This window comes from Prolixibacter denitrificans (assembly GCF_003014495.1).
Taxonomy (GTDB): domain Bacteria; phylum Bacteroidota; class Bacteroidia; order Bacteroidales; family Prolixibacteraceae; genus Prolixibacter; species Prolixibacter denitrificans.
On the sequence record NZ_PYGC01000001.1, the window covers coordinates 497,805 to 555,475 of the forward strand.

Sequence of the window (57,671 nt, forward strand, 5' to 3'; positions counted from 1 at the left end):
TAAATGATATATACATAGTGAAGGCCCATACCATCAACTTCGATAAAAACAAAAGAGGGAAAGATTCTCACCTTCCCCTCTTCGTGGTGCCACCTGGAATCGAACCAGGGACACACGGATTTTCAGTCCGTTGCTCTACCAACTGAGCTATGGCACCTACTCATTTGGTTTATCGGTTCGTCAAAAGTAAAGATTTTTTAGAAATCCCAAACTTTTGCCTCATCCGATTTCTTCAATAAACTCGTTAAAATAAAACCTTTCTAAATAACTATCCAACCCTATAAACTATGACACTTTCAGAAAAATACCGGAGCATTTCTGCTTCGGTATTTCATCTGGTGGTGCCACCTGGAATCGAACCAGGGACACACGGATTTTCAGTCCGTTGCTCTACCAACTGAGCTATGGCACCTTAATTTTGTTAAGCGCGGTGCAAAAGTAACGATTAATTTCTATGTGCCAAATTTCAGCTTAAAAATTTTTAAACCCGCTGTGACCGCACCTTCCAGCTGTTTATCAGAAATAAACTCGATACAAGACAGTTGGCACAAATCCCAGCTGATATTGTTCATCAACAGTTCCTGATTCCGGGTTGTAAAACCTTCTGAGCAGAATCTTCTCTCCTGTCAGATTGTGCAGGTTAAAAGATAGTTCATGACTCAACCAACGCATCGACCATTTCAATGTAACCCGGGCATCAATTCTAAACCAATCCGAGCCCCGGGTTGCATACCGCGATGCTTCATCATAAACGGTATGTCCGACCGCAACAGAGGTGCTGTCATCGATACCCGGCAAAGGCGAACCTCCCGAGTAAATGGCATGCATATTAATATCCAAGAGCCCGTTTTGTGCAAAGGGAAATTTCGTACCCAATACCAAATCTGATTTATAATTGCCATTAAAGGCCGTATTTCTCGTTGCTCCATCACTTGCCTTGTATTTCGAATCGTATAGCGCGCCGGAAAGACGGAAGTAATAACCGTGCATCAAATACTTATCGAGTTGCAGTTCCAGTCCTTTATTTTGCCCGGTTCCCTGGTTCACTAACGGATAAATGGAATAATCCCTGAAACCCGCACCGTAATTCATCATTGAAAAACTGCTCACATGTTGTTCTACCGGTACCTTCATCAATTGCTGAAAATAAATTTCGGCATGAAGGCGGAGGTTTCCATGAAAATTCCGGTCAATAGCTCCGACCAGCTGATGCATTCGCGTTGGACTTAAATTTCGGTTTCCTTCTGTTATCACTGTGCCTGTTTCATCTGCTTTGGTTTTCATGAAATACAGAAACATGGGTTGCAGCTGACTTTGAAGGCCATAACCAATGGAAACGATGGTCTTGTCGTTGTACTCGTGCCTGATGCTCAAACGTGGTTCAACAGATGCTGTTTGATTGAACGTGAAATAATTGGCATTCACTCCCACATAAACCGCTGTAGTGTTACCAAACTTGTGTTGCCAACCAGCGTCGGCCTGAACCTGTACTAAACCTTTTTCATTTGCATCGAGCAGTGTGTAATAGTTTTTAGGATAAACCTGCGTGACATTTCCTGTCAGGGTACTATCGGAAAAATTCACCTGGTGAATACGTGCTGAAACTCCGGCAACAATATAGTTATCAGCCGATGGTTTATGCTGAAACCGGGAAGAAAAAAACAGCTCCTGCTCTTTGTTGTTACTCCCGGCATCGATTTGGCGGAGACTGGTACTCCGATACATTTCCATCCGGGAAGTTCGTTCATACCCGGAGACCCCAACGGTTGTTTTGATGGAACTGATTCCCCGTTTCAAATAAATCTTATGTGAAAATCCACCCGTGTAAAGTGTTTCATCCAGATAATTATCAGTATTTGGCATGCCTCCGTAAACATAAAAGTTTTCGGATTGGGCTCCGGTTCCCTGGAGCATCTCCACCTTGTTTTTACCGCCGGTAGCAAATATGGAAAAGGTTCCGGCGAAACGGGTTGGGACATTTACCTTAATAGCCGCCTGTTGCCTGTCGGGAAATATTCCGGGAACAGCTTCTATCCCGCTTCCACTCAAAACGGAAGGGAGGGAATTCCGGTAATAAACCAGATAGGAAGATGAAGGCTTTCTGCTAATCGGCCCTTCAGCGGATACGGCGGTACCGAATGAGCCCATTTCCAGTGAATACCGACGATCGACGCGGTTACCGTTGCGGAATCGAAGATTGAACTTACCGGCCAATGCATCGATCGACCCGGCCGGAGAAGGGCCATAATCAACTTCTGATTTACCAACCAGAGCGTTGGGCAACAAAGGGTACGTACCTCCCGACAGCCCAATTTCGTGACTAAAATTAGGTGCCACAACGGGAATATCGTCGATTTGCCAAACCAGGCCCGTTGGCGAATTTCCCCGAATACTCAAATCATTCCTGCCATCCATTATTTGTCTGAAAGCGGGAAGTTCAGCAGCCATTTGAGCCGGATCTTCCTTCACATTGTCGGAAGCCTGAACATTTTCCCGGTTAAATGAAAATGCACTAACCGTGGCTGTTGCATTCCGGGCAATCCCGGGCTTGTACGGCCGGATATCGATGTCCTTCTTATTATCCGCGACCTTTTGGTCCAGCTCAATCATCCGGAATGCCTCTTTCCCGGTAACCACCTCAACGTTTCTGAGAAGCTGATTCTTGTAATCTTTTAACTCGATTACTATATCGTGAAGCCCAACTGGTACATTTTCAATTTCGAACCAACCGTTGAAATCTGATGAGGTTGTATAAAAACGGCTGGTTCCCCGAATCGTAATAGTTGCACCCGGAAGCGGGGCTTTGGTCTGATGATCGAGTACCACTCCTCTGAATGTTTCAACATGTTGAGCCGACACAGAACCACTCAACAACAAAAATGTAAAAATGAGTCCTATGACTTGAAGCAAGTTTCTTTTACCATCCATAATCTGCCGGGGAAATGATTAATAATTTTTCAATAAAAACGAATAAAAGCGAATTCTGTTATTTGATTCGTGGGAAATAGATAAAACAAGCGATGAACTATTTCAGGATAAAAAGGTACAAATAATTATTTTCCATACTTTTGCATCCTGATTAAGAGACAATATGAACTACTTCACATATACATTGCCCAACGGTATCAGGCTGATTCATCAGTATGTCGATTCGCCGGTAGCCCACTGCGGCGTCATTTTTAACACCGGGTCACGTGACGAAAAGTCAGATGAGCAGGGAATGGCCCATTTTATTGAACATACCATCTTCAAAGGTACCCACAAGCGGAAAGCGTATCATATACTCAGTCGACTGGAAGATGTAGGCGGCGAACTAAATGCCTACACGACCAAGGAAGAAACCGCGTTGTATGCTTCGTTCCTGAATGAATATTACAACCGAACTATTGAGCTGTTCAGCGATATTCTCATCAACAGTACCTTCCCCGAAAAGGAGTTGAAAAAAGAGAAAGAGGTTATTATTGAAGAAATCAACTCATACAACGACAGCCCTTCGGAACTGATTTTCGATGAGTTCGAAGACCTGGTATATGACGGTCACCCTATCGGGAGAAATATTCTGGGGACCCCCGAAAACATCAAACGGTTTAACCGGAACGATGTGAAACGATTCATCCGGGAAAACTACAATACCGATGAGATGGTAATTTGTTCGGTCGGAAAAATCACTCCGAAGAAATTTCAGAATCTGGTCGAGCGCCATTTCGCCCATGTTCCGGAAAACCCCAGAAAACATCAGCGAGAGAAATTCACCGGTTACAAACCGGAAACGAGGCTGATACACAAAGACACTTTTCAGGCACACTGTATCGTCGGGAATGAAGCTTATGACAGCAAGCATCCGCAACGCATGGCCATGATATTGCTGAATAATATTCTTGGCGGGCAATCAATGAACTCACGCCTCAATCTTTCGCTTCGTGAACGAAACGGAATGGCTTACAATGTCGAGTCGAGTTACACAGCGTATACCGATACCGGCATCATCAATATCTACTTCGGCACCGACAAGGAAAACCTCGAACGGGCCATCAAGCTTGTTAACCGGGAAATCAAAAAACTGCAAACCCAGGAAATGGGTAGTTTACAATTAAGTAAAGCGAAAAAGCAGTTGATCGGTCAGTTGGCGATGGCGCAGGAAAACCGGGAAGACCTGATGCTGACCCTGGGAAAAAGCTTCCTGCTGTACAACCGTGTTGACAGTCTCGAAAAAGTGAATGCCAAAATTGAAAAAGTAACCGCCGGTGAGTTAATGGAAATTGCCAACGAGGTGCTCGACAGGGAAAAACTCTCGACACTCATTTTTAAATAGCCAGCTATGCATCTTTCAATCGATCTCGAAAATTACATTCTGGAACACATTGAAGAGGAAGACCCGGTTTTGGCTCAACTCAACCGCGATACCCATGCCAAACAGCTTTATGCCCGAATGTGCTCCGGTCATTTGCAAGGCTCCATATTAACACTACTAAGTAAGCTGGTTCAACCAAAGCGAGTTCTGGAGTTAGGTACATTTACGGGCTATTCGGCGCTCTGCCTCGCAAAAGGTTTACAGCCCGGCGGCGTTTTACACACCATCGAAATCAATGATGAACTGGAAGATTTTGCCGCTCACTATTTCGAATTGGCCGGAATGCAGGAGAGAATTGTTCAGCACATCGGAGATGCAGCCACCATATTGCCCATCTTCAAGGAACCGTTTGATCTGATCTTCATGGATGCGGACAAACGTTCGTACCCGGAACACTACGAAATGGTTATTCCGCTGCTGCGGGAAGGCGGCATACTCATTGCCGACAATACGCTTTGGGATGAGAAAGTAATCGATGAAGAAGTTACAGACGAACAAACAGCCGGAATTCTTCAGTTCAACGACTTGGTAAAAAACGATGAGCGGGTGGAAACCTACCTTTTTCCCGTTAGGGACGGCCTGACCGTTTTACGCAAAAAAGGCACCGGCTTGCATTCCGATGCCCTTTAAGCGTAGTTAACTTGTGTGTATTTAATTATTGGGGTAAGGCAGGACAAACAACTGCATGGACAATGACATAGATGTTTCCGCCATTAAATCCATCCAGCGTATCATTCCAATTATTATCAGTAAGACCTTCGTCGACAATAGTAAACTTGCCCGGCGACAACGTATAAACAATATCGCCGTTGTTCTTTTCATAATGCGGAATCCGTGGATCGGGATCATCTCCAGCATCTCCTTCAGCAACCCATACATGAACCTCTGTCAGATCATAAGCAGACGATATGTTCAACAACAATGAAACCGATGAGCCATCATAGGTAACTGTTAGCGTTCCAGCGTTAATTCCGTTCTCCGGGTGACATTGTGGAGGGTCTTCGTTTTGTCCACCGCCGGCTCCAGCCAGCATGGTAAACTCGTAAGGAGTACCACTCGAAGCAAGCGGTCCATTGGTCCATCCCCAACGATTCGTAGAAATCAGGTAACTGTAGTTAAAAAAACAGCTACTGTAAGTCTCATTATAGGCGAAAGCCGTCTCGCAGCTACCTCCCGGATCATTTGGATCTTCCAGACAATTCAAATATTCCAAATGGATGAAGCGTGGATTATCAACACTGGGATCCGGAGCCATATCTACCTTTACCGTAATCCCTCGAACTTCATCAATCAGGATGGGCGCTCCAACATAAGATGTCAAACCGAGGTATTCAAGAATAATAGATTGGGGAATTGTTACCATAAAGACGTCTGAATAAATAATTTCTCCATTATTCAGTTCACCAAAAGCAGGCCGCATTTCTAATGTCAGTCCGTCGGTCATCTCGATTGCCGGAGCATACAACGGAAAACACACAGGATAAATACCCGTAATAGCATTGTTCTCGACTGTATAGTTGGGACCAATATCCCAGTAGGCATTACCAGAATTCACATCCGAAGGAACCCACGCCTCCAAATCGGCAGGATACACCTGGTGGTAGTTTTCCTGATCATTTTCATTGATGCAGTTAATAAATACGCAGACTTCGTCTCCCTGCACTATGTCATAGTCAAACCATTCGAATCCAAATGCCGGAGCTATTTGCTGATTGAAGCAAAGCAAGTCAATCTCAATCCGGTTCTTTTCGTATTTACCAACTGTAAACTCGAAGGGCAAGGATTCGGTAACATAATCCATGAAGGCAGAATTATTCTCTGGGGTTGCCATCACCATCCCGGTATTTTCAACTGTCCATCCGCCGTTTTGATCGATTTTCTGAACCAGTGCAAAACGCTCAATCGAATAGGTTGCATCAGCATTTAATTGAACCAGTTCCGAAGCCACACCTCCGCCGACTGCATCAAATGCGAGAAAGTAAGTCTCGTCAAAGGCATTCGGGCCAGTTAAACGAACCATCAACCGGTAGTTAGCAGCAGCATCCTCGCCAAGTAAAACTTCATCACAATCCAATTCCGCTAAAATGGCATCCAAATCCACGTTCCCGTTTTTCAGGCTAGTACCCGATTTTTCAGCGAAAAACGTGATGTCAACTTTTGATTTGCTGTTTCCTGTATCTTCAGTTCTCGAACAGGCCCAAACAACAAGCAGTAGTACGACAGCTGAAACCAAGCCATATATCCATCTATTTTTCATAAGTTCCTCTTTTTATAGCTTTCGGTTCGTTATGGTGCCACCGGACAGGGAATCTCATACAAGTAGTAGCCTTCACCTGCATTGACCGGGTCATTTTTCAATTCGTCGAGAATTTGATTCACTTCTACGGCAGTTATGATAAAATCAGCCTCCTGGCCGCCATCATAAACGATATGGACTCCTACACCGTAATCAGTTGCATCGCTCCACAACGGGAAACAAATCCATCCATCGCTCGAGTTTCCGGATGAAGCATAGATATCACCCACATTTTCCGCATCATTCATCGTACTAAAAGTTGCTGTATAATCCGCAGGCCCCCAAGTTTCTGTTCCATTACCAGTACATTGACTCACATACAAACAGATCTCATCACCAAGAATTACATTGACTCCGGTCCATACAAATCCAAAACTGGCTACATCGGTCGGCTCAAAACAGAGCACTTCCATTAGCAACCGCTTTTTCTGGTACAACTCAACCTCAAATTCATAATTAAGCTGGGTATTTACGTACTCCGAAAAAGGTGAACCGGCCACCGGAGTAGCCATAATGGTTTCGTAATGAGCAACTCCACCTCCATCGTCGATCAATTGGAGAACTTCGAATTTGGTGATAATATACGTACCCGGAAGTAACATGATGAGATCCGAAGCAACTCCGTCACCAACCGCATGCAGTGGCAAGATTTTATCCTGCATATCGTCGACTGGAACGGGATCACCCCCCTCCTGAGTCGGAGGTGTTGCAATGGAAATACGAATGGCATCAGCTGTTGCCAGTTCACAATCGTCAAGATAATAAGGCTCATCCGCCGCCGCCTTCAGGACTGAACCTCCTTTGGCTACCCCAATTTCCAACTGAGTGGAATAATCACGCGTTCCCCAATTGAACAGATCGTTACAGGAGAGTGCAGCAAGCGTAAAGAACAGAATTGCGACTGCCTTGAAAATATTTATTGTTTTCATAAGCATAAATTTTCAGGTTCGTTCATCGATTTCATTTCTCCCCTAGCGGGAAGCTTATTGCCTTTGAACCTGATATTTGTTCGAAAGCAGGCAATCATTTTACAGAGAATAACACCCTGCATTCAGCAGGATGTTATTCGTTTTTCATATCCTTAATTGGGACGAGCTCGGTTTAAAATGAACGGCGAAGCCAAATCACCATAAACGTAAGTGAAGTCAGGAATTGGGTTATATGTGGTGAAAGAGCCGGCAAAATCAAATGGAGTATCCCATCCTTTCAGGCCAACATCATTACCATGACCAGTGATGATTCGATCTCCCCCTTCGTACACCATGGCTCCGAATGTATTAACGAGTTTTGCTTCATTTTGCAACTCGGTTACATCTCCCGTGGCAAGATCTATTTCATGCACATAACTAGTACCGCCATTTTTACTGAAGCTCCACAAGGTGCTATGCCCCACATCATCTTTTACGGCAATCAAGTCACCCCCCGAAAAATCGACCGTCGGATCTAAGGTGATTTCATTGTACTCTGAATAGCTAAGACCATCCGGATCGAGAACATAGAACGTCAGCGCATCGGTATTCATATCTGCAGCAAACAGGGTATCATTCATATAAACCAACTGCGTAACTTTTTCCGGCACACTACCGCCGATACCGAAAGTTTGATAACTCATGGAATACAGATCATATACAAGAATCGTATTGCTAACGTCTGAATCAACTACATAAAGTTGACGGCGATTAGGTGCAACTGCAATATGCGGATCCCGTCCCATTTGTGTAAAATCGAGAATCTTGGTCATCAGCACATCCTCTCCATCGAACCGTAAAGCATATATTTCTGCAACCTGACCATCATTGTGTGATTCGAAATAGGCTGGTTTATGGCAATCACTTAACATGATGTGGATATACCGCGGGTTCTCGGCTTGCGGATCATCCGTTAATTCAACCTTCACCGTAATACCGTTTCCTAAATCTTCCGGAACCCCGGCATATTCAATTAAGCCAAGATATTCCATAATGATGTTGAGGGAGATACGCACCATTACACTATCTCCAAAAATCAGTTCTCCTCCGGCTGTTTTACCGAAAACAGGATTTAGTTGCAGTATCAAGCCATTCTCCATGTCTTCCAAAACATCATACAATGGGAAACACATCGGAGTTACAGCACCAATAATCTGACTCCCATCTCCGCCCTCCGGTGTAGTCAGCTCATAATTCGGTCCAACAACCCAATATGGAGCGTCGCCAGCCGGAATAACGGTTTCTCCTTCAACGGCTGTCTTCCATGCATAAATGTCGGAAGCAAATACCTGGTGATAGAATTCACGGTCATATTCATTAATACAGTTGATGAATATGCAAATCTCATCACCTTCCACGATGTTGTAGTCGAACCACTCAAAACCAAAGGCCGGAGCAATTTGCTGATTAAAGCAGAGGACATCGAAAACCAGGCGATTCTTTTGATATTCTCCGACCTCGAATTCAAACGGAAGAACATCTGTAACAAAATCCTGAAAAGCTGAATTGTCCATTGGTGTTGCCAAAAGGATTTTGCTATTGACTTCCGACCAGTCGACTTGTTCATCAATCTTTTCTACAATTTCGAACCGGGTCAGAAAATAAGTTCCGGGTGTTAACTGAACCAGATCCGAAGCAATGCCTTCACCAACCTGTGTATAACCCAGATAATAATCGGTTCCGCCATCCGGCAGTTGATCAGAAGTAGCAATCCGAACATGGACAGTTCCATAGTCGGCCCAATCGCAATCAAGCTCTGCCAGCATTTCGTCATAAGGAAGGTTGGCTGATTTTAGAACAGGCTTAGTTAAATTGGCCTGAAAAACCAAATCGACCTTTTGGGGTTCGTCAATGCTCATATCATCTTTCTTATTACAAGAAGACAAGAGCATGGCAAAAGGCACTGCAATTAGCAGTATTCTGAAAAGTAAATTTTTTCTCATTTCGGTAGAATTTAAGTTTCACATAAAACACGGATTTATATATCACGAATCACATCCTATTTCGAGATGGACATAATCAACCTCGCCGTTCACATATTTGTCGATTTCCTTTTTGGGGACCGGAATGATCAAAACAGTATTTTCCTCACCAATCGGTTGCAGTTCGAGAATGACCCCATTGCTGTAATCAGTAGGTAAGGCGATGTAAACCGGTTCAGGTTGTTCTTGAGAATTCAAATTATTTCCGGTAGCCAGAACATCCACCGGATTTTGTTCAGCATCCGCTGTATAAGCAGTAAATTCATAGGAAAGCACCTCATGGAAATTCTCTCGATTTCCGGCATTACACCGGTTGATAAAAAGATAAAAACCAGAAGCTTCCGTCAACTGATTAACTTGTCCCGCACTACCTTCGGCCTGCGTTTCCAGAAAGGAAAGACTCAGGCATCGGACATCCAGAACGGTGCGGCCGCCTGCAGAAGTACGGAAAGTGCAGTTCTTTGTGCTGTTAATTTTGTAAGTAACCGCAAAGTGAGGCGCAGAAATCAACTGCACTTTTTCCAACCGGTGAATCGTAAATTTAGTCAGCTTATAATCCGCCGGAGGAACGGGAATCGAGCGGGAAATGTATCGCCCATCCTGAAAACTCATGGAAAGAGGATAGTTTAGGGCCGTAACAACTCCATCAGAACGCAGCAATGTGATTTCCGCATCAAAATCAGCTTTGGGAGGATACACCTCGAGACTGTTGAACGCATCTTCCAGAGACACCTGGATGTACAATCCGTTCTCCAGTTTCAGTAAATCATCTTCCTGATTACTGCAGGAAATCGTAGTTAACGCGAGCAATGAAAGTATAATGAGGTTAGTCAGTTTATTTTTCATAACATTGAACAGATTACTTAGGTATTGTCCGATTATCAGAGCATAACATACCACCCCGACATGGATTACTACTTGCATGTATCGCATAGCTATCCACGTCAGGAAATTATCCCTATAATCAAACGGAAGAATAAACACTGAAGAATTCAGTCTGGAAGTGAAAGGGGGAGATTGTCAATCAATCCATTAACAGCATAAAACACTGTTTTACGACCCTTAGTACATGATTAGACTGGCTTCAGGATTAACATAATAGGTTTTAGTTTTCGTTCTACATAGGTGCAATCGTTATCAACTTACTGTGGTTAGGCCAGAAAGCCGGAAGAACTTTACATTTCCGATTCAACGAAAATCAATGCACTTTCGATAATTCTACGTTTAAAGGTGCAGCCAAAGGCAGACAGGACTGCCTTTACTGAAATAATTTGTGGACTACACCTCTGAGCTTCGTGCCATCATTTTCCATTTCATGACAGCAATGGAGTTTTTCATTCAAGGCTAATAAAAATCCTTGGTGAGAACAGGTTACTTAGTTTTCAATCCTTAACGGATACATAAATTTAAGGCATTCAAAAAGTAAACACAAGACATTAACAAAAAAATAAACAAAAAGAAAGACCATATCATCTTATTTATCAGAAACTTAACTAAATAGTTATTACCAATATACTAACCACCATATTTGTTATTATTTTCGGTTATTGTCATCTAATATTCCTATACTTTATATGCTAAATTATTATTATGAAATCTTTTTACAAACAAAAGACACCCCATAACAAACCTTTAATTATCATATAATTAAACTGACATTTCCGGTCGCATAACTAATCGCTGTCCTATTACGAATAATACCGGTTTAAGATGACAAATTTATTGAGCAAACAATCAAGATATACTGTTTAAAAGGAGAGATTAAAACCTGGAGAAAATAAAAAAGCCCCCGAAAATTCGGAGGCCTCGAGCGGGAAACGAGACTCGAACTCGCGACCCCAACCTTGGCAAGGTTGTGCTCTACCAACTGAGCTATTCCCGCGTAAAGAACGGAGCCATTAAGAATAATTGCTCCGTTACCCTAAACGTACCCAGAGCGGGACTTGAACCCGCACGGCCATTACTGGCCATTGGATTTTAAGTCCAACGTGTCTACCAATTCCACCATCTGGGCATCCTTTGGAGCGGGAAACGAGACTCGAACTCGCGACCCCAACCTTGGCAAGGTTGTGCTCTACCAACTGAGCTATTCCCGCATTCTTAGGATTTTTGACAAATTCAACCTAAAGAATTACTCTTTCAGTCTGTTTGTCTTCAATATGAAATGAACATTTTGCAAAGCTGAGCGGGAAACGAGACTCGAACTCGCGACCCCAACCTTGGCAAGGTTGTGCTCTACCAACTGAGCTATTCCCGCATTCTTAAATGATTGACAAAAACCTTTTAAAAAGTACTTTGACTTTTTCGCATTTGCCAGCCGCAATAAAATGAACGTTATTCAAAAACTGAGCGGGAAACGAGACTCGAACTCGCGACCCTAACCTTGGCAAGGTTATGCTCTACCAACTGAGCTATTCCCGCATGTGCTTCCGCTTAAATCCTGCGATAGCGGACGCAAATATATAAACATTTTTCCTTTCGCTGAAAAATCAAATTGATTTTATGACCGTTTTTTCGTTAAACAGCCCCCGCTCTTCACAAAATCTACTGACCAGCAATTTTTTTGATTTCGTTCAGCTTATTTAATGCCTCCACAGGTGTCAGGTTATTGATGTCCAGATTAGCGATTTCATCCCGAATCTGTTTCAATACCGGATCGTCCAACTGAAAAAAACTAAGCTGCAAACCTTCCCGGTTTCCGGCGATTTCGCCAACCGGTTTGGCCGGATATTCCTTTCGGTTGCTTTCTTCCAGTTGCTTCAGGATATCGTCGGCGCGTTTCACCACACTGGGTGGCATTCCGGCCATCCGGGCCACGTGAATACCAAAACTGTGATTGCTCCCGCCCCGAACCAGCTTCCGTAGAAAAATAACTTTATTCCCAACTTCTTTTACCGTGACGTTGAAATTCCGTACCCGGTCGAACGATTTCTCCATCTCGTTCAATTCATGGTAATGGGTAGCGAAAAGCGTTTTGGCACGGGCTTTTGGATGTTCATGAATGTATTCCACAATCGACCAGGCGATGGAAATTCCGTCGTAGGTACTCGTACCTCGGCCCAATTCGTCGAGTAAAATGAGGCTTCGCTCCGAAAGGTTATTCAAAATACTGGCCGCTTCGTTCATTTCTACCATGAAAGTCGATTCGCCCAGCGAAATATTGTCCGAAGCTCCGACACGTGTGAAGATTTTATCGACAAACCCGATTTTCGCGGCTTCCGCCGGAACAAAACTTCCCATCTGGGCCATCAGCACAATCAATGCCGTTTGTCGCAGTAACGCCGATTTACCGGCCATGTTGGGTCCCGTAATAATGATAACCTGCTGTTCGTCGCTGTCGAGATAAACGTTGTTCGCAATGTAAGTCTCACCTATCGGGAGTTGTTGCTCGATGACCGGGTGGCGACCGTCTTTGATATCGATGACCGTAGAATCATTCACTTCCGGCCGCCGGTATTCGTTCTCTTCAGCTGTGGTCGCAAAAGACAGCAAACAGTCGATTCGGGCCAGAATAACGGCATCGAGTTGAATGGCCTGGATGTAATCGGAAATGGAGAAAACCAGGTCGGAAAAAAGTTTCGACTCCAATTCCATGATGCGTTCTTCGGCACCCAGAATCTTGGTTTCGTATTCTTTCAGCTCCTCGGTGATGTATCGCTCGGCACTAACCAGTGTTTGTTTGCGAATCCATTCCGGCGGAACCTTATCCTTGTGTGTATTCCGTACTTCGATGTAGTAACCGAACACATTGTTGAAACCGATCTTCAGTGACGAAATGCCTGTCCGTTCAATCTCCCGATCGACAATTTTCTTCAGGTAATCTTTTCCTGAATACGCAATTCCTCTCAGCTCGTCCAGTTCTTCCGAAACCCCGTCGGCAAGTACACGCCCCTTTCCGATTTGAGTAGGCGGTTCAGGAACCAGTTCCTTTTCAATACGCTCCTTGACGGATGTACAGGGATTCAATTGCTCGGCATACCGCTGAAGACTTTCATTCCCCGATTCGCCGCATGCTTTTTTGATGGGCTCAATGGCAGCCAGCGAATTTTTCAACTGCACCACTTCCCTCGGATTGATCCGACCTGTAGCTACTTTGGAAATAATGCGTTCGAGATCGCCAATTTGACGGAGCGATTCCTCCAGCTCCTCTTTTAATCCCAGGTGCGAAACAAAATGTTCCACCACGTCGAGCCGCTCATTGATGGGCTTGATATCTTTCAGCGGAAGCGCCACCCACCGTTTCAGCAAACGGGCCCCCATGGGCGAAATGGTGCGGTCGATAACCTCCACCAGTGTTTTCGCGCCTTCGTTTATTGCCGAGAAAAGCTCCAGGTTGCGAATGGTGAACCGATCCAGCCAAACGTAACGGTCTTCTTCAATTCGCGATAAGCCGGTAATATGTTTAAGCTGATTATGCTGGGTCAGATCGAGGTACTGCAAAATTGCCCCCGAAGCGATGACGCCCAGCTGTAAGCCATGCACGCCGAAACCTTTCAGCGTTTTCGTTTCGAAATGACGCGTCAGCCGGTCAAAAGCAGCGTCTTCGGTATAAACCCAATCGTCGAGGGTGTAAGTATAGAATTTATGCCCGAACGTTTCCCGGAAAAGTTTTTCTTTTCCCTTCTGGAAAAGTACCTCCTTGGGCTGAAAACTGTTCAGCAACTTATCGATGTATTCGAAGTTTCCTTCGGCGGTCATGAATTCGCCGGTGGAAATATCGAGGAACGCCACACCGGCCATCTGCTTTTCAATGTGTAGCGAAGCGAGAAAATTGTTCTCACGATGCTCGAGGATATTGTCGTTGATGGAAACGCCCGGAGTCACCAACTCGGTAATTCCCCGCTTGACAATCTTCTTCGTGGTTTTCGGGTCTTCGAGCTGCTCACAAATGGCCACGCGCTGTCCGGCTCTGACCAACTTCGGCAGGTAAGTGTCGAGTGCATGGTACGGAAATCCGGCCAGTTCCACATAACTTGCCGAACCATTGGCCCGGCGGGTTAGGGTTATACCCAAAATTTCAGCCGCTTTAATGGCATCTTCTCCGAAAGTTTCGTAAAAGTCGCCCACACGAAACAGCAACACAGCGTCGGGATGTTTCGACTTGACGCTGTAATATTGCTTCATCAGCGGGGTTTCGACATATTTTTTTGTGTTTTTTGCCAAAGGAAATCAGGTTTTATCAATCTGCGAAAACAAATATAGGAACAATCCAACGGTCGGAAAAGTGTCTTATTTCTCCGTAACCGGAAGTTTTCAACAAGCAGTCTGCGTCCGTTGTTTTGCCTACTTAAATAATATTGTCGACTCTATTTATTTTTTCGTAAGCGGATATCCTCCAATACATGTTTCCCCGAACGCAGTACCAATATCAGCGAAAGCGGAATAACCAACCAATGGAAAGTTTGTGGCAACAGCGGCATGCTTACCAGGAATAAAACCAATAAACCAGCCGTAAACCAATGATAACCTTTCAGTTTGTTCCGTAGTGGTTTTACCAGCAAAACAAAGGCAAACAAGAAATGTGTTGGCAAGGCCCAGATGAGATTCAGGTTCCAGCCTGTTGCCGGATGAGTGGAAACAAACGTCAGGAAAGCCAATACCAAACCAGCAACTCCGAACGCTAGATAAATGATAAAGTCGAGCCAAATGCCGGCTTTCTTTTTCCGATATTGCCAAACGGTTATTACCAGAACAAGAACGAAAAGAGCCAGAATTATATTAACGGGCGACCAAAGTTCCGCCTTGAATTTCTTTGGAGGAGCTTCATAGATAGTGGTTCGCGGGAGACATAGTGGAACATCAACCGAATCCCGGGGAACTTTCGCCTCTCCAAAGTCTTTCGAGACATAATCAGGCAGGAACATTTTCTGATAATAGGTGATATTTTTGTCGGCAGGAACGCCCAACGCCAGTTTGATTCCCAGCCCCGACCAGGTATTTCCGGGTACGTACCGATCGAGTAAATCCCGGAAAGTCACTGGCTTTTCCTTCTCCTTTGCCCAGATAATTTTATTGTTCAACACCTCTTCTACCCTGTCGCGTATGCGCGTTGCACAGTTATCGAAAAAGAAGTTGTAGCGGTAAACACGATTTTCAGGCTTGGCATTTTTCACCAACAAATCGAACAAATGCTGTCTTTCATCCGGTGTCAAATTGATTTCCTGCTCGTACACACTTCGTTTATAATAAATGTACTCCTGCATAAAATCGGAAAAATACTGCACCGCCAACATGTAATCGGTTTCGCCTTTCGCAAAACGATAGACAAAGTTGGGCGCATCGAAGCTGAATACACCGTAGTTGAATACCAGATCGATTTTCTTGCCCGGGTCGTGTACCCGCAAAGCCGTATGTCCAAAATAGGAATAGATTTCATTTCCGGGTTCGCAGGTCAACAGTGAAATACGGGCTGTCGGAGACAACTGGTTAGCGCGCGATGCCTGAAAAGACAACGTGAACAGCAACAGGAGAAGCAAAAATTTTCGAGTCATAACGCAGGGATGAAAATATTTTTGTTGGCTAAAAATAAGAAACAGCCGGAGAATGTCCGGTATTTCCTTTTTAAAGTTTTAGATAATAGTCTTTTGTCAAAGTCCGGTAGGCTTCCGTGTAATTTCCGTCGGTATCACGAATACACAATTCGCTTACCTGACGGTCACCCGGCTTTTTACTGAATTCCAACAAAACACGATTGGCTGGTTTTCCTTCCCGGGGAATCACATTGAGCACTTTTACCAGGTAAAATCCACTCAAGCGCGCCGTCTCCCTGAATTCATCGTATGCGTCAAATGGGACGATAACAGACAGTCTGCCTTCCGGCGAAAGCTTTGTAGCTGCACCGTCAATCAATTCGGAGAAAGACAGATTTTCATGATGCCGGGCAGATGTTCTGTTCTTATCCGGCGAAAGCAGGGAGTTTGCAAAAAAAGGTGGATTGCTGACAATTAAATCGTACCGGTCGGGCATTTCGTCGATGAATTCCTGAAAAGAAGAATGAAAGACAGTTACCCGGTTGGACCATGGCGACGCCACCACATTCTGATTCGCTTCGCAAAATGCCACGGGCTCAATCTCCACCGCGTCAACAACGGCATCCGATCGTTGTGCCAGCATCAATGCTACCAAACCGGTTCCGGCCCCGACATCCAAAATGCTTTTGGCTCCGGATACATCGGTCCACGCACCGAGAAGCACACCATCTGTTCCCACTTTCATGGCAGCCTTTTCCTGTCTGATTGTAAACTGTTTAAAGGTAAATGACTTTGATTCCATTGGTTTAAAATTTCTCAAACACGCCCAAGCCAAAGAGGGCAAAATCGTATTTAACCGGATCGTCCCGATCGAAATCCCGCAGCCGGGAAGTCAGTTCGTCTACCGCCTTCCAGTCGTTTTGCTTCCGCTTCAACAGGCCTAGTTTTCGCGCCACATTGCCCGAATGCACATCCAATGGCATCATCAGCGCTGAAGTCGGGATATCTTTCCACAATCCGAAATCAACTCCGGTGGAATTATCCCGTACCATCCAACGCAGAAACATGTTGATGCGCTTGGCGGAAGAACCTTTCAACGGATTGGCGACATGCTTCAGTGTTCGCTTTTCCGGCTGGTAACTCAGAAATTTTTCCCGGAAACGAACGATACCCGACATCATACTTCCATCCTGCTGAAATCCTTCAGTGAATAGTGTTTCCAAACTACTCCCGCTTCGGTAAATTTCGCGTAAAGCGTGAAGAAAATAGCGACAATCTATTCCATTAAACGTTCGATGCACAAATTCATCAAACCGCTCAAAATCCGTAGTTTCGTTTTGTGTGATGAATTCAAAAGGCCGGTTGTCCATCCAATCCATCAGTTTCGAAGCGTTGCGAATAATAGTCGGACGCTGTCCCCAGGCAATGGTCGCAGCCAGAAATCCGGCTATTTCGATATCCTCCTTGCGGGAAAAAAGTCGTGGAATGGAAAGGGGATCGGTTTCGATAAACCGTGGGTGGTTATATAAAAGATATTTTTCGTCGAGAAAGTTTTTCAGTTCCTGCTCGGTCATGCGTCCTAATTCTCAATCACACCATCGCGGATGCGCAACATCCGGTCGGTGGTTTTGGCAAAATGTTCATCGTGCGTAACAATGATGAACGTCTGCTTAAATTTTTCTTTCAACTGGTAGAATAGCGAGAAAAGATCTTCCTGGTTACGAGAGTCCAGGTTTCCGGAAGGCTCGTCGGCCAGAATCACAGAAGGATCGTTAATCAACGCCCGGGCAACAGCCACCCGCTGTTTTTCACCTCCCGACAACTCCGACGGTTTGTGATGAAAACGGTCTTTCAGGTCGAGACTTTCCAGCAACTCCTGCGCCTTAGCCTCTACCTCTTTCCGGTCACGTTTCGAAATATACCCCGGAATACATACATTCTCGAAAGCTGTAAATTCAGGAAGCAGGTGGTGAAACTGGAAAACAAAACCTATTTCGCGGTTCCGGAAACGGGAAAGCTCCCGCTCGCCCATCTTGAATACTTCCTTTTGATTGATGTGAACTTTTCCTCCGTCAGGTTTTCCCAAGGTACCCAGAATTTGCAGCAACGTCGTTTTTCCGGCACCACTGGCACCAACAATTGCCACCACTTCGCCCTGGTAAACTTCCAACGATACTTTTTTCAACACCTGTAAATCCCCAAACGACTTGGTGATATTGGTTGCCTGTAATATGATGTTCTTCTTATTCATTTTTGTCTTTAATCACCGCTTTTTCGCGTTAGCTAAAAATACCGAAAAAAACCTTAGATAATGGAAACGACGTAAACGACGTAAAATACGAAAAGTAAAAATCCTTCGATACGCAAAAGATGTCCGCCTTCCAAATTCTGAAGCGCTGATAAATTGTGCCACCCGGATTCACGCAATACAGCTAAATTCTTCCGCAAGGGAATAACAAATAACAACAGGGCCAAGGCAAATCCGAGCATCCAGATGACATCAATTCTGAACGAAGCAAAATCGACGGGAATAGGATGAATGGCAGCAGTCAAACCAATTACTCCGAGCAAATTGAAAATATTGGACCCGATGATGTTCCCAATGGATATGTCGGCTTCCTTTTTAATGGCCGCCATTACCGATGCAGCAAGTTCCGGAAGACTGGTTCCGAATGCCACTACCGTGATAGAAATAATCCGCTCGGTCACGCCAAGACTTCGGGCGATCGTCGACGCTCCTTCAATCAATATGCGTGAGCCAAAAGCCAATGCGACAACCGAGACTGCAATAATCAGAAAACCTACCGGGACGGAATAACGAGGCGGAAGGATTTCATGTGCTTCTTTCTGTCGCCTTGAACGTTGAAAGCTTTTCCTTATAAACCAAAGCAGAGCGACAAAAAAGAAAATTCCTTCTACGCGGCCAACGTGTCCGTTCATGATGAACAGATAAAACATTATACTGGCAATGAACATCACCGGCCACGCAAATCGGATGGTTTCCCGCTTCACCGGCATCACCATTAGTGTTCCGGTAAGTCCCAACACCAAAGCAATGTTGGCAATATTCGAACCGACCACGTTTCCGATGGAAATTTCGGGGTGACCGGAAATAGCTGCATCCAAACTCACGATAAACTCGGGAGCCGACGTACCAAACGCTACAACCGTAATTCCGATAACCAGCGTCGAAACTTTAAAATGACGGGCCAGACTTACGCCTCCCCTCACCAACAAATCTCCGCCGGTAAGCAACAGAATCAAACCACCTAATAACTTCAGATATTCCACAAAGGATGTTTAAGTAGTATTTTGTTTTACTTCTCTTCTATAAAATAAAAACCTCCTTTCGCTCCGTGGCGAAAAGAGATCTCCTACATTAAAAACAACAGATGTCGACACCTTACGGTTTACCCGACAAGACATCATTTCTTCTTATCCTCAAGCTCTTCCTCTATTTTCCGGCTAAGCTTGTTGGATTCACTATTGACCGAATCGGTGAAGTTATTGACGTCCTTCTTGATATCTGAGGTATGGCTCTCGAACTCACGCTGAATATCACTTGTTGCTTTCTTGAATTCGCGCATACCTTTTCCTAACGTCCGCGCAATCTCAGGAATACTGTTCGCTCCGAAAAACAGCAGCGCCAGCAACAGGACAAGAACCAACTCTGAACCACTCACAAAGAGCAACACATTCCCCATAGTAATTGATTTTGAACAAATATAACATTCATCTGCCAATTGTCATCGCCCCAAATCAGATTTTAAATCTGCATCATAAAAAAAGCCCGATCACCAATGTGACCGGGCATATCTTAAAAGAGAAGTCTCTTTATATTCTTACTTTTTCCCCTTCTTGGTAGCAATACGTTTCACTGTATCGTATACAATCGGAGTTGCAATGAATACCGAAGAATAGGTACCGACAACCACACCCATCATCAATGCGAAGGTAAATCCTTTGATGGAAGTACCACCGAACAGGAAGATGGCCAGCAATACCACGAAGGTAGAGAGCGATGTACTGAACGTACGACGCAGCGTACTGTTAATAGCAGAGTCCATCACATCTTTCCGGTCATGCTTCGGATGGAGGTGGAGGTACTCACGGATACGGTCGAATACAACCACCGTATCGTTTATGGAGTAACCAAGCACCGTTAGAATGGCGGCAATGAAGGCTTGGTCGACCTCCAGCGAGAACGGTAACCATCCATCGAACAGGGCAAACATTCCCAACACAATGAAACTATCGTGTGCCAATGCGACAATCGCACCAAGAGAATACTGCCACTGACGGAATCGTATTAAGATGTAGAGGAAGATGATAACCAGTGCAAAGAAGATGGATATCAACGCATCCTTTCGAATATCATCCGAAATGGTTGGTCCGACTTTCTGCGAACTCATCCGGTAATTGGCCAGGAAGTCCTTTTCCGAAGTATTCGCCGGAAGGAAGGATTTCACCCCATCGTACAACTTCGCTTCAATATCGGCATCCACATTGTTTCCATCCTCATCGATACGATAGTCGGTTGTGATACGTACCTGGTTATCGCCACCGAAGGTTTTCACCTCAGGAGCGGAACCAAACTCAGGTGTCAGGGCATTCATCACTTTCTCAACCTGAACCGGATGTTCAAATCGAACTACGTATGTACGACCTCCTTTGAAGTCAATACCATAATTCAGCCCTTTGAATACCAAGGCAAACAGTGCAATGGCAATCATCGTTCCGGAAACGCCGTAGAAAATCTTCCGCTTGTCGAGGAATTTAATTGTTGGATTCCTCAGCCATTCGGCGGTCATCGATGCAACGAATTTGATTTTGCGATCTTTCGCTAACCAACGTTCAAAAATCAGACGGGTAATGAAGATGGCAGTGAACATCGATGTCAGGATACCGATAATAAGCGTGGTAGCAAAACCCTTAATCGGACCAGAACCGAACAGGTAAAGTACAACACCAGTCAGCAACGTAGTTACCTGACCGTCGATAATCGCTGAATAAGCATTCCGGTAACCGTCCTGGATGGCGAGCTTCATTCCCTTACCGGCTTTCAGCTCTTCCTGAACACGTTCATAAATCAGCACGTTCGCATCCACCGACATACCGATGGTCAATACGATACCCGCGATTCCCGGTAGGGTAAGCACAGCACCCAACGATGCCAGAATACCGATAATATAGAAGAGGTTCGCTATCAGCGCAACGTTGGCAACCATACCAGCGCTACCGCTATAGAAGAACAACATATAAAGAAGGATGAGCACAAAGGCAATCACGAACGACCACATACCGCTGCGAATCGATTCTTTACCCAGTGTCGGTCCTACAATTTCTTCCTGAACAATATGTGCCGGAGCAGGCATTTTACCGGACTTCAGCATGTTTGCAAGGTCCTTCGCCTCATTTACCGAGAAGTTTCCGGTAATGGAAGAACGACCTCCGGTAATTTCACCCTGTACTGTCGGGAACGACTGAACCAGACCGTCGAGCACAATAGCGATTGACTTACCGACATTTTCACGTGTCAGACGAGCCCATGTTTTTGCTCCTTCACTGTTCATGGTCATGGTCACCTCACTGGTGGCGCGGTTCTGACCAAATTCCTGACGCGCATCGGTGATTACATCTCCGGTAAGTGGCGCTTTACCATCGCGGTTGGTCACTTTCAAAGCAACCAACTGATAGTAATTGCCTTCCTTATCCATCGGCTTCGCTGTCCAGCGGAACATCATGTTGCGCGGGAAGATGGAACGAATCTGCGGCATTTTCAGATACTTGTCAACCCGGGCAGTATCTTTAAAGTGCGCATAACCAACAACCGGTCCACGGAACAACTGTCCGTCGCGTGAAGTATTCGGCGACAAAACAGAGAAGAGCGGGAAGTTTTTAGCAATATCGGCAGCTGAACTGGCAGCAAGCGAATCTTTACTTTGCGCCTTATCCAATTCATTCAACAGCCCGGTACCCGTGGTATCTTTCTTCGCTTCCGCGGTTTTGCTCGCTGGTGCTGCTTCAGCAGTTTCTGTTTTCTGAGTAGTATCCTGAGCAACCGTGTTTTCACCGGTCTCATTCATTTCGCGCAAACGCTGGTTTGCTTTCAGCAGGTAAGGATATACCTCACTGTTTTCCCAGGTCTCCCAGAACTCCAACTTCGCAGTTCCTTCCAACAGTTTCCTGACACGATCAGCATCCTTTACACCCGGCAATTCGATAAGAATACGGCCTTTGGTCTGTAGTTGCTGAATATTCGGTTGAGCAACACCAAAACGGTCGATACGATTACGCAGAATATTGAAGGCATTATCGATGGCACTATCGGTCTCTTTCCTGATAACCTGCAATACCTGTGCGTTGGTCGAATTGTAATTCACCTTGTCACGCAGGTCAACCGTATTAAAGATGGCCGCTAAACGACCATTGGGATCAATCTGTTCGAAAGATTGTCCAAAAAGGGTTACGAAATCTTCCTGGCTGTTTTTCTGGCGTTCTTCCGCCATTTTCAGCGCAGCAACAAATGTTGAATCTTTGCTGTAATTAGCCAACGAACGAATCAGATCCGGAACCGAAATCTCCAGGGTTACGTTCATACCACCTTTCAGGTCAAGACCGAGGTTCATCTCGTATTCTTTCACTTCACGGTAAGTATATTTACGAATTCCCAGGAAATTAAATACGGGCTGTCCGGCAACTGAATCGAGATAATACGTTTCACGTTGAGGATTCCCGTTTGCGTACTCCAGAGCATCCTTCTCGACCTGTTTGGCCTTGAAAGTAAAGGTTAGCTGGTAAACACAAATTAAGGCTAGCAGGATTGCAAAAAGCCTTATCAATCCTTTATTCTGCATTGGGATATCAGTTTAATTTTCCTATGTAATTTGACAATTTTATACGTTTTCAGCTTAGCACGCAAAGATATTTATTTTTTTCTGAATACAATGGTTTTCACGGGAGCAATGCCCGTTATGTCAGATGCCTCGCAATACATGGAAGCGAATGTCATGCAAACTCCTCCTCGTCGGGCAAATTTAATATGAGCTGCTGCTGACCATAATCGATGACTGCCTTGTACCGAATCAGGAAGTCAGATCCCAACAATCCGACAATCTGCTTATCGGAGAAACGGGCATATTCCTGATTGATATGGGTCAGATCGATCAGTGCAATTGTCAGCGAGCCAAAATCGAACTGCCCTAACCACAGTTCACTGATTTCACCCGAAGCGGTCTCTACCAGATCTTTCCCGAGCCCGGTGGCTTGTTTCACCGGATGTTCATCGGGCTGGTAATGGTTATCCAGACTTTTGTCGAAAACCGATTTCGATGCACCCGAATCAATCACCCACCAACCGACGTTTTTATCATTGAAGCGGGCTTGCACCAACGGATGATAAGTTCCGGCTTCCAGTTCGCACAGTTCAATTGGAATAATTATTTCCATAATGGAGGCATAAAAAAGGGGAACCTGTTTCAGTTCCCCTCTCCATATAAATATGTATTGATTACTTGTTGTTCAGTTTATCGAGAACACTCATTACTTCGCGAACATGGCCTTCACTCTCTTTCAGCATAGCCATTTCATCTTCGTTCAGTTCGAGCTCAATCACTTTCTCGATACCGTTTTTACCCAAAATAACCGGTACTCCAAGGTAGCAGTTGTCGATACCATACTCGCCTTCCAGTTTTACACAAACCGGGAATACGCGACGCTGATCTTTTACAATCGCTTCAACCATTTGTGCGGCAGCTGCACCCGGAGCGTACCATGCAGAGGTACCCATCAGTTTTACCAATTCGCCACCACCTGTTTTGGTGCGCTGTACAATAGCATCCAGTTTTTCACTGTCAATCAATTCCGTAACCGGAATACCGGCAACGGTAGTATAACGAGGCAGCGGAACCATGGTATCACCGTGACCTCCCATCAGAACTGCCTGAATTTCTTTCGGTGAAACATTCAATGCTTCAGCCAGGAACGCACGATAACGAGCTGTATCCAGAATACCAGCCATTCCCATCACCTTGGAACGCGGGAATTTTGATGTCAGATGTGCCTGATAAGTCATTACGTCCAACGGGTTGGATACAATAATAACAATTGCCTCCGGAGAATACTTGATCACATTCTCAGTAACCGATTTCACGATACCTGCATTGGTTTCAATCAGGTCGTCGCGGCTCATCCCCGGTTTACGCGGAAGTCCTGATGTAATAACAACTACATCCGAACCAGCGGTCTTGGAATAATCGTTCGATACACCTACCGTGCGGGTATCATATACATTGATGGGAGCTTTTTCCCAAATATCGAGGGCTTTTCCTTCTGCCAGTCCCTCTTTAATATCGACCAGAATTACTTCGTTTACCACTTCGCGGTAAGCTAATACATCGGCGCAAGTTGCGCCAACATTTCCTGCACCTACTACAGTAACTTTCATAAACCTTGCAATTAAGAATTCAGTTATCAATCAGTTTCTATACTTTTTCTAAAAAGCAAACAAATATAACCAGAATAGGATGTAATCAAAAGGATTTTTACTCCGCTTTCGAAATGAAATAAGGTAGCAACATTACTGCTTTACAGGGAAATCCGCATGTTTCATTCATCCCTGAGCTTATCTTTATTCATTAGAAATAAGAAGAGCTCGGTTGAAAGACTTTTATAAAAAGAAAAAGCCGACTCCATTTATGACAACGGAATCAGCTCTCCTATATCTTAATCGAACTAAGGTAATTAGTTAGCCACTATCGCTTTTATTTCACCCATAATTTTCTCTGCCAGCGCTTCTGCTTTCTCCATGCTTTTACCTTCGGAATAAACCCGGATAATCGGTTCGGTGTTCGACTTGCGTAAATGCACCCACTCGTCGGCAAAATCAATCTTTACACCGTCCACATCGGTCACCTGCTCGTGCTGGTATTTTTCCTTCATAGCTACCAACACGGCATCCACATCGATATCAGGTGTCAGTTCAATCTTATTCTTCGAGATGAAATAATTGGGATACTCAGCCCGCAGTTCAGAACATTTTTTCCCTGATTTGGCCAGATGCGTCAGGAACAGACCAATGCCGACTAAGGCATCGCGGCCGTAATGACTGGCCGGATAGATAACTCCGCCATTTCCTTCTCCACCGATCACCGCTCCGGTTTCTTTCATCAGGGTAGTGACATTCACTTCGCCAACAGCTGAAGGAGCATATTTACCATTGTGTTTTTCGGTGATATCGCGCAGTGCCCTTGAAGAAGACAAATTGGAAACCGTATTGCCGGGCGTTTGACTCAGTACATAGTCGGCAACCGCCACCAATGTATATTCTTCGTTAAACATACTCCCATCCTCGTTGATGATGGCCAACCGGTCTACATCCGGATCGACAACAAAACCGATATCCACGCCTTTTTCCAGAATAATCGCCGAGGTTTCCTGCAGATTTTCCGGAATAGGTTCAGGGGTGTGAGCAAAATGCCCGTGTGGCTCACAGTTGATTTCGACCACATCGATCACGCCCAGCGCTTTCAACATAGCTGGAACAGCAACCCCGCCAACAGAGTTGACGGCATCGACAGCTACTTTGAATTTCGCTGCCCGAATAGCTTCCACATCCACCAAATCGAGATCCAGTACGTGCTGAACATGATGTTTAGTGTAATCCTTCACTGTTTCCACTCCTAAATCATCCACTTCAGCAAAATAAAAATCTTCTTTCTCAGCAATACTCAACACCGTTTTACCAGCAGCATCATCGAGGAATTCTCCTTTGTTATTCAATAATTTCAGCGCATTCCATTGTTTGGGATTATGACTGGCTGTCAGAATAATTCCGCCGTCAGCATTTTCTGCGGTAACCGCCAATTCGGTAGTCGGAGTTGTCGCCAAACCAATATTGATCACGTCGGCTCCCATTCCCAAAAGGGTTCCGGACACTAACGAATCAACCATCTTCCCCGAGATTCGGGCATCCCGCCCAACTACGATGCGCAGTTTCCCTTTTCCTGTTTGATTATTCTTCGCCCAGGTACAATAGGCTGCCGTAAATTTCACTACATCGAGCGGACTTAATCCCTCGCCGGGCACTCCACCAATGGTGCCCCGTATTCCTGAAATGGATTTTATCAGTGTCATAAAAGTGGATTGTTTTGTTTTGGATTGAATGAGCAAAATTGCCGAAAAAGGGTTTCATTTCAAAGAAAAAACGGGGTTCCATATTGCCTTATCTTCGGGCCTTGGTTTTGCTTCAAGCGAGACGAATCTTTCCAGAAAGAACTCTCAATAACCTAACTAATTGATTAACTTTACATTTTATTACATATTATTTTCATGTTAAATACATTTAAACGCCATAATTTCTAATGCCATATCCGATTTTTTTCGATCTTTGCAGCGATTTTAAAACAGTTCACAGAACATACTGAAATGACAAAAAGAGAAAGAGGACAGGACCGCCCTCAAAAGCGGACCGTCGGAGGAAGAAGTAACAACCGGTTTGGCAAGAGTGAAAGCCCCGCCCGGGGAGGACAACGCAACCGGTTTTCGGAAAATGAAAAATCCGAAAGAAAAGGAAGTCAGGGACGTTTTTCCAAAACAGAACGTCCGGAACGAAGAGAAAGAGGAGAGCGCAATGAATCGCGCTTCAGCCGTGACAACCGCCGCTCCGACAATTCCACCTATCGCAAGAACGATCGTTTCTCCGGAAAAAGTGAAGAAAGAGGAGAACGCCGCCAGAGAAGAACCAGTGGAAGAGGTGTAGAGCGACCTGATTCCGATCGCTACATGAACAAAGACGGAAAAGTGATCCGTGGCCGGTTTGGTGAAAAAAACCTACGAAACAAACGTGCCGGTCGTACCGACCGCATCCAGAGTGTCAAGCGGGAAGATGACGGCAGTATTCGCCTCAACCGTTTTATTGCCAATGCCGGCATTTGCTCACGAAGAGAAGCCGATACTTTTATCGCTTCAGGCGTGGTAACCGTTAACGGGAAACCGGTGACTGAAATGGGCGTTCGTGTAAAACCCGGCGACGATGTACGCTTTAACGGTCAACGCATTTCCGCTGAGCGAAAAGTTTACGTTTTACTGAATAAGCCGAAAGGTTTTGTCACGACCGTTGATGACCCGCACGCGGACAAAACAGTGATGGACCTGGTAAGAAGTGCCTGCCCGGAACGAGTTTATCCGGTAGGACGACTCGACAAAACAACGACGGGACTGCTGCTTTTCACCAACGATGGCGAAATGACCAAACGGTTGACTCATCCAAAATACAACCGCAAAAAAATCTATCACGTTCATCTTGACAAAAACGTCAGCAAAAACGACCTGCAGCAAATTGTCGATGGAGTAACGCTGGAAGATGGCTTTGTGGCCGCCGATTCGGTTAGTTACGTGGAACCGGAAGATAAAAAGCAGGTAGGAATCGAGATTCACTCGGGTAAAAACCGCGTGGTTCGACGCATTTTCGCCCACCTGGGATATAAAGTTGAGAAACTTGATCGCGTCTATTTCTGCGGACTCACCAAGAAAAACCTGCCTCGTGGCAAATGGCGCTTTCTATCTGAAGACGAAGTTAACTTCCTAAAAATGGGCTCATTTTAAGGCAGATTTTCATTTTTCGTCTATCTTAGTGTAATTCAAACTTCACAGGTAAGACTTATACTTTAGCAAATTGGATCGGGAATTTCTGCGAAAAATATCTGATAACCAGGGAATCATACACAAGGTCACAGGCATTTACTGTGATAATCCCGAGGATCGAAAAGATCTTTTTCAGGAAATCCTGATTCAGCTATGGAAGTCGTACGAATCCTTCCGTAACGAATCGAAATTCTCCACATGGATGTACCGCGTTGCTCTGAACACGGCCATTACAGCTTTTAAGAAGGCATCGCGTCATCCGTTGGGCAACCAGGTTGAATCGGTTAATTTTCAACTGGCTGCGGAAGAGTATGACTATGAATTTGAGGAGAATCTAAAGTTGCTCCATAAAGCGATTGAACAGTTGACAGGGGTGGAAAAATCGATCATTCTGCTTTATCTGGAGGACAAAAAATACGAAGAGATAGCTGAAATTACGGGAATTACCCAGAACTACGTCCGGGTGAAAATGAACCGTATTAAGAAAAAACTGAAAGCGATTTTAAACGTGGATGCCTGATGGAACTATCCGAACTGAAAACAGCGTGGAAGAAAGTGGCCGATCGCTCGGCTGATGAAAACAGGCTTGAAGAAGACCAGCTCAGGGAAATTTTGTCTAATCGGGGCAAAGGCATTATTTCCCGGCTCGACCGGAATGTAAAAATCGGTTTTGGCTTACTGGCACTCTTCATATTACTAACTTTCATCGATAAGCTGCTGCCCAATTCGATACTGAACAATGGTCTGTTCGAAGAGGTACCTCAACCACCGGTCTGGTTATTGTTCTCCGGATGGATTGTCAGCATTTTCATTGCCTTTACTTTTATCTCATTTGCCTGGAAATATTACCGGGTAAACGTCCCGCACCTGGCTGCCGACCACTTACCCACAGCACTCAACAAGTTGCTGATTGTTTTGGGGACCTTCAAAAAACAGTTCTACCTGGCACTTTTTCTGTTCATCTTCGAGGCGGGCCTCTCCTTTGCCATCGGAATGTATCATGGGTATACTTCTGTGAGTGAAACGCTGGGAGATTCGTTCATGCTGGTCGCATTGGTTATCATTATCATGCTATTCATCCTCGGCGTTTTTGTCGCTATTCTTACCTTTATATTCCACCTGGGATTCAAAAACCTTTACGGGAAATATCACCAACAACTGAAGGACACCCTTCATGAGCTTAACGAACTCGAAGATTAACCGAATTATTAGATTAGTCATCACCGGGTGGACCTTATTGCTTGCCCTACCGTTGCATGCCCAAACTATCTCCGGACGGGTGTTCGATGAAGAAACGGGTGAACCCCTTCCTTTTGTCAATATCGTGTACAATTCCCGGCAGGAAGGAACGGTAAGCAACATCGACGGCTACTTCACCGTCCCTTCCGCGAAAGCGGCCTACCTTCGGGTGAGTTACATGGGCTACCGCACGCAGTATCTCGACAAACAGCATTTGCTGCAAAAGCCTCTGATTATTCGCTTACTGCCAGCCGAAATCCAATTACAAGCTGTAAATGTCTTTCCCGGAAAGAATCCGGCTGAGACCATTATGGAGAAAGTTCTTCGTAACCGGAAACAAAACGATCCTGATGATTTGAATGGATATCGCTACACCGCTTACAATCGTTTCTGGATTACGACCGAACCAACAAAAAAAACACTGTTCCCGACTGACACAACAGCCATTCGGTTACTTCAACGATCGAAAAAACAACACCTCTTTTTGATAGAAACCGTTAGCCGGAAAAATGCCGAAAAGCCAAATCGCGAGCACGAAGAGATTTTACAATCCCGTGTATCCGGAATTCAGAATCCGTCATTCATGCTGCTGGCTACACAGTTGCAGTCTTTTTCCGTTTACCGGAATCAATTCCAACTGCTCAACCAGGAGTTCCTATCACCGCTTAGCCGGAATGCCATCCGGAATTACCTATTCCTGCTGCGCGATACACTCTATTCACCGGAAGGTGACTCTCTTTTCGTGATTTCCTTTCAGCCGAGGAAAAACAGGAACTTCAACGGAATGACCGGAACGCTGCACATCAACAGCAATGGCTACGCCGTCGAAACATTTCTTTCACGACCGGCACATTTAGAGAAAGGCACGCCGGAAATCAACATCCGCCAAAAATATAACCGCCTGCCTGATGGACACTGGTTCCCACTGGAACTGGACACTGAACTGAAATTCCATCTGAACGAATTGCCCGGCGCCAAATCGTCGGACAGTACGCTAAACAAAGTACAGCTGGTCGGGAAAAGCCGAACCTACCTGATGCAGCGGGAGGCAAACCCCGTTTTTACAGCGAAGGACTTCCCGAAGAATGCTGTTACCTTTTCAGGAGACAAACAACCGCTTCCGGCCAATTTGCAGCAATTCCGGGAAAGTCATACCAGTCCGCTCGACGCCGAGACGTACCGGGTAATCGACAGCCTGGGACGGGCGAGCCATTTGGAGCAAAAATTGCAAACCTTCAAATCCGTCATCAATGGAAAAGTACCGCTGGGACCGATCGACTGGGACTGGAAACGACTGGTGAGTTACAACCGTTACGAAGGCCTCAAGCTCGGCCTTGGGCTCGAAACCAATTCCGGGCTTTCCCGCTATTTCAGCATTGGAGGATACGGAACGTACGGTTTTCAGGATAAAAAAATACGCCATGGAGAGTGGCTGAACCTGTTTCCATCCGGCTACCGTGATTTGCGATTGCAGTTCAGCTACCAGGATGAAAACATGGAAATCGGCGGCAATGATTTTCTGGAAAAGCGGGATTTGTTTCAACCGGAATTTTTTCGCGACCTCCTCATACGACACATGTATGCCACCCGTCGCTATTCGGCTAAATTTCTGTTCCGACCTTTGCAAACATTAAAAATTCAGCTGACTGGTGACGCTTCCGACAACCGCTTCAGCGTGATTGGAGCTGATTCCGTTCAGAAATATAAACTCAGTCGCGTTGGTATTCAGTTAAGGTTTGCTCCGGGCGAAAAAACCTACAAAGCACCCGACGGCATCTATACTTTCAAGCCGGCAGCAAGTGAGTGGTTCCTGAATGCCTACCGGGGCGTTCCCTGGCTCGACGGGCAACACTCATATACCAAACTGGAGCTGAAAGGCCGGATGAAGTTCATGCTGACCCCCTCCGGTGCAACACATCTGACAATTAAAGCGGGAGACGTAACCGGCGATGTTCCGTACCCAGAACTGTTCAACGGTAACGGAAGTTACACATCTAACTTTGCGTTACTGGCCCCCTACTCTTTTGCGACCATGCGCATGAATGAGTTCATCTCTAACCAATATGCCGCTGTTTTCATCCGGCAAAGTCTGGGCAAACTGTTCATGCATAGCAACACAGGGTTTCACCCGGAAATCCTGCTGGTTCAAAATGCCGGAGTTGGAAAACTGGACGACAAGTACCGAAATGCTTACCAACCGTCCGCAGTCGATTTCCGCAAAGGATACCTGGAGTCCGGACTCGAACTGGACAACCTGTTACCAACGGGCTTGCTGAGTTATGGTCTGGGTGTTTACTACCGATACGGTCCTTATGCATTGCCAAATAGTTCAGACAACTGGGCATTCAAAATCGGGCTGTTCCTGAATTTCCAGAAACAGTAGTCAGATATATTGTTAAGACAAAATGAATATTCTTCCGGCTACCGATAACCGATGCCGGGATAAAGCGATATTATTATCTTTGTACCAAAATTTTAAGAAGAGTAAACGTATGGGACATAAATCCGGATTTGTCAACATTATCGGAAATCCGAATGTAGGAAAATCAACCCTGATGAACGCGATGGTGGGTGAAAAGCTATCCATTATCACGTCGAAGATGCAGACGACGCGTCACCGCATCAAGGGAATTGTGAACGGTGAGGATTTTCAGATCATCTACTCCGACACGCCCGGTATCCTGAAACCGAATTACAAGTTGCAGGAATCAATGATGAAATTCGTTTCGACGGCTCTCGTCGATGCGGATATCATCCTCTATGTCACCGACGTTGTGGAAGATTTCGAGAAAAATAAAGAATACATCGAAAAAATCAGTGAGACGGATGTTCCGGTGCTGGTGCTGGTGAATAAAATCGACTTGTCGAACCAGGAACAAGTGGTGGAAAAGATGGAGCGCTGGCGCGAATTGTTGCCAAAGGCCGAAGTGATTCCCATGTCTGCTACTGAGAACTTCAATACAGATGTTATTTTCGATCGTATCCTGCAATTGTTACCTGAAGGCCCTCCTTTCTTCCCAAAGGATGAACTGACCGACCGGAACGAACGCTTCTTCACGCAGGAGATTATTCGTGAGAAAATACTGTTGAACTATCAGAAAGAGGTTCCTTACTCGGTGGAAATCGAAGTAGAGTCATTCAAGGACGAAGAAAAAATTCTCCGCATTGACGCCGTGATTTATGTAGCCCGCGACAGTCAGAAGGGAATCATCATCGGGCACCAGGGGAAAGCCTTGAAAAAAGTGGGAACCGAGGCCCGCAAGGACATGGAAGAATTCTTCGGGAAAAAAGTATTTTTGCAGCTTTACGTGAAAGTCGCCAAAGAGTGGCGCGACAAAGAGAACATGCTGAGAAACTTCGGATACGAGTTTCAATAAACAGGAAGACCATTAAATGAGCAATATAGTAGCTATAGTTGGACGGCCCAACGTGGGAAAATCGACCCTTTTTAACCGATTGACCGAATCACGGAAGGCCATTGTGGATGATGAATCTGGCGTAACCCGCGACCGTCTTTACGGTAAGGTGCTGTGGAATGGCGTGGAGTTTTCGCTCATCGATACCGGAGGTTATGTTTCCGGCTCCGATGATATTTTTGAAGAGAGCATCCGCGAACAGGTGCATGTGGCCATCGAAGAGGCTGATGTCATCATGTTTGTGGTAGATGTGGAAGCCGGCATTACCGATTTGGATGAGTCGGTAGCACAAATGCTTCGTCGGGTAAGTAAAAAGGTGGTTCTGGTGGCCAATAAAGTCGATAATCACCAACGTGCTCTCGAGGCGGCAGAGTTCTATGCACTCGGTCTGGATGAAGTATATACTGTTTCATCCGTGAATGGTTCCGGAACCGGAGACCTGCTCGATGCAGTAGTGAATATCCTGCCGAAAGATGCAGAAGATGAGGAAGAGGAAACTATTCCCAAAATTGCGATCGTTGGACGACCCAACGTAGGAAAATCATCGACCATCAACACACTTGTCGGGGAAGAGCGCCATATTGTTACAGACATTGCCGGAACCACCCGCGATTCTGTTTCACAGCGTTACAACAAGTTCGGCTACGACTTTATTCTCATCGATACGGCCGGATTGCGGAAGAAGAAAAATGTACGGGAAGATCTCGAATTCTATTCCGTGCTTCGTTCCGTCCGCACCATCGAAGATGCCGATGTATGTATTCTCCTGCTCGATGCTACGCGGGGTGTGGAAGGTCAGGATGTCAATATCTTCAACCTGATTGCCCGGAATAAAAAAGGGGTAGTGGTCGCTGTAAACAAATGGGACCTGATTGAAAAGGATAACCACACGATGGAGCAATTCCGCCGGAAAGTTCTGGAGCGTTTTGAACCGTATACCGACATCCCGATTGTATTCACGTCGGCAGTCACCAAGCAGCGTATCTTCAAAGCACTCGAAGAAGCTCTGCATGTGTACGACAACCGGACACAACGCATTCCCACTTCAAAATTGAACGATGTTATGCTGAAAGCCATCGAGGCTTATCCGCCGCCAGCTTACAAAGGAAAATACATTCGCATTAAATATGTAACCCAGCTTCCGACTTATTCTCCGGCCTTTGCGTTCTACTGCAACTTGCCGCAATATGTTCGCGACCCGTACAAACGGTACCTGGAAAATAAAATCAGGGAAAACTTTGATTTCACCGGAGTCCCGATTCAGATATTTATGCGAAAAAAATAGCGGTAAATCATGATTAAAAACTATCCCGGCGAAAAGTGGAAAGAGATAAACATGGATGAGGGCGCCCTCCGCATGCGTTATGCCATTTCCAGTTACGGCAGGATAGCCAGTTTTACTGAATCGCTGAAAAACGATGGAGAACTGCGAAAAGGCGGATTGATTGGTGGTTATCCATCACTTCCGCTTCGCCCTTTCGGGAAACCCAAAACATTTTACATCCATAAACTGGTTGGCGAATATTTCCTGGAAGAAACTCGTGATGGAAAAACACACATTATCCATCTCGATTACAACAAACAGAATAACCACATCGACAATCTGCGGTGGGCGACTAAATCTGAAATGATCGCTCATCAACAGGCCAATCCGGCCGTGCTGGAAGGACGGGAAAAGAAGAAAGCCCGGAAAACTCAAAAGGGACACAAACTGACTTCCACGCAGGTGTTGCTCATCAAAAAGAAGATTTTCGATCCGAACCGAAAAACCCGCATGAAGATGATCGCCAAACAATTTGGCATCAGTGAGATGCAGCTCTATCGCATCAAGTCGGGAGAAAACTGGGGACACGTAAAGGAAGATGAGAGCCGGATTAACGAAGACAAAAAAGGAACGGAGGCACAATGAGAAAATTCGTCGCCGCCATATTTTTCCTTCTGTTGATTCCTGTTGTTTCGCAGGCTCGAGGGCAAAATTCCGTGCATAAGAATGGAAAAGATTCCAGAATGCTGCACACGGAAAAGAAACATCAAAAATTCAAGTCGGTTGACGAACTACCGCTCACCTACCGCAAAGCAGCCCGGATTGCACTCAGCTATTATCCCGAACTGAAAAACACCCGCATCATTTTCCGGGAAAAGAACATCAAAACAACGATGGCTACCCGGCCACGGATGGACTTTCTGTTTCACGGTAAAGGGAAACGGGTATACTGTATTTTTCTCGATACCAAGGTAAAAAATGAAGATGGCCTCTTACCTTCTGAGGTACCGTTTCATGCCCTGGTTGGTCTGTTTGGTCATGAGCTGGCACACATCATCGATTACAAACATAAAAGTGCCATCGGTATTGTAACTACCGGAATTCGTTACATGGGGCATCACTACCGTGAAGAACTGGAGAATGCAACCGACCGGGAAACCATTTCACGCGGCCTAGGCTGGCAATTGTATGACTGGTCGGAGTTTGTATTGGAAGCACCGGATGTGTCGGAAAAATACAGGGAATACAAAGAGAAGTATTACTATGATCCGGCTCAACTAAAGAAGATCATCCGGCGTCAGTAATTCCACCCTAAACCGCGCTATCTTCAGTGTTGAATGTTTCACAAACATCCTGAGCCTACCTCTTTTTCCCCTGCCTTTCGTTAACATTTCAGCAATTCTACTGTTAGTTTTCATAGAAGACATCAAATATTAAATGATTAAATCATATGGATATTACTGATTTACAAGGAACCGTTACGTTGAGTAACAAAGTGGAAATGCCCTATTTCGGATTGGGTGTTTTCCAGTCGGAAGAAGGTGAAGAAGTAATGAACGCGGTGAAGTGGGCTATCGAAGCTGGTTATCGCCATGTAGATACGGCAGCGTTGTACCGCAACGAAAAAGGCGTGGGACAGGCTATCCGCGAAAGCGGTATCGATAGGAAGGAAATGTTTGTTACTTCTAAGGTCTGGAACTCCGACCAGGGATACGACCAAACATTGAAAGCTTTTGACACCAGCATGAACAAGTTGGGCTTCGATTACCTTGACCTGTACCTGGTTCACTGGCCGGTGAGCGGAAAGTACAAGGACACCTGGAAAGCGCTCGAAAAACTATACAAGGACGGGAAAGTGCGCGCGATTGGTGTTTCCAACTTCATGCAACATCACCTCGAAGATTTGATGCAGGATGCGGAAATCATGCCGATGGTCAACCAGGTGGAATTTCACCCAAGGTTAGTGCAACAGGAACTGGTTGATTTCTGCCTGAAAAATAATATCCGCCACGAAGCATGGAGTCCGCTGATGCAGGGGAAAGTGCTGGACCTGCCCCAAATTAAAGCCATCGCAGAGAAGTACGGAAAAAGTACAGCCCAAGTGATTTTACGCTGGGACCTGCAGAAAGGAGTAATCACCATTCCGAAATCGGTCCACAAGGAACGCATTGTTAGTAATGCCGATATTTTCGATTTCTCGCTGACTGATGAAGAGATGAAAACACTCGATAGCCTGGACAAAGGTGAACGCAATGGCCCCGACCCAAACAATTTTGATTTTTAAAGCACCGAATTTCAAAGGTCACTCGGGATAGTGGCCTTTTTTCTCTCTTTTCATTGCGCCTGATAAAACATAACAGCGTCCTCAATCTCTCTTAATTGTTATGATTTGCCGTCTTCCCAAATATGATTGGCAATTCGCTCATATTTAATGAAAAATCGTTGTACATTTGCCCGACTTTTCCCGATAGGTTGGAAAAGAGTTAATGATTTGTGGCAGACTTGGTTTAACGGTTCGATTAAAGCGGGAAGGCCCAATTAAAATTTTTACATGATACAATTTGAAGAAATGGGCCTGGACCCCCGGATTATCAAAGGGATCCAAGAACTGGGATTTGAAGAACCCTCTCCGATTCAGGAGAAAATTATTCCACACTATTTACAGTCACCCGGCGATATGGTTGGTCTTGCACAGACCGGAACCGGTAAAACCGCTGCTTTTGGACTACCGGTATTGCAGAGCATCGACACCGATGTGAAAGTGCCCCAGGTACTGATTTTAAGTCCAACCCGTGAGTTGTGCGTACAGATAGCCCGCGAAATGGAGCTTTACGCGAAATACCTTCCGAAGGTGGATATTGTTTCGGTATATGGTGGTGCTGCCATCGAGCCGCAAATTCGTGCGTTGAAGAAGGGACCGCAGATTATTACAGCGACCCCCGGACGTATGCACGACATGGTTCGCAGGCGAAAAGTCGATCTGTCAAGCATTGATATTTTGGTTCTCGACGAAGCAGACGAAATGCTGAACATGGGCTTCCAGGAAGATTTGGATGCCATTCTGGCTGGAACACCGTCAACCAAGCACACGTTGCTCTTCTCGGCCACGATGCCGAAAGAGGTCGCAACTATTGCGAAGAAATACATGACTTCGCCGGTGGAAATCACGGTAGGAAAGAAAAATGCAGGCGCCGATAATGTAAATCACATCTATCATATGGTGCATGCCCGCGACCGTTATGCGGCGCTCAAACGGGTCATGGATTTCCATCCTGATATTTACGGCATCGTATTTTGTCGTACCCGGATGGAGACCAAAGATGTGGCAGCCAAGCTAATTCAGGATAATTACAGCGCCGAAGCCCTGCATGGAGATTTGTCTCAAGCACAGCGCGATTTCGTGATGGAGAAATTCCGCACACGCGGCGTGCAAATGCTGGTTGCTACTGATGTGGCCGCCCGCGGACTGGATGTGAATCATTTGACTCACGTTATCAACTATAATTTACCGGACGATACCGAGAATTATACGCACCGAAGCGGTCGTACCGGTCGTGCCGGACGCTCCGGGACTTCCATCTCCATCATTCATATGAAGGAGCAGGGAAAAATCCGGATGATTGAGAAAACCATCGGTAAGAAATTCGAGAAAAAACCGGTTCCTGGCGGAGAAGCTATCTGTGAGCGACAGCTGTTGCATTACATCGACCGCGTGGCCGAAACAGAAGTGGACGACTCCCAGATTGAAGGGTACATGTCGGCCATTCACGAGAAACTGGAAGGACTCACCCGCGAAGAGCTTATCAAGCATTTCGTGTCGATGGAGTTCAACCAGCTGTTAAAATACTACCGTGAAACCGATGATTTGAATGCGGTAGAAGCTCCGGCAGGAAGAGAAGGTCGGGACGGCAGACAACGCAACAAGCGGGATAACCACAACGAAAAGAATATCCCGATGACCCGTTTCCATATCAATATCGGAAGCAAAAAAGGATTGAGTCCGAAAGATTTGATCGCCATTGCTGTAAGGGCCACCGGGAAACGTAACCTGGAAGTAGGCCGCATCGATTTGCTCCGCAACTTCTCGTTCGTGGAAATCGACAGCACACAGGCCGGTTCATTTGTTCAACAGGCTAAAAAGCTGACCTTCGACGGTATTCCAGTCGTGGCTACCGAATCGGACGAGCGCCCCCAACAGAAGCAACGCTTCAATGGTGACCGGCGTGGCAGAAGCGGAGGCGGAGGTGATTTCCGCAAAAGAAACGACCGAAAAAGAAGACGCTAAATCGTCTTATCATCATACCAAACCCGGAAATATTTTCCGGGTTTCTTTTTGCCAAAAAGAAAAGCCCCACCAATTATGGCAGGGCCTTCTTACTGTTTGTTGATTTTATCAAGGCTTATTTCTTTTCGGGCTTCTCTCCCTTTTCCCCCTTCTCTATATCATTCAGGTGTTCCAGTCCGCCGATGTGAACGCCCTGCCCGATTTTGGCAATCTCATTCATATCAAGGTTTCCGGAGATACTGATAAGGGCATTATCGTCGCCACCAACCACCATCAGCAAATGAGATATCCGTTTCTCTTTATTTTCTTTGACGTAGAACTTAACGACCTGACCTTTCTCCTTCACATCCATCAGCAACTCATATTCTCCTTTGATTTTGTCAAAGAAATGGTCTTTGTTCAATTCATCATAGAAGTTGAGCGATTTGTTCAAGGCTTCGTCGTCCACCGAAAGGATACGAATTCCCGTAAGGCTCGACAACATGTTCTGGGCTTCCTTGTCGTCCTGCTCGAACTGAGACGCCATACCCAGTAATTTTCCTGAAATATTCACGGTAGTGAAACCATCCTTACCAGAATATTTGTCAAATAACTTATCGACTGCATCCTGTGCCATCATCTGAAATGGCAGTAACATCAACAGGATAATAAATAGTTTTTTCATGGCTTATTGTTTTATCTTCAGATTCACGATTACATTCATTTGTGCATACCCCTTACCATACAATTCCAACGCCTGGTAAAGCGGCTTCGTATCTTTTTCCAAATCAGGAATTTTATTCAATTGCTGAATCCCCTTGTTGTAGTTCACCGACACATATTTCAGTGCGTCCATACTCATTTCGTATGCCTGCTTCGGATTTTCCGGCACGTTCATTGCCAGCTGGTTCTGTTGCATTTGCTGGTTGTTCCAGATATTCAGAGCTAAAAGCACCACAATAATGGCTGCGGCAATACCTGCCATCCAGGTAAACTGGTGTGTAAAACGCTTCCGCTGAATAATCCGTTCGCGCTTTTCTATAGCACCGGTAATCCGTTCGGCGAAAGCCAGTTCTTTCATCTCATCTACCGGCTCATCCAGTCCTTCAAAGAACGGCCGATTCATTTCCAACGCTTCCGGCAAATCCCGGTTCTCCCGGAAAAAGTCCCGAAGCTCCTGCTCTTCCTGTAAGGAGCTCAGCCCCTCAAAGTACTTTTCCAGTAATATTTCTGCTCTTCGGGTTTCCATGGTTGATTCGTTTTATCATTTCATCACGCACTTTTTTTCTTGCCCTCGAAAGGTTGGCCCTTACGGCACTGTTTTGCATATCCAGTACCCGGGCGATTTCATTTAGTTCATAATGTTCAATATCCCGCAGGTGAATCACGGCGCGCTGTTGTTCCGGCAACTGGTCGATAATTTCTTTCGCCAACCGGGCCGAATCCTTGTGTTCTGCCACCTCATCGGCCTGCTTCATGTCCGAAATCCACTCGTTTCGAGTCTTCATTTGCTCCAGCGAGATACTCCGGTGTTTCTGTATCTCATCAATGCACAGATTCCTCGTCATCCGCATGGCGTAAGCTTCAATGTTATCGACTCCTGCCAACTCCGTCCGGCGACTCCAAAGCTTCATAAACACCTCCTGCACCACATCCCGGGCCTGTTCATCGTCACGGAGAAACCGGACGGCGAACCGGAGCAGCTTACCGGACATCGGGACAACTTTTATTTTAAATGTTTTGGAATCCATTGCTTACGAGCGATTCGTTGATTCAGTCACTATCATGACTCCCCTTCCGGGAAATCGTTACATCAGTTAGTTCACTTTTTTCACCTTCGCAGTGTCAAGCCGGCTCAGTTCATTCATTCCGCCCACGTGAAGCGAGCGATCGAGATTGGCAATCTTCTTCAAATCCATTCGCCCGGTAATCGAAACCAACGTATTTTCCTGACCACCCACAATGATGATCAACTCGCGGATGTAATCCATCTTATCCATCCGGGCAAAAATGTGAACACGGTCGCCATGATCATTCGTTTCCAGTAACAGTTCGTAATTCTTCTTCAGTTGGTCAATAGCGCCGCTGGCCCGAAGTTCGGTGTAAAAATCGACGCGGTTATTCAGATCCTTGTCTTCGATGGTTATCACCCGAACTGAATTTACCTGACTCAGAATTTCTTTGGCGTCCTGGTCGCTATCATCCACAAACCAACGGGCAAACCAAATAAGCATATGCGGAACATTCACACTTTCCACTCCCTCACGTCCGGCGTATTTATTGAACAAATAGTCGGTGGGGTTGCTTTGCGCCATCGATGCGAATGGCAGCAAAAGGAACAACAGGATAACAAGCTTTTTCATATCTGGTGTATTTTTAGGTTCATTAACGACGATTCAGAATTCTCATTTTTCATCACCTTAATGTAGGTGTTTTATCAAGAAGACCCCGTAGGTGGAAATATGTTACATGGACATTTGCATTTTTTTAAATAAAAAAAGCCCCTCCGTTTCCGGAGAGGCGATTAAGGTCTGCTCTTTCAGTTGACCGACTATTCAGCAGAGCAGATTGGCCAGGCAGGTATATCTAAACAAATCACTGATTTTTCTTTTCAGGAACAGCAAGAATGACTCTTGCCCACCACACGTGGCGCCCGGGGCGGATGATGACAGGCACTGGTGCCGGCCACATTTTTCAAATCACAACCACTGCAGCCTGCACAGCCTCCTGACGCTCCTTTCGAGCGCAAACTTTTGACAATGCTGTACACCATGTAGGCAAACGCTGAAAAAATGATAACGTAAACCAATATATTTTGTACCATCATTTGTGATTTTTGGGGGTTAAACAAATAAACTTCCAATTTGGTAGGTGGCAAAAGACACTACCCAGGCGATTGCTGTTGTATAAACCATCATGAACACGGCCCATTTCCAATTCGCTTCTTTTTTAATGGCTGCAATGACCGCCACACACGGGAAATAAATCAACACAAAGAGCATGAATCCAAAAGCGACCAACGGCGTGAACACTTTCTGCCCTTTCAATTTCCCGCTGGTGTGTGTCTGTTGTTGCAGCTTTTGCACCAACGTTCCGGAATTGCCCTCATCCTGTGCCTGGTAAAGAATTCCCATCGTACTCACCACAATTTCCTTGGCTGCCAGACCGGTCAGGATAGCGACCCCGATTTTCCAGTCGAAGCCCAGTGGCTTCAATACCGGTGCCAGGGCATGTCCCATCCGGCCGATGTACGATTGCTCCTGATGCTCGGAAGCTTTGGCCATTTCCAGCTGCGATACCTGATGCTGCTTTTGCGCTTCACCCAGCGAAGTGCTGTTTTCTACCTGGGCAATGCTGGCATCGTAGTTCTTCGAGTAGTCGACGTGCCGGGGAAAATAACTCAGTGCCCAAATCAGAATGGAAGCCACCAGAATGACACCACCCATTTTCTTCAGGTACTGAACACCTTTGTGCCACATGTGGATGGAAGTGTTCCGCAGGGTTGGCATCCGGTAAGGCGGCAACTCCATGACAAATGGAACGACTGCTTTGCGGAAAACCGTATTCTTCAGCACCAGCGCTACCACAATGGCCATAATGATACCAATCATGTAGATGGAAAAGAGCATCAGCCCCTGGTTTTTCGGAAAGAACGCGGAAATGATCAATACATAAACCGGCAAACGAGCGCTACACGACATGAACGGCGTAATCATCATCGTCAGGATACGATCCTTCCGGTTTTCCAGCGTACGGGTGGCCATCACAGCCGGCACGTTACAACCGAAGCCCATGATGAGCGGGATGAATGATTTTCCGTGTAACCCTATTTTGTGCATCAACCGGTCCATGATGAACGAAACACGCGCCATGTAACCGGTATCTTCCATAAAGGAGATGAAGAAGAACAGAATCAGGATGTTGGGCAGAAAGACGATCACACCGCCAACACCGCCGATCACACCGTCGACTAACAAATCTTTCAACGGGCCGGCCGCCATGTGGCTTCCCACAAAGTCGCCAATGTATCCCACGCCGGCATCAATCCATTCCATCGGGTAATTTCCCAGCGTAAACGTAGCCTGAAACATTAGCCACATGGCAAAAAGGAAAATGGGAAAGCCCAGTATTTTATGTGTGATAAAGTAGTCAATCTCTTTACTGCGCTGTCTTTTGCGTTCCCGACTTTCGACGTAAGTTTCATTCAGCGCACCGGCTACAAAACCATACTTCGCATCGGTAATCACTGTTTCCGACGACTCGCCGAACGCTTTTTCCAGCCGTGCAATTTCGCGATTGGTCAGCTCATTAATGCGATCGAAATTATCGCGGTTTTTCAGCATCGAACGGGTCGTCCGGTCGTTTTCCAGCAACTTCACCGCAAGGTAACGCGACGAATATTTATCGACCAACCGATCATCCTTATCCAGCTCCTTTCTAAGAACATCGATGGATTTTTCAATATCGTGTCCGTAATTGATGTTCACGTAGCGCACAATCGGGTCGCGGTCTTCGTACACATCAATTACTTTTCGCATCAGATTTTTAATGCCCTGCCCTTTCACGGCAACGGTTGGGATAATCGGGATACCGAGCATCTCGCCCAACTCGCGGAACTTCAACCGGGCGCCTTTCTTCTCCAGTTCATCGTACATGTTCAGGGCAATCACCACCTTGATGTTCATATCGATGAGCTGCGTTGTCAGGAACAGGTTCCGCTCCAGGTTCGATGCGTCGACCACGTTGACAACCACATCGGGCATGCGCTCCATGATGTGCGAGCGGACATATAATTCTTCGGGCGTATATTCGGTAATGGAATAAGTTCCCGGCAGGTCAGTAATGTTAATCAGGTAACCATCCTGCCGCATGCGGGCCATCTTCGCATCGATGGTGACACCGCCGTAGTTTCCCACGCGTTCGTGCGAACCGGAAGCCTGGTTGAAGAACGAAGTTTTTCCGCAGTTCGGGTTTCCCACCAGTGCCACATTGATGGTCTTACTTTTTTCGTGGGCCGTTTTTTTCAGTACGTTGTCGGAAATAATACCGTTAAAGCCGTTCAGCTTTTGACTGTCGGCTTCGGCACCCGACAATACATCAATCAGGTTGGCCTCGCTGCGGCGCAACGACACATTGTAGCCCATGATTTCGTATTCGACCGGGTCCTGCAACGGCGCATTCTTGATGACACGTACCTTTTTCCCTTTCACAAATCCCATCTCAGTAATCCGCTTCCGGAAAGCTCCGTGTCCCAACACTTTCGTGATAACGCCCGATTCACCGGTACTCAAATTCGCTAACCGGTCAACCGTCAGTTCTGTCGTCTCCATATTCCGTCCCTTTCTTAAAAAGTAATTCCCAGCCTGATCATCCCGACTTTCGCTGCCGGCAGTTCAACGTCCGTTCCCGCCGGATGCACGATGTACTGAAAATCGGGTTGCAGGTATATATTATTGGTTACATTGCACTTATAAGTCAATTCAATCGCGGTCTCATCCAGTTTGATAACACCCATGTGTGCGTGAGCAATCGCCAGCCCCAACACATCGTCACCATCCTTATTGAAAACCCCGTAATAGTTTATTCCGGTTCCGATGTAAAATGATACCGGATTGTCCTTCGTTGGGGCGATTCCCAATTGCGTGAAGAATCCCAGCGAACGGTTGTGTCCTTCCATCTGGTAAAGCGTTTGGTCGCCCAGGAAATAGTAGCCGATACTTTTCGACTGCTCGGCCGGGGTATTCCCGTTTCCGGAAGAAGGGAAATAATGATAGAATCCCATCTTGTAGGTTCCGTCCAGATTTCCCGATAGGGTGACTGGCAACTGCACTTCCGAAATGGCCAGCAATCCTTCCTTGCTATCGATGTTCCATTTCAGGTTATGGGGATTGGCATCGAAACCGGTAGAACAACCTTCGTACAGGGCTGCCATTACCGTGAACTTGTCATTGGCCGACCATTTCACCGATGCGCCTAATGCTGTCAACGGGAAAATCGGAGCTGGTAAATTGCAGGAAATGGTGGGTGGAATCCCAAACGAGCTGTTCAGGTATTCGCCGGCATATTCGGTATTGGCATATTCTACATTCAGGTCCTGCAGTCCGGCAATCACTTCGAATTGTCCCAACTTCTGAGAAAACCAGAATTCCTGGAAGAAGGTATGATCGCCTGCCTCAATGTTCGAAGCGACCTGTACATCGCCAATCAAATCGGCCGAAGGGGAATCGCCGTGCGTAGAGGTAGCATGCAGATAAAAAGTTCCGCCATTCCACCATCCGGCTTTTTCCGTATCGAAATTCACACAAAACTGCGCCATGCCCAGGTAGGCATAGCCACTTTCGATTCCTCCGTTAAAATTATATACGTTGTCAGCGGTATAGTTGGCTGTCAGCTCAATCGCTTCATCCTTCTTTCTCTCTATCTCATTTGACATTCCGGTTAACGGGAGGCAAAAAATGCAATTCGATAACAGGAACGCTCGCCATCGCAAACTCATCTTTATCCGGTATTTCAAATCAACAGTACAAAAATACCGGACACAAGTCGCCCGTGGAATACCTACTTATTAGGATATCCCGGCCATGGGTCACAATATGTAATGAGGCTATTCGGAGAGATAGTCGAGTGAAACGAGTTTTTTCACTACGGCGTAGATGGTTAGTCCCGACACCGATTTGATGCCGGTTTTCTGGGTAATGTTCTTCCGGTGGGTAATCACTGTGTTGATGCTGATGCTGAGTTTTTCGGCAATTTCCTTGTTGGTTAGTCCGGTGGCCAGCAGCTTCAACACGTCGGTTTCGCGTTCGCTGAGAACCTCTTCCGTAGCGGTTTCCTTGTTTTCGGTACTCGCATTTTGCCTGACCAGCTGAATAACCGATTCAGGGGAGTCGGATATGGAGATACTTCCATCGAAAAGCGAAAGCAACCGCTGGTCGAAAAAGGCGTACACCAGTGCTACCCAACTGGTGGCCGGATAGCCCGAACGAAGCGAATGAAATCCTTTTTCGTTATTCTGTACATACAACGGGTTCACAATCGCCACATTGATTTTCTTGCTGAGAATGCACTGCTCGATAGCGTCGAAATTTTCGGCACGGTACACCCGCAACCGAAGGCCTCCTCCGGATAATATGCGGTTCAGCCCTTCGTATATAATCGAAGAGGGTTCGACAATCAGTATATTGATGTAAGCGTGTGTATTCACGTCGTCTTGCGGCTTAAGTAGTTCTCCATCTGCTGCACCAGCGGGATGAGTATCTGATCTTCTATTTTGGAGTGGATGGTCAAATCGTAATCGAGTTCGAACAGCGTAAACAGTAATTTCCGCCGTACCTGTGGCTCATCATTGTTGGGGAGGTACTTCACCAACAGGTTGGTCAGGTCGGTGAGCTTCTCCTCAATGTCGTCGTGATGTTCCTGGTAATCGGCAACCGAATAGGTCTCGGGCAAGTTCACATGTCCGCGCTCTTCAATTTTCTGGTACAACTTGGTGATGTACGGAAAAACCGTGTCATTCTCGTAGTTGAGATGCTCCCGCACCTCGTCGAAGTAGTTGTTGAAAAACTTCTCCACCATCGCCTGCTCGGGCTGGCTTTTATCGTGAAACATCTCCTGAATCAGTTTCAGAATGTTGGGATAAATCTCGCCCAGGTAATAACTATGACTGTTACTCAGGTAATTGATGATGGACCGCACTTCCCGGTAGGTAAACCGCTCGGCCGGTTTGTAATCCACTCCGTTATAGAGGTGTGCAAACGTGAGGAAAACCTCGGGATGTAGCTTGTGCTCGTCGCAGATTTCCCGAATGGTCTTCTCCTGCAACGGCGCACTGATGCCAAAGTGCTCGAGCAACAGCATGAGATACGGGTTGTTGAGCACAACTTCCGCCATCTTCATGTCGGGTGACAGGTACAGATTTGCCGTTTGATACATGTTTTTCCGGTTAAAGAATATGGTTTTCCCAAACAAACAGTGATTTGCGGGAATTGTTTTGGGGCAACGATAGTAACCGGTCACGATGTATCGTGACCCTACATTGCTGCATCGGCCAGTTATGTCCTACTTTGTAGGGCCACGACATGTCGTGGCTACATCATATAAATCAATTCAATTGCCCATGGCTTCAGCCTTGGGATAGAAAGACCAAATATCCGATGGGCTTTAGCCCAAACCATCCCGGAGGGCTGACATATTGTTAGAAATCACCCGGCAAAAGAGGTGCGACCCCGGCCGGGGTCGAATAGAAATAACGTGCTACCCTATGCTAACAACATGCGACCTCGCTGAGGTCGGGTAAAATAATCTGCCCTTTCAGGGCGAAAATATCCATCTGAAACTCATGAACCCAAGGCGTTGCCATTGGGCTGAAATAACCTGTCCCTTCGGGACGAAAATAACTTTACGATATCATCCGGGCTGAAAGCCCAATTCAATTCATTCCGGTGGCAACGCCCCGGGGTATCAACGATTGAAGGGAAAGCGGTCGCGCGATGGTTTTGATTGAAATACGAAAGAGGTTTCGGCCGCAACAGCCCTAACGACCATTGATATTTCCTACCTTTGGTGCCAACAAACCAGGAAAACAATGCACATCGTTTATTTTTCACCAACCCATACCACCCGGCAAGTGCTGGAGAGAATTACCAATGGCGTTAACAGCAACCCGGTCAAACACATCGACCTTACGCTGAGCTCTTCTGCCTGGGAAGCTGAGAGCGATGAAATCACCATTTTCGGGGTACCGGTTTATGGTGGCCGTGTACCGGCCGAAGCGACCCACCGGCTGAAACAGATCAAAGGAAATCAAACACCAGCTGTTGTAGTGGTGGTATATGGCAACCGCGCCTATGAGGATGCGTTACTCGAACTGCGCGACATCGTAACCGAACAGGGCTTTGTCCCCATCGCTGCTGCCGCCTTTATTGGAGAGCATTCGTATACCACCAGCGATTATCTTATTGCTCCCGGAAGGCCGGATACAAACGATTTGCAGAAAGCGGATGACTTTGGTAAGAAAATCAACGAACTGCTACTGGAAACAGAGACACTTTCCCCAATAGCGGTTCCCGGAAATTTTCCCTACAAACCACTGGGACAAAAGCCACCCATCGCACCTGTTACTGTAGCAGAGAAATGTGACCAGTGCGGTATTTGTGTGTCCGTCTGCCCCACCGACGCCATCACCCTCAACGACCTCCCCGAAACCAATGCCAGCGCCTGTATTCTATGCTGTGCCTGCATCAAGGAGTGCCCCACCGATGCCCGCGTAAATGATTCGGAGTTTATCAAGGAAAAGAGTCAGTGGCTGGTGGATAATTATTCGGAAAGGAAGGAGCCGGAGGTATTTGTAGAGTAAAATTGGGTTTGGGCTAAAGTCGTTGTCTTGTCCTGAAATAGGTTTACACAAAAAGTAAACTTATGGCAGGATTTAGTATGTAAAACGAGAGGTTTATAAAACAAGCCATCTTTTACCTTGGAAAAAAGCTTCGTCGCTTGGGTCGTTGGCGCGCTGTCCCCCTTTAAAGGGGGAGGATTCGGAGCAAAAAAAAAAACCTGACAAGCCACGAGGGCCCGTCAGGTTTTTGGAAAGTTACCTTTGGACGAGGTAAATCAATTCTTTATTTCAACGAGGCGAGGCGCTCTTCCAGGAGTTTGATTTTCTCCTCGGCATCGGCCTGCTTTTTGCGCTCGGTGGCTACCACCTGTTCTGGAGCTCCGTTCACAAAGCGCTCGTTGCCCAGCTTCTTCATTACCGAAGTAAGGAAGCCGCGGGTATATTTCAATTCTTCTTCAATCTTGGCTATTTCCTCTTCCACATTCACCAGGTCGCCCAGCGGAATATAGTATTCAGTCGATTTTACACGGAACGACAGCGCGCCGTCTACTTTCTCGTTCACCACTTCCAGCTCGCTGAGGTTTCCCATCTTCCGGAGCACCGCATCGAACACGGGTGAATAACCTTTTTCGCCGGGATAAACAGCTACTTTCAGTTCTTCCTTATTTGCGATGTTCTTCTCTTTGCGCACATTCCGAATGCCGGTTACCGCCTCTTCGATATTCACGAACTGCTCCACCAGCGACGCATCGGCTTCAGCAACGGAGGGCCATTCTGCCATCATGATGGACTCGCCTTCTTTCCGCTCACCCAGCAACTGCCAGATTTCTTCGGTGATAAACGGCATGAACGGGTGCAACAGGCGCAACATCTTGTCGAACAAAGCTACCAACTCGTCGTAGGTCTGTTTGTCGATGGGTTGCTGATACGCTGGTTTGACGATTTCGAGCAGCCAACCCGAGAAGTCGTCGCGCATGGCCGTGTAGATGGTCATCAGCGCATCGCTCAAACGGTACTTGCTGAAATGATCGTTCATCGTAGCAATCACTTCGTTCAATTGCGCGTTGAACCAGTCGAGGCCCAGGCGCGCGTGCTCCGGTTGTGGCAACGATGCATCTACTTCCCAACCATGTACGAGGCGGAACGAGTTCCAGATTTTCGAGCTGAAGTTCCGTCCCTGCTCGGTCAATGACTCTTCGAACAATATATCGTTTCCGGCCGGCGAACAGAGCAACATGCCCACACGAACACCGTCGGCACCATATTTCGAAATCAGTTCCAGCGGGTCGGGCGAGTTCCCCAGCGATTTAGACATCTTACGGCGCAGTTTGTCGCGCACGATACCAGTGAAGTACACATTTTTGAACGGGAACGTTCCGCGATATTCGTACCCGGCAATGATCATACGGGCCACCCAGAAGAAGATAATCTCGGGAGCAGTCACCAAATCGTTCGTCGGATAATAGTAGTTAATCTCTTTGTTATCCGGGTCGCTGATACCATCAAACACGGATATCGGCCACAGCCACGACGAAGCCCAGGTGTCGAGCACATCCTCGTCCTGATGCAGGTCGTCCATGGTCAGGTGATCGCGCCCTGTTGTTTCTTTAGCCAGTTGCAATGCCTCCTCAGCAGTTTCGGCTACTACAAAGCTGCCGTCTGACAGGTAATACACCGGAATGCGATGTCCCCACCAAAGCTGACGTGAGATACACCAATCCTTGATGTTGCCCATCCAGTGACGATACAAATTCACGAACTTACCGGGGAAAAACTGAACATCGCCATTCTCCACTGCTTCCAGCGCCGGCTTGGCCAGCTCTTCCATTTTGAGGAACCATTGGGCTGAGAGTTTTGGTTCAATTACCACGTCGGTACGTTCCGAGTAACCTACCTTGTTGGTGTAATCTTCCACTTTCACCAGGTTGCCGGCCTCTTTCAGCATCGGAATAATCTGCTTCCGCGCTTCAAAGCGGTCAACTCCTACCAGGAAGCCGGCTTCTTTGCTCAGCGTTCCGTCATCGTTGAAGGTATCAATCACTTCGAGGTTGTGGCGCAACCCGATTTCGTAATCGTTGACATCGTGTGCCGGGGTAATCTTCAAACAGCCGGTACCGAATTCCATATCCACGTATTCGTCCTGGATAATGGGAACACTGCGGTTCACCAGCGGCACCAACACGCGTTTTCCGGCCAAATCCTGGAAGCGCTCATCGTTCGGGTTCACACAAACCGCCGTATCGCCCAGAATGGTTTCCGGACGGGTGGTTGCTACGGTAACAAACTCACCGGGGGTATCTTCAATGGCATACCGAACGTAGTAAAGTTTCGATTGCTCCTCCTTGTGAATCACCTCTTCGTCGGAAAGAGCGGTTTTGGCAGCCGGGTCCCAGTTGACCATCCGCACGCCGCGGTAGATGTATCCTTTCTTGTACAGATCGACAAACACCTTGATAACCGACTCCGAACGTTTTTCGTCCATGGTAAACGCGGTACGTTCCCAGTCGCACGAAGCGCCCAGCTTTTTCAACTGCTCCAGGATGATGCCGCCATGTTTGTGCGTCCACTCCCAGGCATGTTCGAGAAAGGCGTCGCGGGTCAAATCATCTTTTTTGATGCCTTCTTCGCGTAGTTTGCCTACCACCTTTGCCTCCGTAGCAATGGAAGCATGGTCGGTTCCCGGCACCCAGCAAGCGTTGTAGCCTTGCATCCGTGCACGGCGTACCAAAATATCCTGAATGGTATTGTTCAGCATGTGCCCCATGTGCAACACGCCCGTCACGTTTGGCGGCGGGATGACGATGGTATAAGGCTCCCGCTCATCGGGCTCCGAATGGAAAAAACCTTGTTCCATCCAGTACTGGTACCACTTGTCTTCAACTTCTACAGGATTGTACTTGCTTGGGATTTCCATGGTATATCTTTTCTTTTTTAATGTCTCGTTAATAGTCAACCAGCTTTCGCCGGAAGATGTTCGCAGGGCGAATTCCCTGAATATGATTTCAAAGGGTACAAAAATAGAAAAAACGTCGCTGGTTTCCGTTGGATTGTGAGGGAAATTCATTCAGCAATAAGAAATGAAAAATGAGTAATGAGAAATACCTTGAAACCAGGTTTGAGAATGGTAATACGTTTAGAAAACGAATACTAATTATCAAATAGTTGACACTCATTCTAGAGAACATAATTTTTGTTCATCCCGCAAAATGAGCCGTTCACCTAACAGATTGATACGTTCGTCAAAAAGTTTTGAAAATAAAGAGGCAATTTTCTTTCTTAAGAAATTAAATAACGGGCACTTATATCCTGATCTTTTACCTAATTGAACTAACCCATGAAAAATCTACTGGTTTATTATCTGTTCATCCTGTCCCCCTTTGCTTTGATGTTTTGGATGATCTCCAACGAATACGCTATTGCATTCGTCGTTACCCTGTTGCTTTATTCTACTATTTATCGCGGAATAACAGATTACTTCCGGCTGAAAGCTCGTGGATACATCGGTCTGGAATTGTTAAGACTCTTCGTTCCCTTCCGTGGCAGACGTCGATTCTTTCGGGATTTGTATTTTCGTTAACGGTTTATAACCAAACACAGCTAAACCTTTCTCCTCTCCCATTCCTTTTATAGTTAAAACCAATCTCTTTTAGCTATGCGTAAATGGATTGCCATTACCGGACTTTCGGCTGTCGCCGGATTGTTTTTTCTTTCCGGCTGTACCGGGAAAAAGGAACCACCTTATGCACCGGTCTCCGGCTTTGAACTTCAAAAATACCTGGGCAAGTGGTACGAAATTGCCAGGCTGCCCAACCGTTTCGAGAAAGATCTGGTGAATGTAACCGCTACCTATTCCTTGCGGGAAGACGGTAAGGTGCGGGTGCAGAACGAAGGTGACAAACCGGACGGGAAACACAAAATGGCCATCGGGAAAGCCAAACTGGCCGGAAAACCCGGCGAAGGATATCTGCGGGTATCATTTTTCGGGCCCTTCTACGCCGATTATGTGATTGTGGCGTTGGACAAAGAACATTACCAATATGCGCTGGTCGCCAGTTCTGATAAGTATTTATGGGTCTTATCGCGCACACCTCAACTGGATAAAAACATCTACAAAAACCTATTGCAAAAAGCTCAGCAGTTAGGCTTCGATACCTCAAAATTGTACGTGGTTCCCCAGAAAGCTACTGAACAACAGGCGGGCAAACAGTAATGTGCGAACGATTTTTTGCTTTATTTGTTTATACACCCGGAAGAATTATTCGGGAAGGTTTAAACCTTAATTAAAAAACTTTCATTATGAAAAAGAACATGGGAACCACCGACCGGATTATCCGCGTCCTCCTCGCCATTGTATTTGTAGCTCTTTATTATGCGGGCGTTATTACCGGAACAATTGGCATTATCCTGCTCATTCTGGCAGCCATTTTTGTGCTTACCAGCCTGGTCAGTTTCTGCCCGCTCTACGCACCTTTCGGCATCAAAACGTTCTGTGCGCCGAAAGAGGATGCCCCTAAAGAGTAACGGGAATTCTTTTTCATAACCTTGATGACGACAAAATTTACAGGTTAATATCCACACGGAGCAGCCGGTTTCATCGGAATCATTTTCCGAATGAGCCGGTTGTTTTTATTTCAGATGTGTATATTCGCATTAGTAAGTTTCATTTCTGCCGAAAAAAGACCATATGCCTTTTTATTCCATCTTCCGGTTTTTCTATTTACTGGGAACCGTCAATGCACTCTTCTTTGCGTTTCTTATTTTTTCGCGAAGTAACCGGAAACGCTCTGATGCAATTTTGGGCACGTGGCTTATCTTTCTCTCAGCACAGTTGATGATTCCCTTTATTTACATGACCAACATTCGGGTATACGTTTACATGGTGGGATATGAATCGACCCTGTTGACACTTCATCCCATTTTCCTATACAATTATGTGCTGACGCTAACTAATGAAAAAAGGAAACTCAAATCCATTCTTCTGAGTTTTACCCCTGCAATACTCGTTGGCATCATGATGATTCCATATTTCACCATGCCCATGGACGTGAAATATCAGTTCCTGAGCAGTGGAGAAAATATTCCGTTGAATATGTTGCCTTCAGCCGTGGTATCGTTGGGATGTTTTGTCTGGTTTATTGTTGCTACGTTCAAGGCATTGAAAAAACACAAGCAACAAATTCTTCAGGTTTATTCGTACCGGGATAATGTTGATCTCCTTTGGCTGAGACGGTTAGCTGTTACTTTTTCCTTTTTCTTTTTCTTCGATATGGGACTGGCCATTCTCTTTAGCGTTATTGGTATTCCATTGGCATGGACGGATTTTTCCTTTTATATCATGCTCACCTTCTTCATCTTCATCCTGGGCTATTTCGGTTATCGGCAGGGAGAAATTTTCCGCTTCGAACCACTGGCCATTGCCCGTGAAGATCATGAAACCCATCTCCGAACGGAGCAGAACCAACACAAAGCTGAAGTTCCAGTCGTTAATGAAGAAGATGCCCAAAAGCTGAGTGCGTTGATGAAAGAAGAGCAGCCATTCCTGGAAAGTGCTCTCACTATCAACGATCTTTCACGCATGATGGACATGCCGCCTCACCAGTTGTCGCGTGTCATCAACCGTCATTTCGGGATGAATTTCTTCGAATTTGTCAACCAGTACAGCATTGAATATTTCAAACAGCTGGCCGCCGATCCCAAATACCAGCACTACTCACTACTTGGCTTGGGGCTGGAATGCGGATTCAATTCCAAGTCATCATTCAACCGGGTTTTCAAAGAGCATACGGGCCTCACGCCAGGTGCTGTGCGAAAACAAGTCGAAGCAGAAACAGTGTCTCAATAAATCGGGACTTCAGTCCACTTACCTCTGTTTATCAGCGCTTTTCGTTTAGTCTCATTTCAACTCATGTCCCGATTTCGGAACATGAGACGCTCTCTCTATGCTCGCATGGTAGTTTTGTTTCATCAGTTTTCAACAAATCAAAATGCCAATGCAATCCGAAACAACAACGAAACAAGAAATACTCATCAGTCACATGACCCGTTCCGATTGGAAAGCCATCAAACAACTTTACCGTGAAAAATATTCCGACGGCATTGCTTCTGAATGGAACGAAGAGTTATTCCCCGGCGAACTTTCCTTCATCTCGCGAACCGATGGAGAAGTTAACGGACATCTTCAACTTATTCCCTTGCAGGAAACCGGGAAACAATCATCAAATGTTCTGCTAATCGGTCACATGGTTCTTCCCGATGGGAAAGAAGGCAAGGCTTTGTTGCAGGAAGCTTCAATGTGTGCATGGGAACTGGGCTACAAAGCTATCGTCACCTTTGAAGATCAGGGCGAATTAATGGAGAACGGCTTTTATGAATTGGACTACCCTGTTTTCAGTAACCTAAATGAGAATACGCCGGTGTATGGTTATGCTCTTTCCTGGAAAGGAACGGAAAAGATTAAAAGAAACCTGGTGTACCCGCATGTGCGGTTTTATCTATTGCTACGCAGCCAGTCGTAAAAAAAAAGCCTGACACGTGGCCAGGCTTTTCTCATCAATTAACTTCACTATCTATAACGGAATGTTTCCGTGCTTTTTGGGCGGATTGGTTTCGCTCTTGTTTTTGGTCATCTCCAATGCCATAATCACCTTCTTTCGGGTGTCTTTCGGCATGATGATCTCATCGATATAACCGAGTTCAGCTGCACGATACGGATTAGCGAAATTGTCACGGTAGTCATCTACACGCTTCGCTTTCGACTCATCATCCTTATCATTCCGGAAAATGATATTCACGGCACCTTCCGGTCCCATTACCGCAATCTCGGCAGTAGGCCATGCCATGTTCATGTCAGCAGCCAAATGCTTGCTGGCCATCACATCGTAAGCACCTCCATAAGCTTTCCGGGTAATTACCGTAATTTTTGGAACAGTAGCCTCAGCATAGGCATACAGCAACTTGGCTCCGTGACGAATGATACCGCCAAACTCCTGGGTAGTTCCCGGAAGGAATCCCGGTACATCTACGAAAGTAACCAACGGAATATTGAACGAGTCACAGAAGCGAACAAAACGGGCACCTTTTACCGATGAATCGATGTCAAGCACTCCAGCGAGGTGATCGGGCTGATTAGCCACAACACCTACAGTACGTCCCCCCATACGGGCAAAACCAACCACGATATTCTGCGCAAAATGCGGCATCACTTCGAAGAAGTGGTTATCGTCGACAACCGAACGAATGATGGTGTGCATATCATACGGTTTGTTCGGATCCGGCGGAACAATGGTTTGCAACTGCTCATCTTCCCGCTCGACATCGTCGGTACAAGGGATGACAGGTGGATCTTCCATATTATTCGACGGCAGGTAGCTTAGTAATTCCCGAATCATCATCAGAGTTTGTTCGTCGTCCTGTCCGAGGAAATGAGCCACGCCACTTTTCGCGTTGTGCGTCATGGCACCACCGAGCTGCTCTTTGGTTACCTCTTCATGTGTCACTGTTTTCACCACTTCCGGTCCGGTTACGAACATGTAACTGGTATCTTTTACCATGAAGATAAAATCGGTCAGTGCCGGTGAATAAACAGCCCCTCCGGCACATGGTCCCATGATGGATGAAATCTGCGGAACAACACCCGAAGCTTTCACGTTCAGCCAGAAAATGTCGGCATAACCGGCCAGGCTTCGTACTCCCTCCTGAATACGGGCTCCACCCGAGTCATTCAACCCGATGATAGGGGCTCCCATCTTCAGTGCCAGCTGGGTTACCTTCACGATTTTATCGGCATTGGTACGGCTCAGCGAGCCACCAAAAACGGTGAAATCCTGTGCAAATACATACACCAGGCGTCCGTCTACTTTTCCGTAACCGGATACAACACCATCACCCGGGATTTTATTCTCATCCATCCCAAAATTGGTGCAGCTGTGTGTGACTATTTTATCCAGTTCGACAAATGTTCCTTTGTCGAGAAAAACATCGATACGTTCACGGGCGGTCAGTTTGCCACCATCGTGCTGTTTGGCAACCCGAGCCTCGCCGCCACCGGCTTCGGCCGCTTTGTTTTTATCTTCAAAAATCCGGTACTTATCTTCAAGTTTCTGCATGAAATCTCAATTTAAAGGTCAATCTTCAAGGGATTCCAACTCAATCAATGGTTGATGTCCCTCGATGGTATCTCCTTCGTTTACCAAAATCTTTTTCACGGTCCCGTGGAAAGCACTTTTGTATTCACTTTCCATTTTCATGGCCGATATGGTGATGACCGTTTGGCCAGCCTCCACTTCTTCCCCTTCTTTTACAGGAATACGAACCACTTTACCCGGCATAGGTGTGGTAATCACATTACCGGCTGATGCCAGATCGCCTTTCGTATTGTTTCTGTAACGGGTAAGCGCATCAATCACCTCTACCTCGTATTGATTGGTGAGGGTTTTAACGCTATAGTGGTTGGCTTTGCCTACCTCGATCATTTCCATGTTGGTCGACTTGCCGTTGTGAAGCACGGAATAAATCCCCGGCTCAACACGAACCACGTCAAATTCATATTCGCGACCGTCGATGAGTGCCCGGTACTTGGAGCCTTCCTTACCCAGCAGCTCTACGTTCGCTGTACGCGAATTGATTCTTACTTCGTTCTGCATAATTCAATGGTTGATTAAAGTCGGAGTACACTTTTACGTCGTGCAAATTCTTTCCAGGGAGATGAAGCGTGTTTCTCAACCTCAGTGGGTTCCGAAACGAGTTTCTTCATCTTCTCGGTGTAATCGAGATAGGCAATAAACAGTGCCATATCCTCACACTCCTGGTTGCAATCCGATGGAATTTCCAATACCTCCGGATTCTTCTCGATAAAATGAGTGTCGTAATTACCGGATGCAAAATCTTCCGCTTCCATAATTCTTTTCAGGAACGGAATGGTGTTTTTCACCCCGCTGATTTTGTATTCGTACAACGCCCGCTTCATCCGTTCGATAGCCTCGCCGCGGGTTTGTGCCCACACGATCAGCTTGGAGATCATCGGATCGTAATAAATCGGGATTTCATAACCTTCGTACACATAACCATCGGTACGAACGCCTAATCCAAGCGGTTCGGTGATGTGTTTCACCAGACCGGGACTCGGCATAAAGTTATTCTTCGGATCTTCTGCGTAAATCCGGCATTCGATGGCGTGTCCGGTTTGCGTAAGTTCTTCCTGTTTGAAAGGCAGCTCTTCGCCATTGGCGACCATAATCTGCGTTTTCACCAGGTCAACGCCGGTTACCCTTTCGGTGATGGGATGTTCTACCTGCAAACGGGTATTCATTTCCAGGAAGTAGAAATTATGGTCGTTATCGACCAAAAACTCTACCGTACCAGCTCCTACGTAATTCACCGACTGGGCTGCCGCAACAGCCTGTTCGCCCATTTTGGCACGTAATTCAGGTGTCATCAATGGCGACGGTGTTTCTTCAATTACTTTCTGGTGACGGCGCTGTACCGAACATTCGCGCTCGAAAAGATGAACGGTATTTCCGTGTTCATCTGCCATCACCTGGAACTCGATATGGTGAGGCGACTCGATGTATTTTTCCATATACACCACGTCGTTGCCAAAGGCGCTGCCGGCTTCGGAACGAGCCCGCCGGTAGGAACTTACCAGTTCACTTTCCTCCCTTACGAGGCGCATACCTTTACCACCACCGCCAGCCGATGCTTTGATCATGATTGGATATCCAATCGAATCTGCTGTCTCTTTTAATTTGTCTTCGTCTTCAATAAGATCACGGGTTCCGGGAACAACCGAAACGCCCGCGTCCATCATGATTTTCCGTGCAGTCAGCTTATCGCCCATTGCCAAAATGGCGTCCGGAGAAGGACCGATAAAAATCAGCCCGGCTTCTGCTACCCGACGTGCAAACTCCGCATTCTCGGAAAGAAATCCGTAACCCGGATGAATTGCGTCGGCTCCTGATTTCACTGCCGCATCCATAATCTTGTCGATGTTCAAATAACTCTCAGACGATGGAGACGGTCCGATAAAACAGGCCTCGTCGGCATAACGAACATGCATGGCACTGCGGTCGGCCTCTGAAAATACTGCCACACTCTGAATTCCCATCTCGCGACAGGAACGCATCACCCGCACCGCAATTTCACCACGGTTCGCAACCAAAATTTTTCGGATCATAAGAACTTTTGATTATTAAATTCGGACTAAATTATAGTTTGCCATTGAGTTTTCAAAATATGTTAATAAATTAATATTTTCGAACATTTTGTTATAAAATCTGAATTTCGTATTGACAAACCTTCAGGGTTAACAATCAAAACCGAAAAATGCTTAAAAGAATTTTTCCGGCATAAACGAAAAAACCCCACAGATTACTCTGCGGGGTTCAGGCTATGTTAAATTCAGTCTATTTTAAAACAAAGGAGTTTTCTTGTACATCATCGGAGTTGG

48 protein-coding genes and 7 tRNA genes (1 of these 55 only partly in view) are annotated in these 57,671 nt (G+C 46.2%); 18 read left to right on the forward strand and 37 right to left on the reverse strand.

Annotated features, from left to right (window positions below; genetic code table 11):
- Nucleotides 1-84 precede the first annotated feature (84 nt).
- The 3 genes from CLV93_RS02215 to CLV93_RS02225 all read right to left on the reverse strand — a co-directional run bounded on the left by CLV93_RS02215 (nucleotide 85) and on the right by CLV93_RS02225 (nucleotide 2,928).
- Nucleotides 85-157: transfer RNA gene (locus CLV93_RS02215), tRNA-Phe, on the reverse strand.
- Between the two features lie 179 nt (nucleotides 158-336).
- Nucleotides 337-412, reverse strand: a tRNA-Phe gene (locus CLV93_RS02220).
- 104 nt (nucleotides 413-516) lie between these two features.
- Nucleotides 517-2,928, reverse strand: coding sequence for a TonB-dependent receptor (locus CLV93_RS02225; RefSeq protein ID WP_106540531.1), 2,412 nt, complete (start codon nucleotides 2,926-2,928; stop codon nucleotides 517-519).
- Nucleotides 2,929-3,091: 163 nt separating this feature from the next.
- Here CLV93_RS02225 and CLV93_RS02230 point away from each other — a divergent pair, with 163 nt between their 5' ends.
- Both CLV93_RS02230 and CLV93_RS02235 read left to right on the forward strand, forming a co-directional pair.
- On the forward strand, nucleotides 3,092-4,312 hold the full coding sequence (locus tag CLV93_RS02230) for a M16 family metallopeptidase (protein WP_106540532.1): 1,221 nt from the start codon (nucleotides 3,092-3,094) through the stop codon (nucleotides 4,310-4,312).
- 6 nt (nucleotides 4,313-4,318) lie between these two features.
- Entirely contained in the window at nucleotides 4,319-4,981 is a 663-nt protein-coding gene (locus CLV93_RS02235) for an O-methyltransferase (protein ID WP_174821571.1), read from the forward strand.
- A gap of 25 nt (nucleotides 4,982-5,006) precedes the next feature.
- On the opposite strand, the gene CLV93_RS02240 is transcribed toward CLV93_RS02235, so the two are convergent.
- The 20 genes from CLV93_RS02240 to glmM form a co-directional block, all read right to left on the reverse strand.
- A complete protein-coding gene (locus CLV93_RS02240) occupies nucleotides 5,007-6,608 on the reverse strand; it encodes a hypothetical protein (protein ID WP_106540533.1) in 1,602 nt (533 codons plus the stop codon).
- A gap of 29 nt (nucleotides 6,609-6,637) precedes the next feature.
- Complete coding sequence (locus CLV93_RS02245; RefSeq protein WP_106540534.1) at nucleotides 6,638-7,576, reverse strand: hypothetical protein; 939 nt, start codon at nucleotides 7,574-7,576, stop codon at nucleotides 6,638-6,640.
- A gap of 152 nt (nucleotides 7,577-7,728) precedes the next feature.
- The gene (locus CLV93_RS02250) at nucleotides 7,729-9,558 is read right to left on the reverse strand and encodes a lactonase family protein (RefSeq protein WP_106540535.1); all 1,830 of its coding nucleotides are present in this window, start codon (nucleotides 9,556-9,558) and stop codon (nucleotides 7,729-7,731) included.
- 42 nt (nucleotides 9,559-9,600) lie between these two features.
- Nucleotides 9,601-10,443 carry a hypothetical protein gene (locus CLV93_RS02255; protein WP_106540536.1) on the reverse strand — a complete coding sequence of 281 codons (843 nt, stop codon included), beginning with the start codon at nucleotides 10,441-10,443 and terminating at the stop codon, nucleotides 9,601-9,603.
- Nucleotides 10,444-11,406: 963 nt separating this feature from the next.
- Nucleotides 11,407-11,479: transfer RNA gene (locus CLV93_RS02260), tRNA-Gly, on the reverse strand.
- 46 nt (nucleotides 11,480-11,525) lie between these two features.
- Nucleotides 11,526-11,611 (reverse strand) — tRNA-Leu (locus CLV93_RS02265).
- Between the two features lie 6 nt (nucleotides 11,612-11,617).
- Nucleotides 11,618-11,693 (reverse strand) — tRNA-Gly (locus tag CLV93_RS02270).
- An 88-nt stretch (nucleotides 11,694-11,781) separates the two neighbouring features.
- A tRNA-Gly gene (locus tag CLV93_RS02275) sits at nucleotides 11,782-11,854 on the reverse strand.
- A gap of 91 nt (nucleotides 11,855-11,945) precedes the next feature.
- Nucleotides 11,946-12,018: transfer RNA gene (locus tag CLV93_RS02280), tRNA-Gly, on the reverse strand.
- Nucleotides 12,019-12,141: 123 nt separating this feature from the next.
- Nucleotides 12,142-14,760, reverse strand: a complete 2,619-nt coding sequence (gene mutS, locus CLV93_RS02285; RefSeq protein WP_211297722.1) for a DNA mismatch repair protein MutS — start codon at nucleotides 14,758-14,760, stop codon at nucleotides 12,142-12,144.
- 143 nt (nucleotides 14,761-14,903) lie between these two features.
- Nucleotides 14,904-16,088 (reverse strand): Lnb N-terminal periplasmic domain-containing protein, encoded by a 1,185-nt coding sequence (locus CLV93_RS02290; protein WP_106540537.1) that lies wholly within the window; start codon nucleotides 16,086-16,088, stop codon nucleotides 14,904-14,906.
- A gap of 70 nt (nucleotides 16,089-16,158) precedes the next feature.
- Nucleotides 16,159-16,869, reverse strand: a complete 711-nt coding sequence (locus CLV93_RS02295) for a tRNA1(Val) (adenine(37)-N6)-methyltransferase (RefSeq protein WP_106540538.1) — start codon at nucleotides 16,867-16,869, stop codon at nucleotides 16,159-16,161.
- Nucleotides 16,870-16,873: 4 nt separating this feature from the next.
- Entirely contained in the window at nucleotides 16,874-17,641 is a 768-nt protein-coding gene (locus CLV93_RS02300) for a TIGR02757 family protein (protein ID WP_106540539.1), read from the reverse strand.
- 5 nt (nucleotides 17,642-17,646) lie between these two features.
- The gene (locus CLV93_RS02305) at nucleotides 17,647-18,318 is read right to left on the reverse strand and encodes an ABC transporter ATP-binding protein (protein WP_246187182.1); all 672 of its coding nucleotides are present in this window, start codon (nucleotides 18,316-18,318) and stop codon (nucleotides 17,647-17,649) included.
- Nucleotides 18,319-18,371: 53 nt separating this feature from the next.
- Complete coding sequence (locus tag CLV93_RS02310) at nucleotides 18,372-19,358, reverse strand: calcium/sodium antiporter (protein ID WP_106540540.1); 987 nt, start codon at nucleotides 19,356-19,358, stop codon at nucleotides 18,372-18,374.
- A gap of 134 nt (nucleotides 19,359-19,492) precedes the next feature.
- Nucleotides 19,493-19,771, reverse strand: a complete 279-nt coding sequence (locus tag CLV93_RS02315) for a Sec-independent protein translocase subunit TatA/TatB (protein WP_106540541.1) — start codon at nucleotides 19,769-19,771, stop codon at nucleotides 19,493-19,495.
- A 138-nt stretch (nucleotides 19,772-19,909) separates the two neighbouring features.
- Nucleotides 19,910-22,924, reverse strand: a complete 3,015-nt coding sequence (secDF, locus tag CLV93_RS02320; protein ID WP_106540542.1) for a protein translocase subunit SecDF — start codon at nucleotides 22,922-22,924, stop codon at nucleotides 19,910-19,912.
- A gap of 151 nt (nucleotides 22,925-23,075) precedes the next feature.
- Nucleotides 23,076-23,516: a retropepsin-like aspartic protease gene (locus CLV93_RS02325; protein WP_106540543.1), complete on the reverse strand. Its 441-nt coding sequence runs from the start codon at nucleotides 23,514-23,516 to the stop codon at nucleotides 23,076-23,078.
- A 61-nt stretch (nucleotides 23,517-23,577) separates the two neighbouring features.
- Complete coding sequence (mdh, locus tag CLV93_RS02330) at nucleotides 23,578-24,513, reverse strand: malate dehydrogenase (protein ID WP_106540544.1); 936 nt, start codon at nucleotides 24,511-24,513, stop codon at nucleotides 23,578-23,580.
- Nucleotides 24,514-24,809: 296 nt separating this feature from the next.
- Nucleotides 24,810-26,201: a phosphoglucosamine mutase gene (glmM, locus tag CLV93_RS02335; protein WP_106540545.1), complete on the reverse strand. Its 1,392-nt coding sequence runs from the start codon at nucleotides 26,199-26,201 to the stop codon at nucleotides 24,810-24,812.
- A 291-nt stretch (nucleotides 26,202-26,492) separates the two neighbouring features.
- Here glmM and CLV93_RS02340 point away from each other — a divergent pair, with 291 nt between their 5' ends.
- From CLV93_RS02340 to CLV93_RS02385, 10 genes are all read left to right on the forward strand, one after another.
- Nucleotides 26,493-27,671: a pseudouridine synthase gene (locus tag CLV93_RS02340; protein WP_106540546.1), complete on the forward strand. Its 1,179-nt coding sequence runs from the start codon at nucleotides 26,493-26,495 to the stop codon at nucleotides 27,669-27,671.
- Between the two features lie 70 nt (nucleotides 27,672-27,741).
- A complete protein-coding gene (locus CLV93_RS02345) occupies nucleotides 27,742-28,230 on the forward strand; it encodes an RNA polymerase sigma factor (protein ID WP_106540547.1) in 489 nt (162 codons plus the stop codon).
- Nucleotides 28,230-28,910, forward strand: a complete 681-nt coding sequence (locus CLV93_RS02350; RefSeq protein WP_106540548.1) for a hypothetical protein — start codon at nucleotides 28,230-28,232, stop codon at nucleotides 28,908-28,910. The genes CLV93_RS02345 and CLV93_RS02350 overlap by 1 nt, the downstream gene beginning before the upstream one ends.
- Complete coding sequence (locus tag CLV93_RS02355) at nucleotides 28,885-31,332, forward strand: DUF5686 and carboxypeptidase-like regulatory domain-containing protein (RefSeq protein ID WP_106540549.1); 2,448 nt, start codon at nucleotides 28,885-28,887, stop codon at nucleotides 31,330-31,332. Before CLV93_RS02350 ends, CLV93_RS02355 begins: the two co-directional genes overlap by 26 nt.
- Before the next feature lie 109 nt (nucleotides 31,333-31,441).
- On the forward strand, nucleotides 31,442-32,326 hold the full coding sequence (gene era, locus CLV93_RS02360) for a GTPase Era (protein ID WP_106540813.1): 885 nt from the start codon (nucleotides 31,442-31,444) through the stop codon (nucleotides 32,324-32,326).
- A gap of 16 nt (nucleotides 32,327-32,342) precedes the next feature.
- Nucleotides 32,343-33,650, forward strand: a complete 1,308-nt coding sequence (der, locus tag CLV93_RS02365) for a ribosome biogenesis GTPase Der (RefSeq protein ID WP_106540550.1) — start codon at nucleotides 32,343-32,345, stop codon at nucleotides 33,648-33,650.
- A gap of 9 nt (nucleotides 33,651-33,659) precedes the next feature.
- Complete coding sequence (locus CLV93_RS02370) at nucleotides 33,660-34,274, forward strand: HNH endonuclease (protein WP_106540551.1); 615 nt, start codon at nucleotides 33,660-33,662, stop codon at nucleotides 34,272-34,274.
- Nucleotides 34,271-34,933 (forward strand): hypothetical protein, encoded by a 663-nt coding sequence (locus CLV93_RS02375; RefSeq protein ID WP_106540552.1) that lies wholly within the window; start codon nucleotides 34,271-34,273, stop codon nucleotides 34,931-34,933. Before CLV93_RS02370 ends, CLV93_RS02375 begins: the two co-directional genes overlap by 4 nt.
- Before the next feature lie 146 nt (nucleotides 34,934-35,079).
- Nucleotides 35,080-35,913: an aldo/keto reductase gene (locus tag CLV93_RS02380; protein WP_106540553.1), complete on the forward strand. Its 834-nt coding sequence runs from the start codon at nucleotides 35,080-35,082 to the stop codon at nucleotides 35,911-35,913.
- 267 nt (nucleotides 35,914-36,180) lie between these two features.
- The gene (locus tag CLV93_RS02385; protein WP_106540554.1) at nucleotides 36,181-37,914 is read left to right on the forward strand and encodes a DEAD/DEAH box helicase; all 1,734 of its coding nucleotides are present in this window, start codon (nucleotides 36,181-36,183) and stop codon (nucleotides 37,912-37,914) included.
- 115 nt (nucleotides 37,915-38,029) lie between these two features.
- Here CLV93_RS02385 and CLV93_RS02390 read toward each other — a convergent pair whose 3' ends face one another.
- The 9 genes from CLV93_RS02390 to CLV93_RS20200 all read right to left on the reverse strand — a co-directional run bounded on the left by CLV93_RS02390 (nucleotide 38,030) and on the right by CLV93_RS20200 (nucleotide 45,825).
- Complete coding sequence (locus tag CLV93_RS02390; protein WP_106540555.1) at nucleotides 38,030-38,578, reverse strand: DUF4252 domain-containing protein; 549 nt, start codon at nucleotides 38,576-38,578, stop codon at nucleotides 38,030-38,032.
- Nucleotides 38,579-38,581: 3 nt separating this feature from the next.
- Nucleotides 38,582-39,142, reverse strand: a complete 561-nt coding sequence (locus CLV93_RS02395; RefSeq protein ID WP_106540556.1) for a hypothetical protein — start codon at nucleotides 39,140-39,142, stop codon at nucleotides 38,582-38,584.
- Nucleotides 39,099-39,644 carry an RNA polymerase sigma factor gene (locus tag CLV93_RS02400; protein WP_106540557.1) on the reverse strand — a complete coding sequence of 182 codons (546 nt, stop codon included), beginning with the start codon at nucleotides 39,642-39,644 and terminating at the stop codon, nucleotides 39,099-39,101. Before CLV93_RS02400 ends, CLV93_RS02395 begins: the two co-directional genes overlap by 44 nt.
- Before the next feature lie 66 nt (nucleotides 39,645-39,710).
- On the reverse strand, nucleotides 39,711-40,256 hold the full coding sequence (locus CLV93_RS02405) for a DUF4252 domain-containing protein (RefSeq protein WP_106540558.1): 546 nt from the start codon (nucleotides 40,254-40,256) through the stop codon (nucleotides 39,711-39,713).
- Nucleotides 40,257-40,504: 248 nt separating this feature from the next.
- A complete protein-coding gene (locus tag CLV93_RS02410; RefSeq protein WP_106540559.1) occupies nucleotides 40,505-40,720 on the reverse strand; it encodes a FeoB-associated Cys-rich membrane protein in 216 nt (71 codons plus the stop codon).
- 16 nt (nucleotides 40,721-40,736) lie between these two features.
- Nucleotides 40,737-43,223, reverse strand: a complete 2,487-nt coding sequence (gene feoB / locus CLV93_RS02415; protein WP_106540560.1) for a ferrous iron transport protein B — start codon at nucleotides 43,221-43,223, stop codon at nucleotides 40,737-40,739.
- Between the two features lie 14 nt (nucleotides 43,224-43,237).
- Complete coding sequence (locus CLV93_RS02420) at nucleotides 43,238-44,326, reverse strand: carbohydrate porin (protein ID WP_170108843.1); 1,089 nt, start codon at nucleotides 44,324-44,326, stop codon at nucleotides 43,238-43,240.
- 171 nt (nucleotides 44,327-44,497) lie between these two features.
- Nucleotides 44,498-45,097, reverse strand: coding sequence for a response regulator transcription factor (locus CLV93_RS02425; RefSeq protein ID WP_170108844.1), 600 nt, complete (start codon nucleotides 45,095-45,097; stop codon nucleotides 44,498-44,500).
- Nucleotides 45,094-45,825 (reverse strand): hemerythrin domain-containing protein, encoded by a 732-nt coding sequence (locus tag CLV93_RS20200; RefSeq protein WP_170108845.1) that lies wholly within the window; start codon nucleotides 45,823-45,825, stop codon nucleotides 45,094-45,096. Before CLV93_RS20200 ends, CLV93_RS02425 begins: the two co-directional genes overlap by 4 nt.
- 652 nt (nucleotides 45,826-46,477) lie before the next feature.
- Between CLV93_RS20200 and CLV93_RS02430 the strand changes: the two genes are divergently transcribed.
- Nucleotides 46,478-47,248: an EFR1 family ferrodoxin gene (locus CLV93_RS02430; RefSeq protein ID WP_106540563.1), complete on the forward strand. Its 771-nt coding sequence runs from the start codon at nucleotides 46,478-46,480 to the stop codon at nucleotides 47,246-47,248.
- 262 nt (nucleotides 47,249-47,510) lie between these two features.
- On the opposite strand, the gene CLV93_RS02435 is transcribed toward CLV93_RS02430, so the two are convergent.
- Nucleotides 47,511-50,141: a valine--tRNA ligase gene (locus tag CLV93_RS02435; protein WP_106540564.1), complete on the reverse strand. Its 2,631-nt coding sequence runs from the start codon at nucleotides 50,139-50,141 to the stop codon at nucleotides 47,511-47,513.
- A gap of 420 nt (nucleotides 50,142-50,561) precedes the next feature.
- Here CLV93_RS02435 and CLV93_RS20080 point away from each other — a divergent pair, with 420 nt between their 5' ends.
- From CLV93_RS20080 to CLV93_RS02455, 5 genes are all read left to right on the forward strand, one after another.
- Entirely contained in the window at nucleotides 50,562-50,804 is a 243-nt protein-coding gene (locus CLV93_RS20080; RefSeq protein ID WP_146141929.1) for a hypothetical protein, read from the forward strand.
- A gap of 75 nt (nucleotides 50,805-50,879) precedes the next feature.
- Nucleotides 50,880-51,437: a lipocalin family protein gene (locus tag CLV93_RS02440; protein ID WP_106540565.1), complete on the forward strand. Its 558-nt coding sequence runs from the start codon at nucleotides 50,880-50,882 to the stop codon at nucleotides 51,435-51,437.
- 86 nt (nucleotides 51,438-51,523) lie between these two features.
- The gene (locus CLV93_RS02445) at nucleotides 51,524-51,748 is read left to right on the forward strand and encodes a YgaP family membrane protein (RefSeq protein ID WP_106540566.1); all 225 of its coding nucleotides are present in this window, start codon (nucleotides 51,524-51,526) and stop codon (nucleotides 51,746-51,748) included.
- A gap of 163 nt (nucleotides 51,749-51,911) precedes the next feature.
- Complete coding sequence (locus CLV93_RS02450; RefSeq protein WP_106540567.1) at nucleotides 51,912-53,069, forward strand: helix-turn-helix domain-containing protein; 1,158 nt, start codon at nucleotides 51,912-51,914, stop codon at nucleotides 53,067-53,069.
- Between the two features lie 148 nt (nucleotides 53,070-53,217).
- Nucleotides 53,218-53,742, forward strand: coding sequence for a GNAT family N-acetyltransferase (locus CLV93_RS02455; protein ID WP_106540568.1), 525 nt, complete (start codon nucleotides 53,218-53,220; stop codon nucleotides 53,740-53,742).
- A gap of 51 nt (nucleotides 53,743-53,793) precedes the next feature.
- On the opposite strand, the gene CLV93_RS02460 is transcribed toward CLV93_RS02455, so the two are convergent.
- The 4 genes from CLV93_RS02460 to bglX all read right to left on the reverse strand — a co-directional run.
- Nucleotides 53,794-55,332 carry an acyl-CoA carboxylase subunit beta gene (locus CLV93_RS02460; protein ID WP_106540569.1) on the reverse strand — a complete coding sequence of 513 codons (1,539 nt, stop codon included), beginning with the start codon at nucleotides 55,330-55,332 and terminating at the stop codon, nucleotides 53,794-53,796.
- An 18-nt stretch (nucleotides 55,333-55,350) separates the two neighbouring features.
- Nucleotides 55,351-55,869, reverse strand: a complete 519-nt coding sequence (locus tag CLV93_RS02465) for a biotin/lipoyl-containing protein (RefSeq protein ID WP_106540570.1) — start codon at nucleotides 55,867-55,869, stop codon at nucleotides 55,351-55,353.
- Between the two features lie 14 nt (nucleotides 55,870-55,883).
- Complete coding sequence (accC, locus tag CLV93_RS02470; protein WP_106540571.1) at nucleotides 55,884-57,398, reverse strand: acetyl-CoA carboxylase biotin carboxylase subunit; 1,515 nt, start codon at nucleotides 57,396-57,398, stop codon at nucleotides 55,884-55,886.
- A gap of 229 nt (nucleotides 57,399-57,627) precedes the next feature.
- Nucleotides 57,628-57,671, reverse strand: the end of a protein-coding gene (bglX, locus tag CLV93_RS02475; protein ID WP_106540572.1) for a beta-glucosidase BglX. The gene runs 2,233 nt beyond the window's last position; 44 of the gene's 2,277 nt are visible here — the last part of the coding sequence; its start codon lies beyond the right edge, outside the window; its stop codon occupies nucleotides 57,628-57,630.

Bases quoted from the DNA above. Each gene is read 5' to 3' on its own strand.
- CLV93_RS02225 (WP_106540531.1), bottom strand. From the start codon at position 2,928: ATGGATGGTAAAAGAAACTTGCTTCAAGTCATAGGACTCATTTTTACA.
- CLV93_RS02230 (WP_106540532.1), top strand. From the start codon at position 3,092: ATGAACTACTTCACATATACATTGCCCAACGGTATCAGGCTGATTCAT.
- CLV93_RS02235 (WP_174821571.1), top strand. From the start codon at position 4,319: ATGCATCTTTCAATCGATCTCGAAAATTACATTCTGGAACACATTGAA.
- CLV93_RS02240 (WP_106540533.1), bottom strand. From the start codon at position 6,608: ATGAAAAATAGATGGATATATGGCTTGGTTTCAGCTGTCGTACTACTG.
- CLV93_RS02245 (WP_106540534.1), bottom strand. From the start codon at position 7,576: ATGAAAACAATAAATATTTTCAAGGCAGTCGCAATTCTGTTCTTTACG.
- CLV93_RS02250 (WP_106540535.1), bottom strand. From the start codon at position 9,558: ATGAGAAAAAATTTACTTTTCAGAATACTGCTAATTGCAGTGCCTTTT.
- CLV93_RS02255 (WP_106540536.1), bottom strand. From the start codon at position 10,443: ATGAAAAATAAACTGACTAACCTCATTATACTTTCATTGCTCGCGTTA.
- CLV93_RS02290 (WP_106540537.1), bottom strand. From the start codon at position 16,088: ATGACTCGAAAATTTTTGCTTCTCCTGTTGCTGTTCACGTTGTCTTTT.
- CLV93_RS02295 (WP_106540538.1), bottom strand. From the start codon at position 16,869: ATGGAATCAAAGTCATTTACCTTTAAACAGTTTACAATCAGACAGGAA.
- CLV93_RS02300 (WP_106540539.1), bottom strand. From the start codon at position 17,641: ATGACCGAGCAGGAACTGAAAAACTTTCTCGACGAAAAATATCTTTTA.
- CLV93_RS02305 (WP_246187182.1), bottom strand. From the start codon at position 18,318: ATGAATAAGAAGAACATCATATTACAGGCAACCAATATCACCAAGTCG.
- CLV93_RS02315 (WP_106540541.1), bottom strand. From the start codon at position 19,771: ATGGGGAATGTGTTGCTCTTTGTGAGTGGTTCAGAGTTGGTTCTTGTC.
- secDF (WP_106540542.1), bottom strand. From the start codon at position 22,924: ATGCAGAATAAAGGATTGATAAGGCTTTTTGCAATCCTGCTAGCCTTA.
- CLV93_RS02325 (WP_106540543.1), bottom strand. From the start codon at position 23,516: ATGGAAATAATTATTCCAATTGAACTGTGCGAACTGGAAGCCGGAACT.
- mdh (WP_106540544.1), bottom strand. From the start codon at position 24,513: ATGAAAGTTACTGTAGTAGGTGCAGGAAATGTTGGCGCAACTTGCGCC.
- glmM (WP_106540545.1), bottom strand. From the start codon at position 26,201: ATGACACTGATAAAATCCATTTCAGGAATACGGGGCACCATTGGTGGA.
- CLV93_RS02340 (WP_106540546.1), top strand. From the start codon at position 26,493: ATGACAAAAAGAGAAAGAGGACAGGACCGCCCTCAAAAGCGGACCGTC.
- CLV93_RS02350 (WP_106540548.1), top strand. From the start codon at position 28,230: ATGGAACTATCCGAACTGAAAACAGCGTGGAAGAAAGTGGCCGATCGC.
- CLV93_RS02355 (WP_106540549.1), top strand. From the start codon at position 28,885: ATGAGCTTAACGAACTCGAAGATTAACCGAATTATTAGATTAGTCATC.
- era (WP_106540813.1), top strand. From the start codon at position 31,442: ATGGGACATAAATCCGGATTTGTCAACATTATCGGAAATCCGAATGTA.
- der (WP_106540550.1), top strand. From the start codon at position 32,343: ATGAGCAATATAGTAGCTATAGTTGGACGGCCCAACGTGGGAAAATCG.
- CLV93_RS02370 (WP_106540551.1), top strand. From the start codon at position 33,660: ATGATTAAAAACTATCCCGGCGAAAAGTGGAAAGAGATAAACATGGAT.
- CLV93_RS02375 (WP_106540552.1), top strand. From the start codon at position 34,271: ATGAGAAAATTCGTCGCCGCCATATTTTTCCTTCTGTTGATTCCTGTT.
- CLV93_RS02380 (WP_106540553.1), top strand. From the start codon at position 35,080: ATGGATATTACTGATTTACAAGGAACCGTTACGTTGAGTAACAAAGTG.
- CLV93_RS02385 (WP_106540554.1), top strand. From the start codon at position 36,181: ATGATACAATTTGAAGAAATGGGCCTGGACCCCCGGATTATCAAAGGG.
- CLV93_RS02390 (WP_106540555.1), bottom strand. From the start codon at position 38,578: ATGAAAAAACTATTTATTATCCTGTTGATGTTACTGCCATTTCAGATG.
- CLV93_RS02395 (WP_106540556.1), bottom strand. From the start codon at position 39,142: ATGGAAACCCGAAGAGCAGAAATATTACTGGAAAAGTACTTTGAGGGG.
- CLV93_RS02400 (WP_106540557.1), bottom strand. From the start codon at position 39,644: ATGGATTCCAAAACATTTAAAATAAAAGTTGTCCCGATGTCCGGTAAG.
- CLV93_RS02405 (WP_106540558.1), bottom strand. From the start codon at position 40,256: ATGAAAAAGCTTGTTATCCTGTTGTTCCTTTTGCTGCCATTCGCATCG.
- CLV93_RS02410 (WP_106540559.1), bottom strand. From the start codon at position 40,720: ATGATGGTACAAAATATATTGGTTTACGTTATCATTTTTTCAGCGTTT.
- feoB (WP_106540560.1), bottom strand. From the start codon at position 43,223: ATGGAGACGACAGAACTGACGGTTGACCGGTTAGCGAATTTGAGTACC.
- CLV93_RS02420 (WP_170108843.1), bottom strand. From the start codon at position 44,326: ATGTCAAATGAGATAGAGAGAAAGAAGGATGAAGCGATTGAGCTGACA.
- CLV93_RS20200 (WP_170108845.1), bottom strand. From the start codon at position 45,825: ATGTATCAAACGGCAAATCTGTACCTGTCACCCGACATGAAGATGGCG.
- CLV93_RS02430 (WP_106540563.1), top strand. From the start codon at position 46,478: ATGCACATCGTTTATTTTTCACCAACCCATACCACCCGGCAAGTGCTG.
- CLV93_RS02435 (WP_106540564.1), bottom strand. From the start codon at position 50,141: ATGGAAATCCCAAGCAAGTACAATCCTGTAGAAGTTGAAGACAAGTGG.
- CLV93_RS20080 (WP_146141929.1), top strand. From the start codon at position 50,562: ATGAAAAATCTACTGGTTTATTATCTGTTCATCCTGTCCCCCTTTGCT.
- CLV93_RS02440 (WP_106540565.1), top strand. From the start codon at position 50,880: ATGCGTAAATGGATTGCCATTACCGGACTTTCGGCTGTCGCCGGATTG.
- CLV93_RS02445 (WP_106540566.1), top strand. From the start codon at position 51,524: ATGAAAAAGAACATGGGAACCACCGACCGGATTATCCGCGTCCTCCTC.
- CLV93_RS02450 (WP_106540567.1), top strand. From the start codon at position 51,912: ATGCCTTTTTATTCCATCTTCCGGTTTTTCTATTTACTGGGAACCGTC.
- CLV93_RS02455 (WP_106540568.1), top strand. From the start codon at position 53,218: ATGCAATCCGAAACAACAACGAAACAAGAAATACTCATCAGTCACATG.
- CLV93_RS02460 (WP_106540569.1), bottom strand. From the start codon at position 55,332: ATGCAGAAACTTGAAGATAAGTACCGGATTTTTGAAGATAAAAACAAA.
- CLV93_RS02465 (WP_106540570.1), bottom strand. From the start codon at position 55,869: ATGCAGAACGAAGTAAGAATCAATTCGCGTACAGCGAACGTAGAGCTG.
- accC (WP_106540571.1), bottom strand. From the start codon at position 57,398: ATGATCCGAAAAATTTTGGTTGCGAACCGTGGTGAAATTGCGGTGCGG.